36 protein-coding genes, 1 tRNA gene and 1 other RNA gene (1 of these 38 running past the window's edge) are annotated in these 41,949 nt (G+C 48.5%); 5 read left to right on the forward strand and 33 right to left on the reverse strand.

From position 1 onward, the window contains the following. From V8Q34_RS18305 to V8Q34_RS18350, 10 genes are all read right to left on the reverse strand, one after another. Positions 1-234 carry the 5' portion of a sulfate/molybdate ABC transporter ATP-binding protein gene (locus V8Q34_RS18305; RefSeq protein WP_335836052.1) on the reverse strand. It extends 828 nt beyond the left edge of the window, so the window shows 234 of its 1,062 coding nt (coding positions 1-234); it begins with the start codon at positions 232-234; its stop codon lies beyond the left edge, outside the window. Next, positions 231-917: a molybdate ABC transporter permease subunit gene (gene modB / locus V8Q34_RS18310; protein WP_335836053.1), complete on the reverse strand. Its 687-nt coding sequence runs from the start codon at positions 915-917 to the stop codon at positions 231-233. Before modB ends, V8Q34_RS18305 begins: the two co-directional genes overlap by 4 nt. 73 nt (positions 918-990) lie before the next feature. Continuing rightward, entirely contained in the window at positions 991-1,911 is a 921-nt protein-coding gene (gene modA / locus V8Q34_RS18315) for a molybdate ABC transporter substrate-binding protein (protein WP_335836055.1), read from the reverse strand. A 131-nt stretch (positions 1,912-2,042) separates the two neighbouring features. Beyond that, the gene (locus V8Q34_RS18320; RefSeq protein ID WP_335836056.1) at positions 2,043-2,984 is read right to left on the reverse strand and encodes an XdhC/CoxI family protein; all 942 of its coding nucleotides are present in this window, start codon (positions 2,982-2,984) and stop codon (positions 2,043-2,045) included. Between the two features lie 3 nt (positions 2,985-2,987). Then, complete coding sequence (locus tag V8Q34_RS18325) at positions 2,988-4,022, reverse strand: molybdopterin-binding protein (protein WP_227210794.1); 1,035 nt, start codon at positions 4,020-4,022, stop codon at positions 2,988-2,990. Positions 4,023-4,151: 129 nt separating this feature from the next. Beyond that, positions 4,152-5,051 (reverse strand): DMT family transporter, encoded by a 900-nt coding sequence (locus V8Q34_RS18330; protein WP_335836057.1) that lies wholly within the window; start codon positions 5,049-5,051, stop codon positions 4,152-4,154. After that, the gene (locus V8Q34_RS18335) at positions 5,038-6,480 is read right to left on the reverse strand and encodes an MATE family efflux transporter (protein WP_330425238.1); all 1,443 of its coding nucleotides are present in this window, start codon (positions 6,478-6,480) and stop codon (positions 5,038-5,040) included. Before V8Q34_RS18335 ends, V8Q34_RS18330 begins: the two co-directional genes overlap by 14 nt. Positions 6,481-6,675: 195 nt before the next feature. After that, a complete protein-coding gene (locus V8Q34_RS18340) occupies positions 6,676-7,104 on the reverse strand; it encodes a hypothetical protein (protein ID WP_033143352.1) in 429 nt (142 codons plus the stop codon). Next, positions 7,101-7,676, reverse strand: a complete 576-nt coding sequence (locus V8Q34_RS18345) for a TetR/AcrR family transcriptional regulator (protein WP_148393553.1) — start codon at positions 7,674-7,676, stop codon at positions 7,101-7,103. Before V8Q34_RS18345 ends, V8Q34_RS18340 begins: the two co-directional genes overlap by 4 nt. Positions 7,677-8,102: 426 nt before the next feature. Next, positions 8,103-9,479, reverse strand: a complete 1,377-nt coding sequence (locus V8Q34_RS18350; RefSeq protein ID WP_148393552.1) for an MATE family efflux transporter — start codon at positions 9,477-9,479, stop codon at positions 8,103-8,105. A 571-nt stretch (positions 9,480-10,050) separates the two neighbouring features. Between V8Q34_RS18350 and V8Q34_RS18355 the strand changes: the two genes are divergently transcribed. After that, the gene (locus tag V8Q34_RS18355; RefSeq protein ID WP_148393551.1) at positions 10,051-10,731 is read left to right on the forward strand and encodes a diguanylate cyclase domain-containing protein; all 681 of its coding nucleotides are present in this window, start codon (positions 10,051-10,053) and stop codon (positions 10,729-10,731) included. A 389-nt stretch (positions 10,732-11,120) separates the two neighbouring features. Here V8Q34_RS18355 and V8Q34_RS18360 read toward each other — a convergent pair whose 3' ends face one another. Continuing rightward, positions 11,121-12,803 (reverse strand): AAA family ATPase, encoded by a 1,683-nt coding sequence (locus V8Q34_RS18360; protein WP_052099686.1) that lies wholly within the window; start codon positions 12,801-12,803, stop codon positions 11,121-11,123. 489 nt (positions 12,804-13,292) lie between these two features. On the opposite strand from V8Q34_RS18360, the gene V8Q34_RS18365 reads away from it, so the two are divergent. Beyond that, on the forward strand, positions 13,293-14,225 hold the full coding sequence (locus V8Q34_RS18365) for a ketopantoate reductase family protein (protein WP_148393550.1): 933 nt from the start codon (positions 13,293-13,295) through the stop codon (positions 14,223-14,225). 311 nt (positions 14,226-14,536) lie between these two features. Here V8Q34_RS18365 and V8Q34_RS18370 read toward each other — a convergent pair whose 3' ends face one another. From V8Q34_RS18370 to V8Q34_RS18380, 3 genes are all read right to left on the reverse strand, one after another. Continuing rightward, positions 14,537-14,974, reverse strand: coding sequence for an aspartate carbamoyltransferase regulatory subunit (locus tag V8Q34_RS18370; protein ID WP_033143348.1), 438 nt, complete (start codon positions 14,972-14,974; stop codon positions 14,537-14,539). Continuing rightward, positions 14,968-15,891 (reverse strand): aspartate carbamoyltransferase, encoded by a 924-nt coding sequence (pyrB, locus tag V8Q34_RS18375; protein ID WP_033143347.1) that lies wholly within the window; start codon positions 15,889-15,891, stop codon positions 14,968-14,970. Before pyrB ends, V8Q34_RS18370 begins: the two co-directional genes overlap by 7 nt. A 100-nt stretch (positions 15,892-15,991) precedes the next feature. Continuing rightward, on the reverse strand, positions 15,992-16,381 hold the full coding sequence (locus V8Q34_RS18380; protein WP_033143346.1) for a putative ABC transporter permease: 390 nt from the start codon (positions 16,379-16,381) through the stop codon (positions 15,992-15,994). Between the two features lie 235 nt (positions 16,382-16,616). On the opposite strand from V8Q34_RS18380, the gene pheA reads away from it, so the two are divergent. Together pheA and V8Q34_RS18390 are read left to right on the forward strand one after the other, a co-directional pair. After that, positions 16,617-17,747 carry a prephenate dehydratase gene (gene pheA / locus V8Q34_RS18385; protein WP_148393549.1) on the forward strand — a complete coding sequence of 377 codons (1,131 nt, stop codon included), beginning with the start codon at positions 16,617-16,619 and terminating at the stop codon, positions 17,745-17,747. 20 nt (positions 17,748-17,767) lie between these two features. Continuing rightward, positions 17,768-19,066: an ATP-binding protein gene (locus V8Q34_RS18390; protein WP_033143344.1), complete on the forward strand. Its 1,299-nt coding sequence runs from the start codon at positions 17,768-17,770 to the stop codon at positions 19,064-19,066. 81 nt (positions 19,067-19,147) lie between these two features. On the opposite strand, the gene rnpB is transcribed toward V8Q34_RS18390, so the two are convergent. From rnpB to V8Q34_RS18480, 18 genes are all read right to left on the reverse strand, one after another. Further along, positions 19,148-19,498, reverse strand: an RNA gene (gene rnpB / locus V8Q34_RS18395) — RNase P RNA component class A. A gap of 79 nt (positions 19,499-19,577) precedes the next feature. Then, complete coding sequence (locus V8Q34_RS18400; protein ID WP_148393548.1) at positions 19,578-21,245, reverse strand: nucleoside kinase; 1,668 nt, start codon at positions 21,243-21,245, stop codon at positions 19,578-19,580. A 196-nt stretch (positions 21,246-21,441) separates the two neighbouring features. Next, positions 21,442-22,224 (reverse strand): Nif3-like dinuclear metal center hexameric protein, encoded by a 783-nt coding sequence (locus V8Q34_RS18405; RefSeq protein ID WP_118594139.1) that lies wholly within the window; start codon positions 22,222-22,224, stop codon positions 21,442-21,444. Beyond that, positions 22,221-22,976, reverse strand: coding sequence for a tRNA (adenine(22)-N(1))-methyltransferase (locus V8Q34_RS18410; protein WP_181014574.1), 756 nt, complete (start codon positions 22,974-22,976; stop codon positions 22,221-22,223). The genes V8Q34_RS18405 and V8Q34_RS18410 overlap by 4 nt, the downstream gene beginning before the upstream one ends. An 11-nt stretch (positions 22,977-22,987) precedes the next feature. Further along, the gene (gene rpoD / locus V8Q34_RS18415) at positions 22,988-24,112 is read right to left on the reverse strand and encodes an RNA polymerase sigma factor RpoD (protein WP_033143553.1); all 1,125 of its coding nucleotides are present in this window, start codon (positions 24,110-24,112) and stop codon (positions 22,988-22,990) included. A gap of 40 nt (positions 24,113-24,152) precedes the next feature. Then, positions 24,153-25,937 (reverse strand): DNA primase, encoded by a 1,785-nt coding sequence (gene dnaG, locus V8Q34_RS18420; protein ID WP_033143552.1) that lies wholly within the window; start codon positions 25,935-25,937, stop codon positions 24,153-24,155. After that, the gene (locus V8Q34_RS18425) at positions 25,938-26,945 is read right to left on the reverse strand and encodes a deoxyguanosinetriphosphate triphosphohydrolase (protein ID WP_033143551.1); all 1,008 of its coding nucleotides are present in this window, start codon (positions 26,943-26,945) and stop codon (positions 25,938-25,940) included. It lies immediately after the preceding gene. Positions 26,946-27,159: 214 nt separating this feature from the next. Continuing rightward, positions 27,160-27,993 (reverse strand): deoxyribonuclease IV, encoded by an 834-nt coding sequence (locus V8Q34_RS18430; RefSeq protein WP_033143550.1) that lies wholly within the window; start codon positions 27,991-27,993, stop codon positions 27,160-27,162. 24 nt (positions 27,994-28,017) lie between these two features. Next, entirely contained in the window at positions 28,018-28,608 is a 591-nt protein-coding gene (locus tag V8Q34_RS18435) for a pentapeptide repeat-containing protein (RefSeq protein ID WP_335836059.1), read from the reverse strand. Positions 28,609-29,036: 428 nt separating this feature from the next. Continuing rightward, a tRNA-Leu gene (locus V8Q34_RS18440) sits at positions 29,037-29,120 on the reverse strand. A gap of 104 nt (positions 29,121-29,224) precedes the next feature. Beyond that, positions 29,225-30,187, reverse strand: coding sequence for an amidohydrolase family protein (locus tag V8Q34_RS18445; protein WP_335836060.1), 963 nt, complete (start codon positions 30,185-30,187; stop codon positions 29,225-29,227). 1,094 nt (positions 30,188-31,281) lie between these two features. Then, positions 31,282-32,271: an aldose 1-epimerase family protein gene (locus V8Q34_RS18450; RefSeq protein ID WP_335836061.1), complete on the reverse strand. Its 990-nt coding sequence runs from the start codon at positions 32,269-32,271 to the stop codon at positions 31,282-31,284. A gap of 226 nt (positions 32,272-32,497) precedes the next feature. Beyond that, positions 32,498-33,994, reverse strand: a complete 1,497-nt coding sequence (glpK, locus tag V8Q34_RS18455; RefSeq protein ID WP_033143412.1) for a glycerol kinase GlpK — start codon at positions 33,992-33,994, stop codon at positions 32,498-32,500. Positions 33,995-34,170: 176 nt separating this feature from the next. After that, entirely contained in the window at positions 34,171-34,851 is a 681-nt protein-coding gene (locus V8Q34_RS18460; RefSeq protein ID WP_148393547.1) for a D-lyxose/D-mannose family sugar isomerase, read from the reverse strand. A gap of 92 nt (positions 34,852-34,943) precedes the next feature. Then, on the reverse strand, positions 34,944-35,192 hold the full coding sequence (locus V8Q34_RS18465; protein ID WP_033143414.1) for a helix-turn-helix domain-containing protein: 249 nt from the start codon (positions 35,190-35,192) through the stop codon (positions 34,944-34,946). Positions 35,193-35,316: 124 nt separating this feature from the next. Continuing rightward, a complete protein-coding gene (locus V8Q34_RS18470; protein WP_148393546.1) occupies positions 35,317-37,308 on the reverse strand; it encodes a KUP/HAK/KT family potassium transporter in 1,992 nt (663 codons plus the stop codon). A gap of 18 nt (positions 37,309-37,326) precedes the next feature. Beyond that, complete coding sequence (gene secF / locus V8Q34_RS18475) at positions 37,327-39,492, reverse strand: protein translocase subunit SecF (RefSeq protein WP_335836063.1); 2,166 nt, start codon at positions 39,490-39,492, stop codon at positions 37,327-37,329. Between the two features lie 33 nt (positions 39,493-39,525). Further along, positions 39,526-39,948 (reverse strand): hypothetical protein, encoded by a 423-nt coding sequence (locus tag V8Q34_RS18480; protein ID WP_256139468.1) that lies wholly within the window; start codon positions 39,946-39,948, stop codon positions 39,526-39,528. A gap of 139 nt (positions 39,949-40,087) precedes the next feature. On the opposite strand from V8Q34_RS18480, the gene V8Q34_RS18485 reads away from it, so the two are divergent. Continuing rightward, positions 40,088-41,008, forward strand: a complete 921-nt coding sequence (locus V8Q34_RS18485; RefSeq protein WP_335836064.1) for a carboxypeptidase regulatory-like domain-containing protein — start codon at positions 40,088-40,090, stop codon at positions 41,006-41,008. A gap of 478 nt (positions 41,009-41,486) precedes the next feature. Here the strand turns inward: V8Q34_RS18485 and V8Q34_RS18490 are convergent. Further along, positions 41,487-41,949, reverse strand: a 463-nt coding sequence (locus V8Q34_RS18490; protein WP_335836065.1) for a peptidoglycan recognition protein family protein, incomplete at its 5' end; no start/stop codon positions are given.

A 41,949-nucleotide genomic window follows, 5' to 3' on the forward strand; every position in this document is an offset into this window, starting at 1 on the left:
CACCTTCCTGTCCCTGGGCTTCAGGTTGATCTTCTTCTCCGAGTCAAAAAGTGTTCTGCCGTTTAATAGGATTCTCCCCTCGTCAGGCGTCACAATGCCTGCAATGCTCTTTAATGTCATGCTCTTGCCGCAGCCGGAGGCTCCCAGGATTCCCAGAAGTCCATCTCCTGTCTCAAAGCGGACCTGCAGGGAGAATCCCTTCCATCTTTTTTTGATATCCACCTGCAGACTCATGCTTTCTTTCCCCGCTTTCCGTATGTTCTCTCTTTCGCTGTAAAATAATTCATGAGGACTACCACCAGGAAGGAGACCAGTAAAATGATCATGACATATTTGTAGGCGGTATCCATATCCCCTGCTGCCACTGCGGAATAGACAGCCAGAGGCAGAGTTCTTGTCTTGCCTGCTATATTTCCCGCGATCATGGCTGTAGCCCCAAACTCGCCCAGTCCTCTGGCAAAAGCCAGAATGCCGCCGCATGCAATGCCCGGAAGCGCCGCCGGAAACATAACCTTCCAGAAGATCCGCCACTCGGAAAATCCCAGGGTCCTGGCTGCAAATATCAGGTTTTCATCCACTTGTTCCAGTGCACCCCTGGCGGAACGGTACATGAGCGGAAAGGAGATCACCACTGCCGCCAGCACGGTCGCTCCCCAGGAAAATGCGATCTTAACGCCAAAATACTCAACAAAAAAAGCCCCGATCGGGCGCCGGATTCCAAATAAATATAGGAGGAAGAATCCGGCCACAGTCGGCGGGAGAACCAGAGGCAGGGTAAAAATACCGTCCAGCACCATCTTGAACTTCTCGTTTTTGAGCCCTGCCACCAGCTTGGCTGCCGCCAAACCGATGAAAAAAACGATGACAATGGTAAGTGATGCCGTCTTAACTGATATCCATATCGGTGAGTAATCCATATCTGCCTGTCCCCCTGTAGAATAATGGCACAGCCGGCTTATGCAGACCGGCCATGCCTGAATGCTGTGATCATTATTTCACTGGTGTAAAACCATATTCCTCAAATACTGCTGACGCCTCGTCGGAGGCAAGGAAATCCAGGAAGAGCTGTGCTGCCTCCTTTTTTGCGGAGCTTGTCACAATACCTGCCGGATAAATAACCTTTTGTGCAAGGCTTCCCTCCGGTGCTTCCGCAACGACTGCCAGGCTGTCCTTCTTGGTGGCTGCGTCTGTGGCGTATACAATGCCTGCATCCGCGCTTCCCTCAGATACCCAGTTGAGTACCTCTGTCACATTGGTACCCAGACTGGCTTTTGCAGATACCTGGTCCCAGAGTCCGAGACTTGTGAGTGCCTCCCGCGCGTACTGTCCTGCAGGCACACTCTCCGGGTCTCCCACTGCCACCGTCTCCGCGTTCACCACGTCCTCAAATTTTGTGTATGCGTCCTTCTTATCTGAAGGAACCACAAGAACGATCTTGTTCTCCAGCAGATGCTTAACGGAATCCCTGTCAATCAGGTTCTCATCCTTCAGGGCAGTCATCTGTTTTTCCGCTGCGGAGAAGAATAAGTCCGCATCCATGCCGGATTCTATCTGAGTCTGAAGCTTTCCGGAACTGTCATAGGTGCCCTCCACTGTAATGTTTGGGTGCTGCTTTTGGAACATGGGAATCAGCTCATCCTTCATGGAATATTCCAGGCTGGCTGCCGCTGCCATCAATATGGTGACCGGCTCCTCTGCATCCTTTTTCTCCCCGTTATCTGTTGTCTCATCGTCTGCTGCCTTTGCCTCGTCTTTGCCCTCTGCGTCGTCCTTACTTTCTATGTTGTCCTTTGTCTCTGTCTTCGGCGCTGTTTTTTCTGCAGTTTCCTGGCTGTTGTCACTGCCGCATGCTGCGATCATCATAGCTGCTGCCAAAAAAATACCCAAAAGGCCTGCTGTTCTTTTTTTCATAGTGAATCCTCCCTGACTCTTGTCCGATCATCGTGTTATTTCCGGCTCCTTCAACACTGGCCGCAAGTTTGCTGTCCGTCAAAACTCCTGTGCACATCCCGCCCGGCGGTCGCAAAACAGCCTGCCTGCTGTCAAAGCTTTTCAAACAACACTTTTACCTTTCCGCCGCAGACCATCCCAAGGGTGGCTGCTTTGGAATTGGAAAGATCATATTCCCGGATGGAAAAACCGCCCGCATCTGAAAAGTTCCGGGCTTCTTTCACCGCAGCAAATTCTATGGGCCCGCCGCCGATGGTTCCGTATATGCTTCCGTCTCGGCATACCACCATCCGTGTACCCTCTCCCCGGGGGGAAGACCCTGATTTTTCCACCACGGTTACCATGGTCACGGCATTTTCATCCCGGATACCCCTGAGCACTTCCTCCTCCAGGGTCTTGCGGGGATATTTGTTTTTCTCCTGAATGATCTCCGCGCAGATGCTCACACCGATCTCCGCAGGGGTCTGGGCGCTGATGGCAAGGCCAATGGGCGCATGGATCTTCCGAATCTCTTCTTCTTCCACTCCATCCTGCCGCAGCCGTTCAAAAGACATGGCAACCTTTCCCCTGCTGCCGATCATGCCCACGTAGTCTCTCTTCTTCTTCAAAATAGAACGAAGACAACGGTAGTCATCCTTGTGCCCTCTGGTCACAATAATGTAATAGGCATGTTCTCCAAAATCACGCTGCTCCAGACCCTCTTCAAAATCCATACACAGGATCTCATCCGCTTCGGGAAACCGCTCCCGATTGGCGAACTCCTCTCTCCCGTCGATCACCGTCACATGGAAATCCAGCAATTTTAAAAAGCGCACTAGTGCCAGGGAGACATGCCCTCCGCCGCAGACAACGGCCCGGCTTCTCCCGTAGAGCGTTTCCCTGTATACATGTTCCCCCGGAGGAAGCATGCGCTCCTCCCCGGTGAGTATTTTCTTCTGTCCGGCCTGTTCCCCCATAAGCGTGGTCTCAATAGTCATCTCATCTGTCTGAGCAAACAGCGCGGCGATCTGCAGATACATTTCTCTGTCAGCCATATATTATCTTCCTTTTCCGAACCCGCAGTTGGGGAAGGTACAGACATCGCAGTTCAGACATAATCCGCCCTCGCCAAGAGCTGCCAGTTCTTCTTTTTCTATCGGGTCATCCGCCATGAGCCTGGGCAGTACCAGATCAAATACGGTTCTCTTTGCATACATAACGCATCCCGGAAGTCCCACAATGGGAATACGCTTCCCGTCTTTCTTATAATAGGCCACCAAAAGCATGGCTCCCGGCAGCACCGGTGCCCCGTAGGAAATGATCTCAGCCCCTGTATCCTTAATAGCTCCCGGCGTGCGGTCATCCGGGTCCACACTCATACCGCCAGTACAGACCACCATATCCGCACCCTGCTCTATAAAGGAAAGGATCTCCTCTGTGATCTTCTCCTTGTCATCCCCCGGATACACCTGGCCCATCACTGTTGTGGGGAATTCCCCCAGCTTCTCCTCGATCACAGGACCGAAGGTATCCCGGATCAGGCCCTTGGAAATCTCGCTGCCTGTGGTCACAATGCCCACCTTTTTCTCCCGATAGGGCAGGATCTGAAAAACAGGACCACCCTTCGCAGCCTCTTTCGCCCGGTTCATCTTCTCCTCCTCGATGACAAGGGGAATGATGCGCATGCCTGCCAGCTTGTCTCCCTTTTTTACCGGAAAATCACCGTGGCGGGAGGCAATCATCATCTCTCCCAGGGAATTAACTGCCAGCAGTTTTTTTCTGTCTATTTTAAACAGCCCGTCTATCTGGGCCTTCAGCTCAATCTTTCCCTCTTTTATCTCCGATTCGGACATATATTCATTTTTGCAGATATCCCGCAGAATCTCGGCGCCCTCATTTTCATGGAGGATTCCCTCTGTCTTTTCCCAGACAAACAGGTGCTCCTTGCCCACAGATAAGAGGACAGGAATGTCTTCTTCTCTGACTACATGGCCTTTTCTGAACACAGGACCTTTCTTTTCTCCTTTAATGATCTGTGTGATATCATGGCAGAGAATATGTCCTGCCGCTTTTGTTGTTTCTATCTCTCTCATTTCCGCTTATCCCCGTTTTTCCCAATATTGTAAAACCGCTTTTCGGAATTTTCCGAAAAACGGTTCTTATTTTGTTTCTATTATTATACACGTTTCGCGCAATTAAAAAAGTTGTTTTGGCAACATTTTCTAATTATTTTTTTCTGCTGTCTTTCCTCTGTCTGAGAGGACCAGCCCCATAAGCACCATCACGGTCCCAAGAACAGACACCACCGATATTTTTTCGTGGAGGACAAGGACTGAAGCTGCAATGGTGACCACCGGAACCAGATACAGATAGACACTGGTTTTCACTGCGCCCACAATCTTCACCGCCAGATTCCAGGTCACAAAACAGAGGGCAGAGGCACACAGCCCCAAAAATAAAATATTTGCCAGCAGCACCGGATCTTTAAATCTGGAGAACTGCCAGCGGAAATCCATAAAGAACAGGGCAGGCAGCATAAAAAGAATGCCGTAGAAGAACACATGCCTGGTGATCTGAATGGTCTGATACCCGTAGCTGCTGATCTTCTTTATGAGCACAGAATAGCAGGCCCACACCACAGCCGCCAGAAGGGCTAGCACATCCCCTCTCGGATTCAGATGAAAGGACTTCTGCCCGTTGAAGCTGAGCAGAACAATACCTGCTATGCTGATCACAAATCCCACAAAAAATCCCATCTTCAGTTTCTCATCCCTCAGGAAAAGAAATCCCAGAATGGCGGTGCAGAACGGTGCTGTCGCCACGATCACCCCCACATTGGACGCATAAGTATAGGTCAGCGCAATATTCTCCATAAGGAAATACAGGGTGACACCGCTGATTCCCGCAGCCACGAACAAAAGCTCATGGCTTCTCTCTTTGGTTCTCAGCCTTTTGTGATTCACCAGACAAAGCGCCGCAAAACCGATGAGGAACCGGAAAAGCAGAATTTCTATGGGTGTAAACTCCCGAAGCAGCACTTTTGTGGAAATAAATGTCGTTCCCCACACAGCCACTGTAAATAAAGCCATCAAATGACCTGCTGTCTTTTTACTCTCTTTCATAGGCTTCCCTCTCCAATTTCTTCATTCTCCACAGATAAGTGATCACAAGAGGCGACGCAGCCGCAACCCAGGCCAGAGGGTCTGCCCAGCAGATTCCCTCAAAAGAGCCGAAATGGCGCGCGGTAAAAGCTGCCGCTGTCCTGGCTGCCAGCTCAGCCGCCCCTGCCATCATGGGCACAAAGCCAAATCCCATTCCCTGCAGAATATTTCTGTATATAAAAATGGACCCCAAAATCAGCATAAACGGCGCAATGATGGAAAAATACATCTCGCAGTACCCAAGCACGTCTGTCTGTCCGCTGTCAATGAACATGCGCACCATGTATTTGCCGAAAAAATGAAGGATCACAGTGACCAGCACGGCATACACAGCGGACATCCCTGTGGAGACCCTGGCTCCTTTTCTGATCCTGTCAAACCTTCCCGCCCCGATATTCTGTGAGGAATACGTTGCCATGGTAACACCGATGGAAATCATGGCCTGATTGATCAGCTGCATGACTTTTGTGGAGGCCGTAAAGCCGGCCACTGCCCTGGCTCCGAATCCATTGAGAGCACTCTGCAGGATCATGATCCCCAGCGCGGTAATGGAAAACTGAAGACCCATGGGAATCCCCACCTTGATCTGAAAACGGACGGAATTTTTCTCCAGAATCCTGTGCTCCTTCTTCATATGCAGAAGCGGCACCTTTTTCACTATATACACAAGACACAGAACACCGGACACGCCCTGGGAGATCACCGTAGCCACAGCCGCTCCTCTGGTCCCCATCTTCATGACCAGTATAAAAAACAGATCCAGGAAAATGTTCAGCACTGCCGCCAGGATCAGGAAATACAGAGGTATCCTGCTGTTTCCAAGGGCCCTTAAAAAGCTTGCCAGCAGGTTATAGAGCACCTGGGTCCAAATCCCCAGAAACACCACAAACAGATACTGGTAAGCATCCTGAAAAATTTCATCCGGGGTATTCATCAGGCGCAGCAGTCCTTTCAGCCCCGCCACGCTGATCACAGTCAGAATCACAGTGACCACAACTGCCAGCACGGAGGAGGAATAGACAGATTTCTTCATACCGTCCATATTTCCCGCCCCGAAAGTCCGTGAGGTGAGGACCGTAAATCCCGTCGTCAGTCCGTTTAAAAACCCCAGGATCAGAAACACAATACTGCCGGACATCCCCACTGCTGCCAGCGCGTTGACCCCCACCGTCCGTCCCACAATGATGGCGTCCACCATGTTATAGAGCTGCTGAAAAACATTGCCGATTATGAGGGGAATCGTAAAAGCCAGGATCAGCCGGAACGGACTGCCCTTTGTCATATCTTTTTCCATAACTGCCATAGTCTCCTTCTCTTCTATCATGTAATATTTCCGGCTGTCGGACAGGAGACGAACGGATGTTCCGTCCCTGGCACGTCTTCGGCGCATAGAAAAGTGCTCCGGACAAACCGGAACACTTTTTATAAGGCCACCTGTTTCCATCCGAACCGGTGTCTCTGCCCTTGATATGGCCGGGCATTTTAACACACTCTGGTTCGGCATGTGCGGCAATTCGCTTGAAAGCAAGTATAGCACCAGTATTTTCAATTTTCAATCATAATCTGAAATTTATTTCCCTCTGTTTTACGCCTCCTGGGTGTTCCCTCTCATAACCCCCGCAAAATTCACCAGAAACAACCCGCCTGCCGTGAGAAGCGACGCCCCAAGCCCTGTATAAAATACAGCGATAAACACTTCCGGGCACCATCCTGACACCCGAAGCCCGATACCGAAGGTCATCATAAACGCCATGATACAAAATGCCTTCTTATCAAAAAACTTCAGAAAGAACTGCTTTTCCTCCTCATATCCTACAATCCTCACGGTATGCTTCCGCACCATCTTCCCAAACACAAAAATCTGGAACACCATATAAACCGCAGCTGACAGCAGAACATTCAGCACTCCGACATAGCTTTCGTAAACCTCCAGTCCAATCCGCAGAATATTCCCCCCAGCCACGGCCCATACGATCGCCGCGATCAGCAGCAGATAATTTTTTCTCACTTTCATCTCAAATCCTCCCGTTTCCTTCCATAAACCACACGCAGTATCAATTCCCTGAGAAACACAGCTCTGTCCGTCCCCCGCATCAGATCCTCCACCAGAAAATCCACCACAAACCTCACAAAATCCTCCGCCGAAAATCCATCACTCCAGACCTCGTCCGCCACAGCGCTGTCCCCCATAAGCACTGCCAGAAGCTCCTCTCTCATATGCCCCAGATACTCTTCCATCACCAGATGCCCCTTCTCCTTATCCCCCACAACAAAAGCATGCTCCGCCAAAAAGCCCTGTCCTTCCCCTCTGTTCTCCCCCATCCTCTCCAAAATACACTCCACAACCCCCAAAAAACTCTTCCCCTCTATCTTACTCAGCGGCACAAAGAATATCTCCTTCCACATCTCAACCACCACCGCGATCATCAGATCATTCTTCGTCGGAAAATAATTATAAATAGACCCCACCGCAATCCCACACTCCCTCGCGATTCCCCTCATACTGACCCCGTCTCCCTTCCCCACCTTCACCATCTCCCCCGCAGCCCTCAAAATCTCCTCTCTGGACGTCACAACCGTATTCACCTCAATCTCCTCCGCTCTTATATAAATTTTTTATTTTCAAACTGAACACTGTTCATTATACGCACAACTCCCCTATAAGTCAACTCCATTTTATTTTTATCCAAGTCACCCGCCCGAAGCCGCCAGGCGGTAAGAGAATGTTCCGGGGGCCTCTGTGCCTGCTGCCTCTTTGCAAAAGAGTGTTCCGCAGGAGGCTTGGACTTGCTTAGGAAAAAACAGACTCCCGGTCAAGGAGAAATTTCGGTTACCATCCGAAATTTCAGGGCAGTTAAGCTGCCCAGCCATAAAGGCTGGACAGCGGTTCTGCCCGGTTCCCTGACCGGGAGTCTGTTTTTTTTCTTAGCAAGTCTTGCCGACGAAGGCAGTCTTTTGCAAAGAGGCAGCAGGCACAGAGGCCCCCGGAACATTCCCTTCCCGCTGTCCGCCTTACCGTCTCACCCTCGCCTTCATCTCTCTCATCACTTTTCTAAACTGTACCCCAAATAAAACCCCCGTTGTCGTCACCGCCAGCATATCCGCCACCGGCTCCGCCAAAAACACCGCCATGGTCTTATCCCCAAAAAACATCGGCAATATATAAATCAGCGGTATCAACAAAATCACCTTCCGAAGCAAAGCCAGAAAAATCGACTCCTTAGCCTTCCCCAAAGCAATAAACGTCTGCTGGCACGCAATCTGAACCCCGAAAATACAGGACACCGCCATATAAATCTTCATCGCCCATTTCGTCGTCTGCGTCAGCTCCGGATTACTCGTAAAGATACCCGCAAATACCCCCGGTGCAAACATGGCCACAGCCCAGATAGCCACCGAATACACAACACAGGACCGCAGCAGCAGGAAAAACGCCCTCTTCACCCGGTCCGGATTCCCTGCTCCAAAATTATAACTCACAATCGGCTGTGACCCCTGGGTCAGCCCCTGAAGCGGCAGCATGGAAAACTGCATCACACTGGACAAGATCGTCATAGCCCCCACAGCCATATCCCCGCCATACTTCAGCAGAGAAGAGTTAAAGCAGATATTCAGTATACTCTCCGTAGACTGCATAATAAACGGCGACAGCCCCAGTGCCATACACGGAAAAAACACTCTCGGAGAAATCCTGAGATACTTTTTCTTAAGCCTGAGCGTTGTCTTCTTACCACACAAAAAACGAATCACCCACACAGCGGACACACCCTGTGAAATAATAGTTGCCAGTGCGGCTCCGCGCACCCCCATATGCATCCCGAAAATAAAGATGGGGTCAAGAACAATATTACACACAGCTCCGATCACCACACTCAGCATACTGACCGTGGCAAACCCCTGTGCCGTAATAAACGCATTCATACCAAGAGCCGCCTGCACAAACAGAGTACCCATGGCATAAATCTGCATATATGCTGTTGCATACGCAATGGTATTCTCACTTGCCCCGAACAAAAGCAGCAAATCTTTGGAAAATATCAGGAAAAATGCGGTCAGCAGCACCCCCGCTATGAGAAGTCCCATGGCACAGTTGCCCATGATCTCCTCCGCCTCATCTTTCTTTCCCTTTCCCATCATAATAGAAGAACGGGGCGCGCCGCCCATGCTCACCAGTGCCGCAAATGCGGAGATCAGCATGATCAGCGGAAAAGTAACACCCACACCTGTCAGGGCCTGTGCTCCATAACCGGGAATATGGCCGATATACATACGGTCCACCATATTGTAGAGCACATTTACCACCTGCGCTGTTATTGCAGGAACGGAAAGCCTGAATAACAACCGGCCTATCGGTTCCCTGCCTAAATCTGTCTCTTTCTTCTGTTTCATTTCTGCGCCTTCCTTACTTTATAATTTTCACTCTGTCAAAAAGCCGTGCGCACACACGGTTTTTCCCGGACAGAGTAAGTTGTTTAAAGCCAACTGTATTATATAGTAACACATCTGTATCCGTTTTTCCATATCCATAATCCAGTGCAAAATACCCGGCTGCAGAATCCTTCTTTTTGTATTTCAAATACAATCATTATCCTACCGCCCTTCGATATTCTTTTTTCAACTGTTCAAGTGTGTCTCCGAGAACCTTTCTTACGGATTATCTGCAATTAATATATTCATTTTCATTTGATATAATAAACGAAACAGTATCAAGAAGGAAAAATTATAATGACAATACAAGAGATTAGTGTCTTGATAAAAGCCAGATATATTGATCCATAATATCCGTTCAAGGACCGCTTATATTTTTTATTTGGTACAGCCGGAACAATTAGCGCAGGATCTGATGATCGTGTCTTTTTTTATGACGAATATAGCAATGAACCGAATTATTTGCAGTATTTTTTTGAATTTTTTCATGTTCCCTTCACTATTTTAGGTTACAGGCGGCATTAACTGTGGAATGATTTTTTATTTCATTCTGGGTTTGAGCGTGGCTGCGTTGATTTTAGAAGGAAAATGCAGAAATATAGTGCTGTCAGTGGCTTTGATGTTCCATGTTCTTAATCTGCATTTTGGTTTCAAATACCCGGATTTTGCATATCCTTTGAGCTATGAAGAACGCTGGATGGATACCATCTCCAGCTTTCTGATTGTGGCAGTTTTTATTATAGCGGTGATTATTATCATGACTGTAGAATATGGGAAAGAACACAAGAAGGTTGTAAGTCACGCAGAAGAATTGAATCAGCAGGCAATAACAGATAATTTGACTCAGCTATATAATCAGCGTTATTTGATGGAAAATATAAAGAAGATAGTGGAAGCACAGCATTCCCAACAAAGCTGCGTTTCCATTGTACTGTTTGATATTGATGATTTTAAAAGAATAAATGACACATACGGACATCTGCGTGGAAACCAAGTTCTATGCCGTTTGGCTGTGATACTGCAGGAAAAGGCCGGTGATAAATACATTGCCGCCCGTTACGGGGATGAAAAAATTATGTTGATACTTTCAGGCTGTACACGGGATATGGCAATGCAGTTTGCTGAAATGATACGTCTTGATGTATATCATGATGCAGTTCTTGCAGAACTGACCTGCAATCAATTCTCAGTAAGCGGAGGGGTTACACAGTAAAAATGGGGCATGTCGATTGATGATTGGATTCGACAGACTGATAAAAACCTATATGCTGCTAAAGAAAATAGAAAAAATCGAATAGAAGGTTGAATCATTCTTGATGGAAGGTATATGAAATAATAGCTTTAAATGAAAAGTTTGATGAAAAAGCAGGTAAGGCTGTCACACAAAGTTGTAACAGCCCTGCCTGTTTTTTAATATCTGTATATTCGGAAAGATAAACGTGATTTCTATGATAGGCCTGTCCCTAAATATCAATAAACGGACTGACTCGATAAGCCGCCGCTTGATACAGCTATATAGTGCCATGCCAGTTTCAAATCAGCCAAACTCGTATCCTTCCATGCGGTTATAAGGCGGCATACTTCTTCTAAATACAGGGAGGTCTATTTGGCTACCGCAACATATTTTTTAAAAAAGGCAACCCCATATTTTTCAATGTTAGTAATTCCGAGCTTAGCTAAGGCAACATCATAGTTTTTTCTCTGTATTTGCTGTAAAGCTAAGTTTTCAGCCGCCTCTGTTAGCTGCTTCATGATTTCTGGCTCACTGCCGTTCACATTCCTAAGTACCTTGAATTCAAATAAAATCCCCCGTTTTTTATTTAAGTCAGCAAGTTGCAGGTCATAACGACCATCCCCTGATTCCTGGTTAGAATATATCTTGTAATTTCCCTGTAGACAACTCAATATTCCTAAAATAAGCGCATGATAAAACCCTTCAGATGCCGTATCATAATAGCTGACATTATATAGTAAAATTTCCCGCAACTGATCCTGGATCCTTGAAGCACTGCCGGATAAAAAACTCTTCTGCACTTTATATTGGTTGACAGAAGAATCTCCTTTCACCATTTCATCAAAGATTTCTTTTCGATATACTTCTATAATTTCCTTATTAGGGATTTTTAACTTGTGTGGAAATTGCGGTTCCGGTACTTCTGCATTTGCTATACAAAGATACCCAGACATTAATAATAATGTGTAAATCGCGGATCCTTCTTCATGTACTGCCCCATATGACATGTTCTTTTCCACATATTCTTCAACGCTGTCACCATTTAGTAATGCAGTAAGATTTGACATCATCTGGGCAGATGGATTCACCAGACACTGTTTGATGATATCATTACTGCTCGTTGCTGTCCAATAAGTGCCTGGAATGCAGTCTGACGCAAAGTAATTCATAACAGACCAGGGGTTATATATTTCTATACCACCAAAGGTATACCCATCATACCACTCCATAATCTCACTCATTTTATCCTGAGCATGATAGTATTCTGCAATATCTCTCACTTCTTTTTCAGTAAAGCCAAAGCAGTCATTATAATCCTTGTCCAGCAAGGTTGCGACACGGATATTGTTCAATCCACTGAATATATCCTCCTGGGCGATTCTAAGTATCCCTGTCAAAACAGCACGTTCCAAATGGATATTATTTTTCATTCCACCGGAAAATAAATTTCTCACAAATGATACGACCTCTTGCCCAAAGCCCTTTTCATATCCCTGCAAAATCGGCGTATCATACTCATCAATCAATATAATTGGCCTGACTCCTGTTGTTTGGTGAAGGTATTCGGTCAAATCTCCAAGAGCATTCTGATAGACAACTTTCCCCGCAGTCTCGTTCAGAATCTTATCCACCTGCTTTTTTTGGTAATCATTTAATGACTCAAAATGCCCCAACAGGCTATGGCGGTTAAATTCCTTTTGTATAAGCCTGCAGATTGCCTCGTAAGTTTCTTCCCAATTATCACACTTTGCATCTTTAAAAGTAAGAAAAACCACAGGGTATTTCCCTTGATGGCTCGTATACCTCTCCCCACAGTCCCATATCTTCATGTTCTCAAAATATTTTTGGCTGCCCTGGGCTTCCTCGAAGAATGTTTTTAACATCATCATGTTCAGCGTCTTTCCAAAACGCCTGGGCCGGGCTATCAGCGCAACTTCTGACGGCTTATCCAATAATTGCTTTATCAGAAGTGTCTTGTCAACATAATAGTAACCGCCATCTATTATTTTACAAAAATCATCCGATCCGATATAAATTGTTTTATTTATCATAGAGATACCCTCTTCATATTTTACTTGTCTGGCAAACACTTTCCTGGCTATAGATTATTCCTGATTCCTGAAACGGATATTTGCCAGAATTTCGTAGTCTCCGAAACATAGCTCTTTTAAATCGTATTATTACTGCTATTATATCTGTAATCTTCTATTAGTACAACATAAAAATCCCGTTGTTTTTGCTATCATAAGCCTTACATATGCTAATTTTACCCATTCATGTAACTATCTAACAGACACTGGCCTCTGATTCTGGAAATAATTCCTTAATCGTTTGCATTTCCTGTAGAGAATCACTCCGAAATTTATATAATAAATCTTTTATTTTAGCTCGCTTTTAGAATATAAAAATTTTAGAGGCTGCGAAAATTCCCGGATAATTCAGAACTTCATAATATTTAACCACGTTTCTGATATTTCTTGCAGAACCGGCTGATTAAAGATAAAATTAAAAATAAAAATCATATTTAGGAGGACAGACATATGAAAGAAATCAAAACCGTTGCACTCATCGGGCTGGGAGCCATTGGAAGCTTTCTGGCATCACATTTAAAATACGCGCTGGAATACAACAGCCTGCGGATCATTGCCGGAGGGGAGCGCAAAAAAAGGCTGGAAAAAAACGGTATTATCGTAAATGGAGAACCTCTGTATTTTCATGTGGTATCCCCTGAGGAGGAAATGGAACCTGCTGACCTGGTCATCCTGATCACAAAAATGGGCGCGCTTCAGCAGGCTGTAAAAGATGTAAAAAACCAGGTAGGACCTGATACCATTCTCATGTGCCCCTTAAACGGGGTGGAGAGCGAGGAGGTCGTTGCCAAAACCTACGGGTGGGAACATCTGCTCTACTCCATCGCCAGAGTCAGTGTAGTGATGAAGGGAAATGAGGTCAGCTTCCGGCAGGAGAACGCGCGCTTTGAGATCGGGGAACGGGACAACACGGTGATCTCCCCGCAGGTGCAGGCCGTGAAGAATCTGTTTGACCGGGCCAATATAAAGTGTATTGTGCCGAAGGATATGGTGTATGATATGTGGCATAAGTTTATGTGCAATGTGAGCGAAAACCAGAGTGCCGCTATTCTGGGGATTCCTTTTGGGGCATGGGTAGTCAGTGAACATGCCAATGCGATCCGGGAGGCTGCCATGCGGGAGGTGGTGGCGATTGCAAACAAAAAGGGGATTCCCTTGTCCGAGGAGGATATTGTGGCCCAAAGAAAGGTGTTTCCCAGGATTCCTTATGAGAATAAACCATCGACTCTACAGGATATTGAGGCGGGGAGGAAGACAGAGGTGGATATTTTTGCGGGGGCTGTGATTCGGATGGGGAAGGAAGTGGGGGTGGAGACGCCTTTGAATGAGTTTTTTTATCATGGGATACGGGTGTTGGAGGAGAAGAATGAAGGGGTGATTTAAAATAAGGTGACGGAGGAGCCGCGCCGGATGGGGGCCGGGGGTGTGAATCTGTTGGCTCGACGCTGCGCGTCCCTCAGCTAACTGGCGTTCGCACTAAGTTCATCAGGAGAGCCTTCTTCACTAAGTGCTCACAGCCAGTGGATCTTCGGGCAGCTCCACTTAACCTCGCCAACAGATTCACACCCCCGGCCCCCATCCGGCGCGGCTCCTCCTGGTTTTTTAAGGCACTACATTCTGAAAAGAAAAAGAAAAACCTGCCTCCTCAGATGTGTTAAACTGTGAAGGCTGGTTTTTATATACTAAAAAATTTATTATTTATTGCGGCTGCCGCGGTATTTTTCTTCGCAGTATTTGCAGCGGTAGATTTCTTTTTCGGGGTCGGCCAGGATGAAGACCTGGTCTAATTCCTGTTCGATGGAGGTGATGCAGCGGGGGTTGCGGCACTGGATCACGTTGGTGATCTGTTTAGGCAGCTCCAGTTCTTTTTTCTGGACGATCTCGCCGTCTTTTATGATGTTAACGGTAATAGTGTGGTCAATGAAGCCGAGGATGTCAAGGTTCAGGGTGTCGATGGGACATTCCACTTTGATGATGTCTTTTCTGCCCATTTTTTTGCTTCTGGCATTTTTGATGAGGGCCACACAGCAGTCCAGTTTGTCAAGCTTCAGGTCTTTGTAAATGGTCATGCATTTTCCGGCTTTGATGTGGTCAAGCACCACACCTTCGTTTAAACGGCCAACATTTAACATAAGTCCACCTCCTTGAGTAGTGTGAGAATCAGTGCCATTCTGACATAGACACCATACTGGGCCTGTTTGAAATAGGCGGCTCTCGGGTCGCTGTCCACCTCTGTGGAGATTTCATTCACACGGGGAAGGGGATGCAGCACCAGCATGTCCGGTCCGGCCAGGTCCATTTTGGCTTTGTCCAGAATGTAAAAGTCTTTCATACGGACGTAATCTTCCTCGTTGAAGAAACGCTCTTTCTGTACTCTGGTCATGTAGAGAAGGTCAAGTTTCGGAAGAACTTCCTCCAGACGCTCTACTTCCTCAAATTCATGGCCGCTGGCTTTTAACACGTCCTCTTTGATATAGTCCGGTACACGAAGCTCTTCCGGAGAGATGAGGACAAATTTTACACCTGTATAACGTACTAAAGCTTCGATCAGAGAATGCACGGTACGGCCGAATTTCAGGTCTCCGCACAGACCGATGGTGATATTATCAAGACGTCCTTTTAAAGAACGGATCGTAAGCAGATCGGTCAGGGTCTGTGTCGGATGCTGGTGGCCGCCGTCTCCGGCATTGATGACAGGGATCTCAGATGCCATGGATGCCACAAGCGGCGCCCCCTCTTTCGGATGGCGCATGGCACAGATATCTGCGTAGCAGGAAACCACGCGGATGGTATCGGCAACGCTCTCGCCTTTTGCAGCGGAACTGGAATCTGCACTGGAAAATCCCAGAACCTTGCCGCCCAGACGAAGCATAGCGGATTCAAAGCTCAAACGTGTTCTTGTACTTGGTTCATAAAACAAAGTCGCCATGATCTTGCCGTCGCAGACATGAGCGTACTTTTCCGGATTCTTTTCAATATCATTGGCCAGATTCAAGACTTTATCCAGCTCTTCCACGGAAAAATCCAGCGGACTCATCAAGTGTCTCATAGATTACCTCCTGTGTATATAATTATCATCTTGTATTCCCACAGGCGCGTTCTTCCTGTGCGATTACCATGTACTATCATATACCAGTTCAGGGGTAATTTCAAGAATTATCGGACAGTATCTTTTCAAAAAAAAGCCCTGTCACAAACCACACCGGTGCGTAGTCCAGACGGATCAATCCTTTGTAATTCAGCTTCGCCTTGCTGTAGTCCCAGGGACACATATGAAAATGCTTCAGCAGCGCGCCGCTGGTCAGCTCCGCCGCAAAGATTCCCGTCATATAAATACTGCCCCGCAGAAAGGTGGAACATCCTTTCAGGCATTTGGACACCGGCCTGATACAGGCAGCCATTCCATAAATAGGGAACATCCAGATCGAGGACTGCCCGATCAGCCGGAAATCCTTTTTCTGAATGGCATGGACTCCGGTCCACAGAATCTCCATACACCAGCCGGCAGTGCCGCAGAGCAGAAAGGTATGCTTTTTCATGCTTTTTATCTCCTGTTATTTTTCTTATTATTATGGATTTCAGAAGCTCAAATTATACAAATCCGCTAAATGACACTCGCCTAGACTGCCCGGCAGGCGCACAGTTCTTTTTATAGACATGGAATACATAGAAAAGACTTGCGTACTGTAAAGTGCCGGTGTATGATAAATAACAGAAAGTCCGCCTGCAAAACCCGGGCGGATTTAATTCAAAAAACGGAGAGGTTACAAAAGTATGTTAGATTTACAAAAAATGCGTAACGACATCGATGAAATTGACACCCGTATCGTAAAGCTCTTTGAAGAACGGATGAAAATCTGCGAGAATGTAGCGCAGTTCAAGATTGAGACAGGGAAACCTGTCTTTGATAAAAGCAGGGAACAGGAAAAACTGGACTCCCTTGGCGGCAAAGCCCACAATGACTTTAACCGCTGCGGCGTGCAGGAACTGTTCCAGCAGATCATGTCCATCAGCCGCAAACGCCAGTACCAGCTTCTTCAGGAAAACGGCATGGAAGAAAAATCAGACTTTGTCAAAATAGATGGCTTGAAAAAGCAAAATGCCACGGTGGTGTTCCAGGGCGTGGAGGGTGCCTACAGTTTTGCCGCCATGCACACTTTTTTCGGAGCGGAGATCAAAAGCTTTTCTGTGGATACCTGGAAGGATGCCATGGAGGCCATCCGGATGGAAAAAGCTGACTTTGCCGTACTCCCCATTGAAAATTCCACAGCCGGTATTGTCCAGGATATTTACGACCTGCTCACAGAGTACGACCATGTGATCGTGGGCGAGCAGATCATTCCCTGTGAGCATGTGCTCATGGGACTTCCCGGCACATCCCTTTCCCATATCCACACGGTCTACTCCCATCCCCAGGCGCTGATGCAGTGCAGGGAGTTCCTGGAAAAGCACAGGGACTGGCAGCAGATGGAGTGGAACAATACCGCTGCCGCTGCCAAGAAAGTCGCTGATGAGAAAAACCCGGCACAGGCTGCCATTGCGAGCCGTTACGCGGCTGAACATTTCGGCCTCGCCGTTCTGGAGGAAGGGATCTACTCCAATGTGAACAATTCCACACGTTTTATCATTGTCACCAGGGAGAAAATCTTCTGCCGGGATGCCTGTAAGATCAGTGTCAGCTATGAACTTCCCCATGAGAGCGGAAGTCTGTATAACAGCCTCTCCCACTTTATTTACAATGGGCTGAACATGACGAAGATCGAATCCCGCCCCATTATGGAGCGCAACTGGGAATACCGCTTCTTCGTGGATTTTGAGGGAAATCTAAGTGACAGCGCAGTCAAAAATGCCCTGCGCGGCCTGAAATCCGAGGCCCGGAATCTTCGGGTACACGGAAATTACTAAAAACAAAAGAAGGAAAAACCATGAAAAACATCAATGAATGCATCCTATACCGCAATTTTGACCAGGAGGAGACACTGGAAAGCATGTTCTCCATCCTCCTGGCCTGTGAAACAAAAGACCCGTCTCTTGCAGAGTTAAGAGAACTCTTCTACCGGTGTACCGGCCAGCTTGTGGAGATGGCAGGCTCCTTTGGCTTTGCCGGCAACCTCTGGCACAATTATCTGACCTTTCTGCTGGTCAACCATGAAAACGCCTTCAGCACAGCCTGCGAGATCGTAGGCCCGGTAAAAGGCAGCATCAACGATTTTGCAAAACACGACTTTACCATATTCAAGGAACTGTTCGACTTTGACCTGACAGCTCTTGATCAGGCTTTCGGCACTTCCTGCTGTTCCCTGATTTGCGATTACACCAATGTGGATGAGAACAGCAAGCTGTTCAACAAGCGCATCCGCGACCGCATCTGTACGCTGAGCCGGCGGCTTGGCCAGGCAGAGGATGTGGAGGAATTCATGAATGATATGGTGGAATTCTATAAGGATTTCGGCGTGGGCAAGCTGGGCCTCCACAAAGCCTTCCGTCTGGAACATCTGCAGACAGAGGCCAATGCGCGCATTGTCCCCATCACAAAGATAGCCCATGTACAGCTTGATGACCTGGTGGGCTACGAGATTGCAAAGAAAAAGCTTATCGATAACACAGAAGCCTTTATCCAGGGGAAACGCGCCAACAACTGTCTTCTCTTTGGTGACGCGGGCACAGGGAAATCCTCCAGCATCAAAGCCATCCTGAACCAGTATTACGAACAGGGTCTCCGCATTATTGAGATCTACAAACACCAGTTCCAGGATTTAAACGACGTCATTGCCCAGATCAAGAACCGCAATTACAAATTCATCATCTATATGGATGACCTGTCCTTTGAGGACTTCGAGATCGAATATAAATATCTGAAGGCTGTGATCGAAGGCGGTCTGGAGAAAAAGCCGGACAATATTCTGATCTACGCCACCTCCAACCGCCGCCATCTGGTCCGCGAGCGTTTCAGCGACAAGGAGGACAGAAACGATGACCTGCACACAAACGACACGGTACAGGAAAAGCTCTCCCTGGTATCCCGCTTTGGTGTGACCATCTATTTCGGTTCCCCGGACAAAAAAGAATTCCAGGAGATCGTTACCTCCCTGGCCCGGCGAAACGGCATCACCATGGACCGGGATGAACTGCTCCTGAAAGCCAACGCCTGGGAACTCCAGCACGGCGGCTTCTCCGGCCGTACAGCCCAGCAGTTTATCGACTACCTTCTTGGACAGCAGTAACAGCAAAACGCCTGGTATGCATGCATGGCCAAAACTCCGAAGAGTTCCGGTCAGACATACATACCAGGCGTTTTTCCTTTTGTTTCAAGCAGAACTGTAAGCCGGGTTATGTCGTGAACGATCATCTGTCTAGTTCTGCTGTTGCCAGCAGACTCAAGCGACCCACCTAAAAGCGTGACGGGCAGCCACATTGCTTTTCATTCGGTCTTGCTTCGGATGGGGTTTACATATGCCCTCCCTGTTACCAGGAAGGCGGTAGTCTCTTACACTGCCCTTCCACCCTTACCAGTGAAACACTGGCGGTACATTTCTGTTGCACTATCCTTGGAGTCACCTCCACCGGACGTTATCCGGCATCCTGCCCTGCGAAGCCCGGACTTTCCTCACCTGGCCCCTTTCGGTCCTGCCAGCCGCGATCATTCATTCTACTTGACACAAACGTCATTTTAACACAGCAAAACCAATTTGTAAATAACCAAAAATGCCTGCCGCACCCATTCCCTTCCCCGGATCAGACATCAAAACAGCCGCCTCCGATAAATTCCCTGAGAATGGAGTTATGGGGCACCGCATCTGCCGGCATTCCCACGAAATAATCCAGGAATTTCAGTATCCTCTTTGCCTCATTGTACTCCGGCTCTTCCGGTGTGATCCCGAAAAGCAGGGGCTCCGCGTACATTTTCAGCACCGCCAGCTCATAGATGAGAGCGGAATTAAACATCACATCCGCAGACTCCTGATAGGGGAAAATGTACTGCTCCTCCCCTCTTCTCACGGAATTCCACATGGCGATAGTATGCTTTGCAGAGGTTCCTCTTGTCCTGGAATCCCTGACGATCCGCCTTATGAGCCTACCGTCTGTTGTGGGAATCCTGTTGTGTTCATCAATGTTGATCTGGGTCAGGGCGCTCACATATATTTTAAACTTGCTCTCCTTCGGCAGTGTCTCACTGAGCTTGTCATTCAGCCCGTGAATCCCCTCTATGACCAGAATGTCATCCGCGCCGAGCTGCAGATAATCACCCTTGTACTCTCTCTGACCGATCTTAAAATTAAAGGACGGCAGTTCCACTCGTTCTCCTCTTAAAAGTGCATTCATATCCTCATTAAACTGCCGGATATCAATGGCCTCCAGGCACTCAAAATTATAATTCCCATGCTCATCCAGCGGGGTCTGCTCCCTGTTCAGGAAATAATTGTCCACTGCAATGGGATGGGGATGCAGTCCGTGGGCAGAAAGCTGAATGGACAGCCTGTGGGAAAATGTGGTCTTACCCGAGGAGGAGGGCCCCGCGATCATGATAAACTTCTTGTCTCCCGCAGCCACGATCTGGTCTGCGATCTTGGATATTTTGCCCTCCTGGAGCGCTTCGGCAATGAGGATCAGTTCGTTTGCCCCCTGCTGCGTCACCTGTCCGTTCAAATCCCCTACGGTGTCTGTCTGCATCATCTCACCCCAGCGGCCGGACTCCTTCTGCACCTGGAATATTTTCGGCTGCGGATGAAACGGCGGCACAGTCTCCGGGTCTGTCTGCTCCGGAAGCTGGAGCACGAATCCCTCGTCGTAGGGATACAGATCAAAATATTTGAGATATCCCGTATGATTTACCATGAAGCCGTAAAAATAATCCTCAAAATCACCCAGACTGTATATGTTGACCCTGGATACCCGGCGGTACCGGAACAGTTTCTCCTTGTCATACATTCCGTGGTTGTGGAAAATTTCAATGGCCTCGTCCGTGCCCACGCTCCGCTTCAAAATGGGGATTCTTTCCTCCACAAGCTGCAGCATGTATGCCTTGACCTCAGCCAGGAATTTTTCGTCTATCTTAACATTTCCGTCGATGGTGAAGTAATATCCTGAGCTGACAGAATAATGAAGGACAGCCTTCTTTATATTTTCATGGCCTGCCACATGATAGACCGCCTTTAAGACAAGCAGGGAGGCGCTTCTCTTATATGTCTTATGTCCGATCTCATCCGCAGTGGTCACAAATTCCAGAGTGCCCGGTTTTTTCAATTTTTTATGCAGCTCACAGAGCTTGCCGTTCTTCATCACCAGCACAATGGGATATCTGGTTGTCCCCTCATACTCCTCCACGATCTTCGCGTATGGCGTGCCGTACGGATATTCTTTTGTCTTTCCCAGAATCTTTACCGCTATATTTCTGTCGCTCATAGATACCTCCTGTTCACTTATCACTTCTTTTATAATAAAGTGTCCGGTGCACCGGACTCGCCCCACCGGAATGGACCGCTTACGGCCAGTATCAAAAAACGCACCGGCTCTGCTTCGCCGGTGCATCACAGTTTAACTCCGTTATATCAGTCTATGCACTTTACAGGGCAGTTATTCTGACCCGCCCAATCTAAGTTCAAAGGACTGCACAGGGATGCCGGACTTCCATCTTGCTCACTTCCAGTTCAGGCAGCTTTTTCGCAAGCTTACGCCTCATATATTCCATAAATATATATTCGGTTCCGTAATGTCCCGCGTCAATGATACATACCCCCTGTGCCACCGCGTCAATGGCAGTGTGGTAATCCACGTCTCCGGTTATATAGACCTGTGCCTTTTTTTCCATGACATCCTTCATGAGACTCTTGCCCGAGCCGGTGCAGACAGCGGCCCGTTCCACCTCTGTATCCAGACTGCCGTAAACCGTCACATGGGGAAGCTCAAACTGTTCTTTTACAAACAGCGCACAGTCTTTCAGCGTCATTTTACAGGGAAGGGAACCGATTCTTCCGATTCCTTCTCTTCGCTCCCCCTCCTCAAAAGTCACTTCCAGCACTTCACGGTCTGTCAGCTTAAGGATATCCGCGCTCAAATCCGCCATGCCCAGAATGTCAAAGTTGGTATGCATGGCATAATAACTGATATGATTCCCGATCAGTCCAATGATCCTGCGGCCGATAAAATCCTCCGCCACCACGCGTTTCATACCGGAAAAAATCAGAGGATGGTGGGTGATCATCATATCCGCGCCGAAATCAATGGCTGCCTTCAGAGTCTCATCTGTCACATCAAGCGCAAGGAAAACTTTTTTGACTTCCCTCTCCCTGTCGCCAGCCAGAAGCCCCACATTGTCCCAGCTCTCCGCAAAGGACGGGTTATATTCTTTTTCCAAAATTTCTATAATCTCTTTACATTTCATATCTGTTGCCTCGCATGTTTCTGACAGATACCGGATATGGGCTTCTGTCCGCTGCTGTCAAGCCCAAGCGCTTTTTTAATATAAAAAAGCTCCTGTTCCAATTCCAAAAGCCGCTCTCTGCCTGTCCTGGTATCCGTGTTCTTTAAATGCTCCATGATTTTTTCCACAGAGGACTGTTCCTTTAAAAGAAACTGCTTAAGAACCGGATTCCGGTTTTTCAGAAGAGCACTGCCAAAGAGATACTCGATCTCCTCCTCATAGCACTGTTCCCCGCGTATGGCTTTCATCATGGGGTAATATTTACCGTCCTCAAACACCATATCCTCCGCCGTGATCCGGTACCCGTGGTCCAGCAGAAAATGCCGGAACCGGCCAATCTCCGACTGAGGCTGAAGAACCAGCTCCGATACGGTGTTCAGCACCTCGCTGCCCTCTGTCAGGATCTTCTCCATGAGCGGGCCGCCCATGCCGGCTATGATGACGGTATCCGCCTCACCGGCTGACAGGGCTTTTACACCATCAGAGAGGCGGGTTTCTATGTATTTTCCCAGTCCATATTCCCTGATATGCTCCTCTGCCCGAAGAAGAGGACCCCGGTTTACATCCATGGCAATGGCTCCCGGTATCCTTCCTTCCAGATACAGATAAATAGGAATATAGCCGTGGTCACACCCCACATCCGCGATCCTGCTGCCGGGTGTCACCAGGGATGCCACAGCGCGAAGCCTGTCCGAAAGCTGCACATTCTTCATACTGTTCATCCTTAATCCAGATAATCCTTTAATTTGCGGCTGCGGCTGGGGTGGCGCAGTTTACGGAGTGCTTTCGCCTCGATCTGGCGGATACGCTCCCTGGTCACATTGAACTCCTTGCCCACTTCTTCCAGTGTCCTGGCTCTTCCGTCATCCAAGCCGAAGCGCAGGCGGAGAACCTTCTGCTCTCTGTCTGTCAGCGTGTTTAAAACCTCCACTAGCTGTTCTTTTAAAAGTGTGAAGGCAGCGGCGTCTGCCGGGACAGGCACATTGTCATCCTGGATAAAATCTCCCAGATGGCTGTCTTCCTCCTCACCGATGGGAGTCTCCAGGGATACGGGTTCCTGGGAGATCTTCAGGATCTCACGGACTCTGTCCACGGACATATCCATCTTCTCTGCAATCTCCTCCGGCTGCGGCTCTCTGCCCAGTTCCTGCAGAAGCTGGCGTGACACACGGATCAGTTTGTTGATGGTCTCCACCATATGCACAGGGATACGGATGGTACGTGCCTGGTCTGCAATGGCTCTTGTGATGGCCTGGCGGATCCACCAGGTAGCGTATGTGGAGAATTTATATCCTTTTCTGTAGTCAAACTTTTCCACAGCTTTGATAAGACCCAGATTTCCCTCCTGGATCAGATCCAGAAACAGCATACCGCGCCCTACATAACGTTTCGCGATGCTGACAACCAATCTTAAGTTGGCCTCTGCCAGACGTTTCTTGGCCGCCTCGTCTCCCTCTTCCATACGCTTTGCCAGCTCAATTTCCTCCTCTGCGGACAGAAGGGGCACCTTGCCGATCTCTTTTAAATACATGCGGACAGGATCTTCGATGCTGACACCTTCCGGAACGGAAAGGTCGATATTCTCCACATCTACCTCTTCCTCCTCGTCCAGGTTGATGCCGTCATCATCGCTGATGATAAAAACATCCTCATCGCTCTCCGGAATGCGCAGCACGTCAATACCGCAGGATTCCAGATAGTCAAATACTTTGTCCAGGGCGTCAGGGTCCAGGGGCATTTCCTTGAAATGGTCATTGATCTCCTGATATTCCAGGACATTTTTCTTTTTCTTTCCCAGCTCCACCAATTCCTGCAGTTTTTCGCTGAATTTCGCCATGTTCATTTCCATAAAATGTTCCATCCTCTCATTACTTAATTATATCTTTGCCTCAATCAAAAGAAATATGCAGTGTTACCTTTCCACTTTCAATTTCTTCCAGATGTTTTTTTGCCTCTACAAGTCTCTGCAGGCCTGCAATGTCCGTCGGCGCCAGAGACTGGCTCTGGTGCGCAATGCTGTCCCGTTTCATCCTGCAGACGGTTTCCCGAAGAGCGCGCCTGCGCTCCTGGTCATTTTCCAGATGCAGGGTTGCGTGAAATAAGGATGTAACTTCCTTTTGTTCTTCGCTGTCAGTGAACCGGTTCAAAAGCTTAGCCGGATTGACCTCCCCTTGTTCGTGCTGTTCAAATAAAAGTTCTGCCACCTGGTGAAACAGGGGCGTTGTAAAATCATCCGGGCCTATATAGCCCTCAATGGTGTCAAACATTTTCGGATAGGAGGTAAGCCAGGTCAGCATCAGCTTCTGGGAAGCGTCTCTGCCGTCCTCTTTCTTCTCCCGTTTCCGCTCTTTTGCAGGGGCCTTCGGTTTTGCCGAGATGCCCGTGCCTGACAGGGCCAGGTTATTCACCATGCGCCGCAGGTCTTCATAACGTATCTGGTATTTCCGGGAAATACTCTCCATGTAATTGTTACGCTCAAGTTCCTCCGGAAATTCCAGCAGTTTTTTTGCAATTGCTCTGTAAAATTCTGTTTTGTCCTCAGGGTCCGCCAGATTATACTGCCGTTCCATGACCTGTACCTCAAACAGAAAATAGTTCATAGCCTCAGAAAGCCGTTTTTCAAAAGCCTCCTGTCCCTCAGCCTTGATAAATTCATCCGGGTCCTTGTAAGGCGCCAGATTTACCACTCTGGGCTTGATGCCTGCCTCCCTGAGAATGGGAATTCCCCTGAGTGCGGCTTTCTGCCCGGCCTCATCACTGTCATAGGTGAGAAGCACTTCCTTGGTGTAGCGGCTCATAAGGCTGGCATGTCCGCTTGTAAGAGCCGTTCCCAGGGACGCCACTGCATTGGTAAAGCCTGCCTGGTGCATGGAGATCACATCCATATATCCCTCACAGACGATCAGATAGTTCTTCCTGGATTTTCTGGCAATGTTAAGCCCGTACAGGTTTCGGCTCTTGTCAAAGATCTTCGTCTCCGGTGAGTTCAGATATTTGGGCTTGGCGTCGCCCATGACGCGGCCGCCGAAACCGATCACCCGGTTATTTACATCCATAATGGGAAACATGACACGGTTCCAGAACTTGTCATGCATTCCATATCTCTCATCCGCGGAGAACAGGCCGGACTCTTTTAAAATGGCATCGGAATAGCCTTTTCCTTTCAGATACCGGTACAGGCTGTCCGAATATTTGCTGGAATAGCCAAGCCCGAAACTCTTAATGGTCTCATCCGACAATTCCCTGTTTTTCAGATACTCATAAGCCTGCCTGCCGCTCTCCTGCTTTAATTGATAATAGTAGTAGGAGGCTGCTTTTTTGTTCACCTCCAGAAGAACCGTCTTCAAATCCGCGGCAGCCCTCTGTTCTTTGGAATACTCTCCCTCCGGCAGTTTTACCCCTGCCCGCTCAGCCAGGTATTTCACAGCCTCTATGAAGGTGAAATTCTCATACTCCATTATAAAGGTGAACACATTTCCCCCTGCCCCGCACCCGAAGCAGTAATACATCTGCTTGCCGGGGCTTACGGAAAAGGAGGGTGATTTTTCATTGTGGAAAGGGCACAGGCCAAAGTAGGAACTGCCCTTTTTCTGCAGCCGCACATAACCGGAAATGACATCCACAATGTCATTTTTCATGCGGACTTCTTCAATTATGTCATCGGAATAAAACATCTAGTAAACACTCCATCCTTTCGGAACAAAAATATCCCTGAATTTTTCCATGGAATATTGATCCGTCATACCGGAAATATAGTCACAGACAACCCGGTTCATCTCCTCACCGTCCCTAAGCAGCCGTTTATACTCCTCGGACATCTGATCCGGCTTGGTGCTGTAGTAGCCGTACAGGGCTTCCACCAGGTTCTCCGCCTTTTCCTCTTCCTCTTTCGCAACGGGATTCAGATAGACATTCTGGAACATAATGTTCCGAAGGTCACGCAGTCCCTCCTCAATCTCAGGGGACATGCGTATGGTATCTTTCCCTCTGCTGTTGTCCACAATATCATGAATAAAGGTGTTAAGCCGTTCTTTTGTGTTCTCACCCAGTAAAAGGCGCAGGGTAATGGGAATATCATCTTCTGTGATGACCCCTGCCCGCTGGGCATCATCCATATCGTGATGGATATAGGATATCTTGTCGCAGAGCCGTACGATCTGTCCCTCCAGGGTATGGGGAGAACCGCTGGTCCTGTGGTTCAGGATTCCGTCCCGCACCTCCCAGGTAAGATTGAGTCCCTCGCCGTTCTTCTCCAGACACTCCACCACTCGAATGCTCTGCCTGTAATGGGCAAATCCAAGAGGGCAGACCCTGTCAAGGGCTCTCTCCCCCGCATGTCCGAAGGGCGTATGCCCCAGATCATGCCCCAGAGCAATGGCCTCAACCAGATCATCATTCAGCCTCAGGGCCTTCGCAATGGTTCTGGCAGTCTGGGAAACTTCCAGGGTATGGGTCAGACGGTTCCTGTAGTGATCCCCCTGAGGCGCCAGAAAGACCTGGGTCTTATCCTTCAGTCTCCGAAAAGACTTACAGTGCAGGATCCTGTCCCGGTCCCGCTGGTAGACCGTCCGGATATCACACTCCTCCTCATAACGGTCCCTGCCCCTGCTGTCCCTGCTGTGGGCAGCATAAGGACTTAACAGTTCCATCTCCCTTTGTTCCATTTCCTCACGGATATTCATTCGGCAGCTCACCTTCTCTCTTCAAAAGCAAAGCCAGTAAAAAAACTTTCTCATATATATTATTACGCATAAAACAGGGATTTCCTTTTTCTTTGGCAAAAATTTCGCAATTTTTTTCTTTCCCCGCACATTCCCTCATAAACAGCAAAAATTTCCCGGCAGAGCGGCCAATCTTTTTCCTCTGCCGGGAAATTCGTGCATATCTCCCGTAATTCTACTCCATATATGCCTCTTTCAGCATGGCGATCTCCCTTGCGTATCCCTCCAGGTCGTTGGGTGTCTCCAGATAAAAGGGCAGTTTTCTCAAACTCGGGTGATTGATGATCCGCTTCATGGCCTCAAATCCAATCTTTCCCTCTCCGATTTTGGCATGTCTGTCCTTATGGCTCCCAAACCCGAACATACTGTCATTCAAATGTACCGCCTTCAGCCTGTCAAGTCCTATCACTCGGTCAAACTCTGTCAGGACACCGTCCAGGTCCCCCACAATATCGTATCCGCCGTCATACACATGGCAGGTATCCAGACACACTCCCATTTTCTCCTGAAGCTCCACCCGGTCCAGGATCTCTCTTAACTCCTCAAAGGTCCTGCCCACCTCACTGCCCTTTCCGGCCATGGTTTCAAGCAGCACTGTGGTCCGCTGTTCCTTTGAAAGAATCTCATTCAGCATCCCGGCTATATAGGTGATCCCAATCTCTACCCCCTGCTTCACATGGCTGCCCGGATGAAAATTGTAACAGTTTCCCGGCGTGTATTCCATTCTCTTTAAATCATCCGCCATGGTGTTTTTGGCAAACTCCCGGATTCCCTCATCCGCGGAACAGCCATTCAGAGTATAAGGCGCGTGGGCAAGAATACAGGGAAAATCCTGCTCCTGTGCAAGCTTCAAAAACTTTTCCACATCCTCCTCCTTTATCTCCTTCGCCTTACCGCCTCTGGGGTTTCTGGTAAAAAACTGAAAGGTGTTTGCCTGTATCTTAACCGCTTCTTTCCCCATGGCCTCGTATCCTTTGGCTGAGGATAAATGACATCCTATTGTCAGCATATAATTTCCTCCGTTTTCTCTTTATCAATACTCTATCTCAATTTCCAATCCGTTCAGCAGATTCACCACTTCCGGAAAAGAGAACCTGGCTCCGTTTAGTTTACATGACCGGATATCCATCTGATACCCGGCAGTTCCCCGCAAGTCCGCTTTTCTCAGGTCACATTTAAAAAATTCTGTTCCCTCAAGCTTACAGCCCTTCATTCTGCTTTCCTGAAGCCGGCAGTCCACGAACATGGAATCTGAAATCTCATTTCCTGTAAAATCAAACTTTTTCAGATTCATCTCCGAAAATGTATTATACTTCAACCGACAGCCGTAAAATCCCTTTATCGGCTCCGCAAATGCACCGTCCGGCATCAGCTCTTCCCAGTGCACACCAATTAGATTACACCTGTCAAATTCCACATACTGTATCCGGGAATGAGCCTCCGCCTCCAGGCTCATCACTGTACACTTTATAAAACTGCAGCCTGAAAAAGAACAGCTGAGGAGCCTGCAAGACTCAAAGACACAGTTTTCAAATTCACAGTCTGTAAACTTATAACCCTCAAAAATTTCATCGCTTATTTTTAAATCTTTAAATACCTGAGCTTCATAATACTTTTCTTCCATAAGTCGATGCCTCTTTTACTTTCTGCTGCTTTAGTTTTCTGTACCTTTAGTGTTCTGTACCTTTAGTGTTCTGTGCCCTTCGCTTTCTGTGCTTTTCGTTTTCTGTGCCCTTAGCGTTCTGTACCTTTTGCTTTCTGTTCCCTTAGCGTTCTGTGCCTTTCGCTTTCTGTACACTTAGCGTTCTGTATTTTGCCATCCTGTACCTTTTCTATCCTGTGCCTTATTACTCTGTCACTTCATCTACATGCTGTCATTCAAAAACAGCGGCATCTCCCATGATACCGCCGCTGTATTCCCTGCCCCTTCACGTACCTGTCCCGAATGTCTTCTGCTGTCCTGCAAAGGATCTGTTGATTCTGAATAACTTTTCACCGGAATAACAAAAATCCGAATCTGTTTCCTCTCGGAATCAAATTCGGATTTATAAATGCGGGAGATGGGACTTGAACCCACACGATCTTGCGACCACTAGATCCTTAGTCTAGCCTGTCTGCCAGTTCCAGCACTCCCGCTTTTCTCTGTCGCTCTTTGTTATCACTTCCGAACGACAAGTGAAAGTATATCACCAAATTTCGTGTTCGTCAATACCTTTTGCTAAAAAAATCTGAATTTTTTTCTAAAATTTTTTTCTAATTTTTTCCTCTCCCTCAAAAATACGCTCTTTTAAGACACTTTCATCTTCCACACATTCCCGAAAACAGCGCCATTCATCCAGCAGTCCCTGCCCATGCGGAACCAGATAGGCGCCTGCGTCGCTGCCCAGTGCCATATGTACTCCCAATTCAAATCCCCTTCTGATATTATTCTTCCCCTTCTCATAAATCCCATGCAGCAGTTCATCCGAAAACCTTTCGCACCCAAACATATTTGCCACCACAGTGATCGTAGGCACCCAGACAATATCCGATTCCGCCATCATCTGCAGTGTCTCCTCCGAAACATAATTCCCATGCTCCACGCTGTCCGCCCCGGCCCTCACCAAATCGGCCACAGGCCCGGCCCCATTCGTATGACACATCACCGCAAACCCCTCTTCATGTGCAATATGCACCATCTCCTTCACTTCCTCAAAAGGAAGCGCCTCCCCCGTAATTCCCCCATCCGTATCAAAATCCATGATTCCCGTAGTCATGATCTTAATAAAATCCCCCCTGCGTGCTTTAACCTCCCTCACAAGCTCCGCATACTCCCTCATATTTTCAAATCCCTTCCCCACAATTCCCCCGTAACACCCTTTCCTGTGTATGGCAAAAATCGGCGTCCGGTAATCAATCCCATACTCCGGCGCAATCTCCCTTGCCCTTTCCGAGACCCCCAGATAGTCCCCTCCATCCCTCACAAACGCAATCCCCTTCTCCCGATACATATCAAAATGCCTCCGGATCACCCCTTCATCCACCCCATTCAAATGCCTCTTCACAGCCTCTTTGTAATTTACTCCATCCATAAACACATGCGCATGACACTCCCCAAACATCCTCTGCCTCTCGACAAACATCTCCCCTGCCCTTTCTGTCTCCCCAACTCCATTCACATCCTCATCTCTCATAACCCAAACATCCTCCTTTCTCAACTTCATCTCTATTTCTCTTTTCCTTCACAAACCATCTCAGCTTTCCGGCTACTATCGTCTTAACACAATCCCCCGCCAAAAGCAACCCTCATCCATACTTTCACTTCATCATCACCCGCTTATCACAGAAACTCCAGAAAACCCCGGCCCTTCCAGTGAGTCTGTCTTGCCCTATAAGAGATTACCTGCTATTCCCTTCCAATATCTTAGAATTATAGGCATTTCTGGAGATTCTGACCCGATTCTCTTCCTGTTTTACCTACTATTCATTTCTATCATTTTAGAATTATAGGTATTTCTTAAGTTTCTGTCCAACTTTTCTTCCTGCTTTACCTGCTATTCATATCTAACATCTTAGAATTATAGGTATTTCTTAAGTTTCTGTCCAACTTTTCTTCCTGCTTTACCTGCTATTCATATCTAACATCTTAGGATTATAGGTATTTCTTAAGTTTCTAACCAACTTTTCTTCCTGCTTTACCTATATTTCAATTCAACATCTTAAAATTATAGGTATTTCTTAAGTTTCTGACCAATTTTTCTTCCTGCTTTACCTATATTTCAATCCAACATCTTAAAATTATAGGTATCCCTTAAGTTTCTGGCCAGATTTTCTTCTTACTTTACCTACTATTTCAATTCAACATCTTAAAATTATAGGCATTCCTTAATATTCCACCTTTTTCTTTAACCTACCATACATTAACATCATCATTATTTCATTTCACAAAGCCTCCCCACACACATCTCAAATTCCCGCCATCCTCTCACAAGTCCCCGCCATAAATAACCAGGCGCAGGAGAGCGGATGTGGAAGGGGCCGGCAGGTGGGTTCCCCCGGAAAGGTGTTCCAGAGGAAGCTTAGTCTTACTTAGGAAAAAATGGAGTGCCGGGCAAGGAGACCATTTGGATTACCATCCAAATGGTCAGGGCAGTTGAGCCTTTCAGCCATCAGGGCTGGAAGGCGGTTCTGCCCGGTGCCTTGTCCGGCGCTCCATTTTTTTCTTAGTAAGACTTGCTGACGGCGGCAGCTTTCCGGGGGAACCCACCTGCCGGCCCCTTCCGCATCCGCTCTCCTGTGCCGTCCGCCATTTCCCCCGCTATTCCACCCTAATTCCCAGTTCCACCACCTTCTTCTCCCCAGCCAATATCCTCCGAAGCGTCCCATTCTCCTCTTCCCATTTCTGCCCGTCCACATGACAATTACAAGGCTCCAGTCCTACAACATAATCCCCTGATGCCATGGACTTCCACTGCGTAAAATTCGGCAGCTCCTCTCCTGAAAACTCCACACATATCCCCATTCCAAGCGCAGGATTTTTCACCCGCACACGCGCCTTGCCGTCCTCATCAAAACGAATCTTATGATAAAACACTTCCTCCGGCAGCAGATCCACCGCTTCCCCCACAAGGTTCCACGGACGCTCTGTCTCCTTATCCTCCCCCTTCAGCACCGTTTCCACAGCCGGCACCTCGATCACACTCCCCGCATCCAGCAGCGGATATCCCACATTACAATGATACAACAGCATGAAAGGCTCATCCCCATACCCTTCATTCACATACTCATCATGGATCTTCACCTCACTGCTACCAAGCTCGGCAGAAATCGTCCGCCTCAGCACGATATTCTCCCCGAACAGCGCAGCCTGCCGCATCTCCCCCGAAATCATGATCCGGTACACATCCCCGTCCCAAAAAGCGTCGGCACACACATGCTCCGCCGGGGTAGAACGCAGATACCCATGCATGGGAAGCGGTGCGTCCGGGTTCAGATCCGGTCTTCCCACATTACTGGTACCACAGGTAAAAAACATGCCCCCCATGATACTTTTCTGCGCCTCAAATCCATTACTGTCAAACCTCTGCCCGTTCATAAGCCCCGGCTTGCTGAGGAAATTAAGATTCACCCCTTTATAGGACATCTCCACAATATCCAGGCACTTATCCGCAGCCACGGTAAAAGCCAGTTCCCCTGCCTTCACCTCATAAGCACGAAGGCCTGCTGCTGCACCCTCCTCAAAAGTCACCTTTCTCACATATGCCATTTGCTGCATACTTCCCATTTTTTTCATCAAATCTCTGTTCATCTTCCGCTCCCTTTCCTTTACAGCAAAAATCCCCGTCATCCGGGGACTTCTGCCTTATCCTGTTACGTTACTGTTCACTGCGTGTCCAGCAACACGCTTCGCGATGCACAGATATGGAGCATTCCGCTCCATATGGCGCTGGCTGCCTCGGGATTTTGCTTCGCATCGCGCAGCATCCCCTTGGGGAAAACACCTCCCGGGACATTGGCTGTGAATAGTACCCCTGTTACTCCTCTTTTGCCCATCCGTAAGAACATTTCACGGCCCTTTCCCAGCCCTTCATCTTCTTATTCCGCTCTTCCATGGAGATAACCGGCTCAAAAGTCCTCTCAATCTCCCAGTTCTTTACAATCTCATTCTTATCCTTCCAATACCCCACAGCCAGTCCGGCCAGATACGCCGCGCCCATGGCTGTAGTCTCCACACACTGGGGCCTCTTTACCGGAACCTGTACCATATCCGCCTGTGTCTGCATAAGGAAATTGTTGGCGCTGGCACCGCCGTCCACCTTCAGGGAGGCCAGAGGAATGCCGGAATCCGCCTCCATTGCCCGCACCACATCATGCACCTGATAAGCCAGGGATTCCAGTGTGGCGCGGATAATATGATATTTGTTCACTCCTCTTGTAAGACCCACAATGATTCCTCTTGCATACTGATCCCAGTAAGGCGCTCCCAGCCCTGTAAACGCAGGAACCACATAACAGCCATGGGTATCCTTCACCTTCCTTGCCATGTACTCAGAGTCCTCTGCGCTGTCAATGATACGCAGCTCGTCGCGAAGCCACTGGATCGCCGCGCCTGCCACGAAGACAGAGCCCTCCAGGGCATAATTCACCTTTCCGTCCAATCCCCAGGCAATGGTGGTCACAAGCCCGTTTTTGGAAAATACAGGCTTCTCCCCTGTATTCATCAGCAGAAAACAACCTGTTCCATACGTATTCTTTGCCTCTCCTTCCAAAAAACAGGTCTGTCCAAACAGCGCGGACTGCTGGTCTCCCGCCGCTCCGGCTATGGGAATCTCCCCGCCGAAAAAGCTTGCATCCGCCATACCGTAGACACAACTGGAAGGCTTCACCTCAGGCAGCATGCACCTGGGAATATCCAGCTCCTTTAAAATCTCCTCATCCCACTCCAGTTTGTTGATATTATACAGAAGGGTTCTGGACGCATTGGAATAATCCGTCACATGGACCGCACCCTTTGTCATCTTCCAGATCAGCCAGGTCTCCACTGTTCCAAAGAGCAGCTCGCCTCTCTCGGCCCGCTCTCTGGCGCCATCCACATGGTCCAGAATCCATTTAACCTTGGTACCTGAAAAATAGGCGTCAATGATCAGGCCTGTCTTCTCCCTGAAAACCTCTGTAAGCCCCTTATCCTTCAGGGAATCACAGTATTCCGAGGTCCTTCTGCACTGCCACACAATGGCATGGTATACCGGCTCGCCTGTATTTTTATCCCAGACGATCGCTGTCTCCCTCTGGTTTGTGATGCCGATACCTGCAATATCCTTTGCCTCCACGCCCACCTTCTGCATGGCTTCCACAGCCACGCCGAGCTGTGTGGACCAGATCTCATTTGCATCGTGCTCCACCCAGCCGGGCTTTGGAAAATACTGTGTGAACTCTTTCTGGGCCACACTAATCATCTCACCCTTTTCGTTGAAAAGAATACACCGGTTGCTTGTCGTTCCTGCGTCCAGGGCCATCATGTACTTTGCCATATGTAAAAATCCTCCATGTTTTCTCTTACCGGTACTTCCCCAAGAGCGTATCTGAACCTTGTACACTTCAGCACCGGCAGGTGGTATATTTGGGGTTTCACGAACAAAAGCTGTCCAGCCAGAAAGAATTTTTCTCTCTGGCCTGACAGCTCTTTGTCTCAATTCTCCTCGAGCATTTATTTTGCCTTGGGATATTCTGTACAGAGCAGACGGTACGGTGCCTCGTCCTCCTCTATCTCAGGAAATCTGCCGATAGGCTCATAAAAACGGTTGTCATTTTCATCGTCATTGCACATGGAAACTTCGCCTAACAGCACCGGTCCTGTGCCCGGCTCCAGCTCAAAATCATGATACATATACGGATAAACGGTGATGCTCTCACCCGGCTGCAGCTTCACCTGGGTACCTGCCGGCACGGTAAACTCCCTGCCGTCACAGTTGACTGTCACATCCGTGTCAGCGAACCGGCCGTCCTCTGTGGAGTTGTATACACGGATCAGAACGTTGCCGCCCCCTCTGTTGATAATATCCTCCATCTTGTTCCAGTGGAAATGCATGGGCGCCATCTGTTCCTCTTTTATGTACAGCAGTTTCTCCGCATAGGTCTTTGTATACTTATCCATTTTCAGGTTGCCGTTTCTTAAGGTAATGAGGGAGAATCCCACCTCATCAAACCTGCCCAGGCCGTAATCGGTAATGTCCCAGCCCAGCATATTATCACGAATCTCGTCGTACTCGCTGCCTTTTTCCTTCCAGTCTTCCGGTGTAAAATGGCAGAATGGCGGAAGTTTGAAACAGCACTTGTTGACCATCTCCTCCATCTCTTTCAGCGCTGCATTGATTTCTGAACGTTTCATAAATTCTTTATCCTTTCTGTCTCTTATCTGATTCCTATTTTAGCGCTTCCAATGGTATTTTTCAACAACAAAAAAGGATTTTTGCCTTCCCTTTATAATATATTTATCTCACTGCGGAAAGCAAACAGTTTCCAGGTCTTGATCTCCAGCGCGTCAGCCACTTTCAGCAGGGTTTCCACGGAAATCTGTGTGGGCATTTTCGGCGCCTCAATATTGCTGATATGTGTTCTGCTTATGCCCACCATCTGGGCAAGCTGTGCCTGCGTGATTCCTTTCAGTTTTCTGTAATAGGCTATATTGAGCCCCAGTTCCATTAATTGTGCATTAATATCTTCACTCATATCATTCACTCCTTTTCTACTATTTTGTAGAAAAGTGCAGTGCCTATCCATACCTTATTTATGACTATTTTCAGCATTTCAGCACAATTTGACAGTTTGCACACATTTGGCGGTGTTTTGCAGGTCAGACACGCCTTAAAGGACGCAGATTTTTCATCTTGATAAACAGCGGAACATATTCCAGGATCAGGGCAGAATTTTCCAGACCGTACCATCTGGCGGAGGAGCCGGCCACACGGCGGATGGCATATTTCAGCGAGACAGCCGCCCGCCCTGCCGGTGTAATATCGCTCTCCGGTATGAGCAGTTTCCGGATTAGGCAGAACTGGAAGCTCCCCACTTCCCCGGACCCGTAGATGGAGTATTTCGGCTCCTGGGAGGGAAGTTCATTGCTGTCAATCAGCTCCTCCACGATCTGCCGCAGATACACATTCACCCTCTGGTCCACCTTGAACCCCAGGCGGAGCTGAATCTTGAAAATATAATCCGTTTCGAAATTCTCCACCGTATACTCCCTGGTATACGGCTGGTCCGTGACCTGGATGTTGATAAACCAGTAGGCCCTGGCACGCTTTGGACGGTCCAGAACAGAATACAGAATATCCCGGTCCAGTTCCTCCACCTGTGTCTCCTTGGTAATATAGACAAGGTTATCCGTCTGGATGGGTATGCCGGTATCCGCCCTTAATCTGCCCAGCTGTCCCACAAAGTCACGGACTTTCAGATAGACTGCCTGGGAATTTTCTATGGCAGTCCCCCTGTACCACACCACCATAATCCCAAAAAGGACCGCAGCGATAAACAGCGCCACATAGCCTCCCCTTTTAAACTTGCTCAGACTGGAAAGGAAAAATGTCCCCTCCAGCCCTCCGAAAAATAACAGAAACAGCCGGGAACTCCTGTATTTTTTCCTGATCCTGTTCAGGTAAACAAACAAAAGCAGGGTCGTCATCAGCATAGTGAGCGTAATGGCCAGACCGTATGCCGCCTCCATATGGGCACTGGTCCTGAAATAAAGCACCAGCACAGAACAGGAGATCCACAGCACCAGATTGACCAGTGGGATAAAGATCTGCCCCTTGATCATGGATGGGTACACGATCTGCATATGAGGCATCAAATCCAGTCTGCTGGCCTCTGAGACCAGCGTAAAAGACCCTGTCACCAGTGCCTGTGACGCAATGACCGCGGCCATGGTTCCCAGTACAACACCCAGGGGCCGTATCTCCTCAGGCAGCATCTCAAAAAACGGGTTCATATCCGGAATGGCTCCCAGACTCTCGCTGCTTCTGTTTTTCAGCAGCCAGGCCCCCTGTCCCAGATAATTTAAGATCAGGCACATCTTAACAAAAGGCCAGCTTGCATATATATTCTGCCGCCCCACATGCCCCATATCCGAGTAAAGCGCTTCCGCCCCTGTAGTAGCCAGAAATACGCTTCCGAGAATCATAAGTCCCATCCGGTTATCCGGGCTTACCAGTATTTTCACAGCCCACAGAGGATTCAATGCCCGGAGGATTCCCGGGTCCCCCATAATATGAAAGCATCCGGCTGCTGCCAGAAAGAGAAACCACAGGGTCATAACCGGACCGAAGGCCCTTCCGATGGAGCTGGTACCTGCCTTCTGCATCAGAAAAAGGGCAGCGATGATCACAAGGGTTATGACCACGATTTTGTCCTGATCATTTCCCAGCACTTTGTAAACCCACGGAATGCTTCTGAGACCTTCAATGGCTGTGGTGACCGTCACCGCGGGAGTCAGGATTCCGTCCGCCAGAAGCGCAGCCCCTCCTATCATGGCGGGAAATACAAGCCATTTTCCGCATTTTTTCACCAGGCTGTACAGGGCAAAGATACCGCCCTCATTGTGATTGTCCGCCTGCATGGCTATCAGCACGTATTTGACGGTGGTAAGCAGGATAATGGTCCAGATGACCAGGGAAAGCGCTCCGTATATGACGACCTCCCCTGTCCCGGTGATCCCGCCGTTTCCCTCTATGATGGATTTCATCACATACATGGGGGAAGTCCCGATATCCCCGTAGACCACTCCCACAGAAATTAAAACCGCACCTGCACTGAAGGGTATCCCTGTCTCTCTCTGTGCATCCTTCATCTCAAACACCCTTTCCCTTTATTTCTTCTTTTTCTGCTTATGCTCTTCCCAGCACACCCAAAGAGGGCCTACAATACATACGGAAGAGTAACATCCGCTGATCATCCCCGCCAGAAGCGGCAGAGAAAATACCTGGATGGATTCAATATGGTAAAAAACAGAAAACAGATAAATGATAAACACGCAGGCCACAACGGTAAAGGCTGTATTGACAGACCGCCCCAGCGTCTCCGTGATGCTTCTGTCCACCAGCTTTGCCAGCGTCTCCCCTTTTTCCCTGTCCTTTTGGTTCTCCCGGATCCTGTCATAGAGAACAATGGTGTCATTGATAGAATACCCGATAATGGTCAGGGTCACGGCCACAAAGGCATCATTCACCGGAATCCTGCACACGCCGAACACAAACACCACGATGAGGATATCGTGCAGAAGTGCCGCCACAGCCGAGATCCCCGCCGCAAGCCCGGACATGGAGGAAAACCGTATCCTTATATATATGACGATAAACAGAGCGGAAAGTACAATGGCAATGACGGAATTTTTAAGCGCCTTTGCCCCGATATAAGGCTCCACCGCATACGTTTCAGAGAGCTTATACTCCTGTCCTCCCTCCGCGTTCAGTGTCTTTGTCACCTCCTGCTGTTCCTTAGGTGAAAGCCCCTTATTTCCGGCCAGCGTCACTGCCAGTTTCTGCTGCCCGCTTGCCGGGTCCCGGGTGATCTGCATGTTGGCAGGCCGTTCCAGCACGGTTTCCACCTTCTCCTTCAGCTTTTCCATATCCGCATTTCCTGTAAAGGTATATTTCAGGATAACGCCTCCGGTAAACTGTGTATCCAGCTTCATACCGTTTGCCGCGCTCAGTATGGACCCTGCAAAGAGCACACAGGCGGTAAAAAGGAAGATCCATCTGCGTTTTCCCGAAAAGTCCAGAATCTTTCTCTCCCTTTTTTTGCGGAACATGGACGGGCGTTTGAAAAATTTATACTGCACCACAGAGGTGAGCATGGTTCTGGACATCCACACTCCCGCAAACAGGTTGATCACAACACCGGTAAACAGGGTATATCCAAAGCTCAGCATAGTTCCCGAGCCGAACATCATGAGGATGACAGCCACAGCCGCTGTGGTGATGTTTCCGTCCAGCACAGAGGAAAATGCTCTCTGGTATCCATTTCTGACTGCTGCCTTTACCGATGCCCCGTGCATCAGCTCCTCACTGATCCGCTCACTTATGATAATATTGGCATCCACTGCCATGCCTGCCGAGAGGATCAGCCCCGCAATTCCGGGAAGTGTGATGGTATACTGGGGAACGGAGATAGCCAGCACCTGCAGTGCCATCTGAAACAGCAGCGTGACACAGCTCAGCACGCCGGGCAGCCTGTAGTAAAAGCTCATGAACAGGCATACCAGAACCATGGCCGCTGCCGCCGCTGTCACCATGGATGTTAATGCCCGGTTTCCCAGTGTGGGGCTGATGGTATTGTAATTACTGGTCTTCATGGAAAACGGAAGCGCGCCGGCATTGATCTTGTCGGAGAGCGCCTGGGCCTCTTCCCTGGAACCCATGCCATTAATGACAGCCTCTCCTCCTTCGATCTTCTGCTGCACCACCGGATTGGAAATCCGCGTATCATCCATATAGATACCGATATTCCTGCCCAGATTGTCCTCTGTGGCCTTTGCAAACTTCTCCGTGCCGCGCTTGTCAAAGTGAAGCTCCACCTTATACTCCCTGGTATCCTGGCTCTGCACCACAGAGCTGCCGGCAACATCCCGGCCCTCCACCAGCACTTTGTGGTCTTCATCCTGAAAGGTCAGCTTTGCTGTCTCTCCCAGCTCTGCAATGGCCTCCTCGGGATTAAAGTCCTTTTCATCGGATTTCCACGGAAACCTGACAAGGATTCTGCCCTTCTTTTTTTCCACGGTCACTTCCCGGTCCAGGATGTTTTTTGCATCCAGACGTCCCTCCATGATGTTTCTGGCAGATTCCAGTTCGTCTGCCGTAGGCTTTTTCGTGATGCCCACCGGCTCAAACACAGCCTCCACGCCGCCCCGGATGTCAATGCCGAACCGCATATTCCGGATGCCTTTGATGTCTTCTCCACAGCCGAAAAAGGCAATGAAAAGAAAGACAGCAATGATTCCCAGTGCTATCCATATATGTATTTTTTTATTTTTCATGTTTTCCCTGCTTTCTGTTCTAATTTTACGCGATCAGATAAAAGGGAAACTTCTCTTCTTTCCGTCCTTATACTGGACAATAAAAATCCGTTCCATGGGGGATTGGTTCAGCAGAAAGCTGCGCCTGAAAAAGGCATAGACAGAAGCCTTTGTCTCTCCGGAAAACAGAAAAACAAGGGCACAGGAAAGTAAAAGGGCAGACAGAGGAAGGAGCCTGAGAAAAAGATCCTCCTCTCCCTTATTTTTTCCGAAACAGAGACTTGAAAATGTCTCTTCTTTTTGAAGACCGGCGGACTGCTCTGTATGGACAGTCCGGGTGATGGCAATCTGACCGGATACGTCTGTCGATCCTGTTCCTGCATCCCTGTTCTCCTGCCTCTGGGAAAAAATAAAAAAGAAGCACAGTACACAAAGAAAAAATGCAATACCATAACAAACACGCTGCATCTTTTTCATGATTTGCTGTCCTCCAGTCCGTAAAGCCTCATATGTTATGAGGAATCTTAGCACAAAGTATGATTTCTGTCAATCATTCCGTCACATTTTTTCGCTGCCTGCATATCCTAAACCAACGAACTGCCATGAGGTTTTACCTATGAACTATTTTCCCATAAAAGCCATGCAGACAGACCACCCGGATGAAGGCCGTCTGAGGATTTCCGTGCTCTCCGCGATCAGGAATACCCCCATTGAAAACGCCACAATAGATATTCTCTACACGGGAGAACCATCCTCTGTTATTGATGAGCTGAAAACGGATGCCAACGGACTGACACCGGAGATCACGCTTCCCGCTCCGCCCCTGGAATACAGTATGGAACCTTCTGAGTACCAGCCCTACGCAGAATACACCTTCCACATTGAAGCCGAGGATTTCGAGCCGCTGGACATTTCCGGCGCGGAGATCCTGCCTGAGGTCACTGCCCTGCAGACCGCAAGGCTCCAGGCCCAGACGCCGGAGAACACCTTTCAGAATATTGTCATTCCGGCCCACACCCTGTTCGGCACATACCCGGAAAAAATACCCGAAGACGAGATCAAACCCATGGACGAATCCGGGGAGATTGTTCTGAGCCGGGTGGTCGTGCCGGAATTTGTGGTGGTACATGACGGCGCCCCCACAGACCCCACTGCCCAGAACTTCTATGTGCGCTACCGGGATTACATTAAAAATGTGGCATCCAGTGAGATCTACGCCACATGGCCCACAGAGACGATCCGCGCCAATGTGCTGGCTATTATGTCCTTTACCCTGAACCGGGTCTACACGGAGTGGTACCGGAATAAAGGCTATGACTTTACCATCACCTCCTCCACTGCCTTTGACCACAAGTGGATGAACGGAAGGAATATCTTTGACAGCATCTCCCGGGTGGTGGATGAGCTGTTCGCTGATTATCTCTCCAGGCCTGGCGTCAGACAGCCCATTCTCACACAATACTGTGACGGACAGCGGGTGACCTGCCCGAACTGGATGACCAAATTACAACAACATACAAATACATATGTTCAATAGGCTGGTACTTTTTACCGGCCTATCTTTTTGTTTAAATCGCCTTGACAAACAGAATGTATGTTCGTATAATTAATACATAGAGGCAAACGTTTGTTCGTTTTTTTTACTGAAAGAGGTGATTTGTGTATGAATAATATAACCTTTGAAAATCACGACGCTTACCTGCTTTATCAGGCCGCTTTGGAGCGGGACCCGAATTTGTCAGCCAAAGGAAATATGTCTGTGCGTTATGCTCTCTTCCTATATTATAGGACACACCCTGAGGAGCGGCCCAGAGGATATCGGTACACTCAATCTGCATAATGGTGTCAGCTATTTTATTATTTGCACTTGCATATTTTTAATATCTATGTTATTATAATCACGCGCACATACACTGTGCAAAATGTGATCCCTGGGGACCGGCTACGGCTGGCCCCCTTTTGTTTGCCCCGGATTATGCCGGGGCTATTTTTATATTTTAAACTCGACGTCGAGCTTACAGTGCAATCATATCCTGCCAGGTCTTTTTGCCTATGATCCCATCAGCCTTGCCGCAGGCTCCCTTGCGGTCAGTCTGATACCTCCTTGTCGCATCCTCCATCAGCGGGCCAAATCCCTTGTCCAGCTCTCCGGTGTAATATCCACGGCTCCCCAGTATTTCCTGAGCCAGCAGCACATCGTTGCCATAATCTCCGTTACCAATCTCGCGTACTCCAAACATATATACATTACCTCCTGTGGTTGTGTTATCCGGCACAGTTGTGACCGGCTTGCTGTTAATAGTTCCATTGGAGATTTCCTCAAATGGGAAATGTGCTCCCGGACAGTCCGTGCTGCCAACATCCTTGTGGCGCTGTACCAGGGAGATGCCATACTTGCCTTTGAGGTATGCCACCAGCTCCCGGCCAGCCTGAATCTGGGCTTGTCCCATGTACTCCACATTAAAAGCTCCCTCAAAA

It is taken from the genome of Blautia sp. JLR.GB0024, from assembly GCF_037000545.1.
Classification (GTDB): Bacteria; Bacillota; Clostridia; order Lachnospirales; family Lachnospiraceae; genus Blautia; species Blautia celeris.

Bases quoted from the DNA above. Each gene is read 5' to 3' on its own strand.
- V8Q34_RS18430 (WP_033143550.1), bottom strand. From the start codon at position 27,993: ATGCTGACAATAGGATGTCATTTATCCTCAGCCAAAGGATACGAGGCC.
- V8Q34_RS18325 (WP_227210794.1), bottom strand. From the start codon at position 4,022: ATGAGAGAGATAGAAACAACAAAAGCGGCAGGACATATTCTCTGCCAT.
- modB (WP_335836053.1), bottom strand. From the start codon at position 917: ATGGATTACTCACCGATATGGATATCAGTTAAGACGGCATCACTTACC.
- V8Q34_RS18485 (WP_335836064.1), top strand. From the start codon at position 40,088: ATGAACTATTTTCCCATAAAAGCCATGCAGACAGACCACCCGGATGAA.
- V8Q34_RS18380 (WP_033143346.1), bottom strand. From the start codon at position 16,381: ATGAAAAAGCATACCTTTCTGCTCTGCGGCACTGCCGGCTGGTGTATG.
- V8Q34_RS18435 (WP_335836059.1), bottom strand. From the start codon at position 28,608: ATGGAAGAAAAGTATTATGAAGCTCAGGTATTTAAAGATTTAAAAATA.
- V8Q34_RS18470 (WP_148393546.1), bottom strand. From the start codon at position 37,308: ATGAAGGATGCACAGAGAGAGACAGGGATACCCTTCAGTGCAGGTGCG.
- V8Q34_RS18460 (WP_148393547.1), bottom strand. From the start codon at position 34,851: ATGAAACGTTCAGAAATCAATGCAGCGCTGAAAGAGATGGAGGAGATG.
- pyrB (WP_033143347.1), bottom strand. From the start codon at position 15,891: ATGAGACACTTGATGAGTCCGCTGGATTTTTCCGTGGAAGAGCTGGAT.
- V8Q34_RS18425 (WP_033143551.1), bottom strand. From the start codon at position 26,945: ATGAATATCCGTGAGGAAATGGAACAAAGGGAGATGGAACTGTTAAGT.
- V8Q34_RS18335 (WP_330425238.1), bottom strand. From the start codon at position 6,480: ATGCGCCGAAGACGTGCCAGGGACGGAACATCCGTTCGTCTCCTGTCC.
- V8Q34_RS18340 (WP_033143352.1), bottom strand. From the start codon at position 7,104: ATGAAAGTGAGAAAAAATTATCTGCTGCTGATCGCGGCGATCGTATGG.
- V8Q34_RS18480 (WP_256139468.1), bottom strand. From the start codon at position 39,948: ATGAAAAAGATGCAGCGTGTTTGTTATGGTATTGCATTTTTTCTTTGT.
- V8Q34_RS18360 (WP_052099686.1), bottom strand. From the start codon at position 12,803: ATGATAAATAAAACAATTTATATCGGATCGGATGATTTTTGTAAAATA.
- V8Q34_RS18465 (WP_033143414.1), bottom strand. From the start codon at position 35,192: ATGAGTGAAGATATTAATGCACAATTAATGGAACTGGGGCTCAATATA.
- V8Q34_RS18450 (WP_335836061.1), bottom strand. From the start codon at position 32,271: ATGAACAGAGATTTGATGAAAAAAATGGGAAGTATGCAGCAAATGGCA.
- V8Q34_RS18410 (WP_181014574.1), bottom strand. From the start codon at position 22,976: ATGAAGAATGTGCAGCTTTCGGACAGGCTTCGCGCTGTGGCATCCCTG.
- modA (WP_335836055.1), bottom strand. From the start codon at position 1,911: ATGAAAAAAAGAACAGCAGGCCTTTTGGGTATTTTTTTGGCAGCAGCT.
- glpK (WP_033143412.1), bottom strand. From the start codon at position 33,994: ATGGCAAAGTACATGATGGCCCTGGACGCAGGAACGACAAGCAACCGG.
- pheA (WP_148393549.1), top strand. From the start codon at position 16,617: ATGTTAGATTTACAAAAAATGCGTAACGACATCGATGAAATTGACACC.
- V8Q34_RS18355 (WP_148393551.1), top strand. From the start codon at position 10,051: ATGATTTTTTATTTCATTCTGGGTTTGAGCGTGGCTGCGTTGATTTTA.
- V8Q34_RS18390 (WP_033143344.1), top strand. From the start codon at position 17,768: ATGAAAAACATCAATGAATGCATCCTATACCGCAATTTTGACCAGGAG.
- V8Q34_RS18370 (WP_033143348.1), bottom strand. From the start codon at position 14,974: ATGTTAAATGTTGGCCGTTTAAACGAAGGTGTGGTGCTTGACCACATC.
- secF (WP_335836063.1), bottom strand. From the start codon at position 39,492: ATGAAAAATAAAAAAATACATATATGGATAGCACTGGGAATCATTGCT.
- V8Q34_RS18320 (WP_335836056.1), bottom strand. From the start codon at position 2,984: ATGGCTGACAGAGAAATGTATCTGCAGATCGCCGCGCTGTTTGCTCAG.
- rpoD (WP_033143553.1), bottom strand. From the start codon at position 24,112: ATGGAAATGAACATGGCGAAATTCAGCGAAAAACTGCAGGAATTGGTG.
- V8Q34_RS18400 (WP_148393548.1), bottom strand. From the start codon at position 21,245: ATGAGCGACAGAAATATAGCGGTAAAGATTCTGGGAAAGACAAAAGAA.
- V8Q34_RS18365 (WP_148393550.1), top strand. From the start codon at position 13,293: ATGAAAGAAATCAAAACCGTTGCACTCATCGGGCTGGGAGCCATTGGA.
- V8Q34_RS18330 (WP_335836057.1), bottom strand. From the start codon at position 5,051: ATGAAAGAGAGTAAAAAGACAGCAGGTCATTTGATGGCTTTATTTACA.
- V8Q34_RS18405 (WP_118594139.1), bottom strand. From the start codon at position 22,224: ATGAAATGTAAAGAGATTATAGAAATTTTGGAAAAAGAATATAACCCG.
- V8Q34_RS18445 (WP_335836060.1), bottom strand. From the start codon at position 30,187: ATGAAGTTGAGAAAGGAGGATGTTTGGGTTATGAGAGATGAGGATGTG.
- dnaG (WP_033143552.1), bottom strand. From the start codon at position 25,937: ATGTTTTATTCCGATGACATAATTGAAGAAGTCCGCATGAAAAATGAC.
- V8Q34_RS18350 (WP_148393552.1), bottom strand. From the start codon at position 9,479: ATGAAACAGAAGAAAGAGACAGATTTAGGCAGGGAACCGATAGGCCGG.